At 34.5% G+C, this 57,671-nt stretch carries 47 protein-coding genes and 1 tRNA gene; 30 read left to right on the forward strand and 18 right to left on the reverse strand.

Annotated elements, in window-relative coordinates; translation table 11 throughout:
* Nucleotides 1-156: 156 nt before the first annotated feature.
* The 4 genes from EZJ43_RS15880 to EZJ43_RS15895 form a co-directional block, all read right to left on the reverse strand.
* Nucleotides 157-657 (reverse strand): DUF6922 domain-containing protein, encoded by a 501-nt coding sequence (locus tag EZJ43_RS15880; RefSeq protein WP_133263706.1) that lies wholly within the window; start codon nucleotides 655-657, stop codon nucleotides 157-159.
* Between the two features lie 89 nt (nucleotides 658-746).
* Nucleotides 747-4,586, reverse strand: a complete 3,840-nt coding sequence (locus tag EZJ43_RS15885) for a class I SAM-dependent DNA methyltransferase (RefSeq protein WP_133263707.1) — start codon at nucleotides 4,584-4,586, stop codon at nucleotides 747-749.
* A gap of 413 nt (nucleotides 4,587-4,999) precedes the next feature.
* Nucleotides 5,000-5,677, reverse strand: a complete 678-nt coding sequence (locus EZJ43_RS15890) for a Fic family protein (RefSeq protein WP_243718117.1) — start codon at nucleotides 5,675-5,677, stop codon at nucleotides 5,000-5,002.
* A 395-nt stretch (nucleotides 5,678-6,072) separates the two neighbouring features.
* Nucleotides 6,073-6,145: transfer RNA gene (locus EZJ43_RS15895), tRNA-Lys, on the reverse strand.
* A gap of 405 nt (nucleotides 6,146-6,550) precedes the next feature.
* On the opposite strand from EZJ43_RS15895, the gene EZJ43_RS15900 reads away from it, so the two are divergent.
* The 16 genes from EZJ43_RS15900 to EZJ43_RS15975 all read left to right on the forward strand — a co-directional run bounded on the left by EZJ43_RS15900 (nucleotide 6,551) and on the right by EZJ43_RS15975 (nucleotide 26,643).
* Nucleotides 6,551-7,828 (forward strand): sugar MFS transporter, encoded by a 1,278-nt coding sequence (locus EZJ43_RS15900; RefSeq protein WP_133263709.1) that lies wholly within the window; start codon nucleotides 6,551-6,553, stop codon nucleotides 7,826-7,828.
* 90 nt (nucleotides 7,829-7,918) lie between these two features.
* Nucleotides 7,919-8,413, forward strand: coding sequence for a D-glycero-alpha-D-manno-heptose-1,7-bisphosphate 7-phosphatase (locus EZJ43_RS15905; protein ID WP_133263710.1), 495 nt, complete (start codon nucleotides 7,919-7,921; stop codon nucleotides 8,411-8,413).
* 1,973 nt (nucleotides 8,414-10,386) lie between these two features.
* The gene (locus tag EZJ43_RS15910; RefSeq protein WP_133263711.1) at nucleotides 10,387-12,894 is read left to right on the forward strand and encodes a cation-translocating P-type ATPase; all 2,508 of its coding nucleotides are present in this window, start codon (nucleotides 10,387-10,389) and stop codon (nucleotides 12,892-12,894) included.
* Nucleotides 12,895-12,996: 102 nt separating this feature from the next.
* Nucleotides 12,997-13,674, forward strand: a complete 678-nt coding sequence (locus tag EZJ43_RS15915; RefSeq protein ID WP_133263712.1) for a response regulator transcription factor — start codon at nucleotides 12,997-12,999, stop codon at nucleotides 13,672-13,674.
* On the forward strand, nucleotides 13,671-14,924 hold the full coding sequence (locus EZJ43_RS15920; RefSeq protein WP_207924642.1) for a sensor histidine kinase: 1,254 nt from the start codon (nucleotides 13,671-13,673) through the stop codon (nucleotides 14,922-14,924). The genes EZJ43_RS15915 and EZJ43_RS15920 overlap by 4 nt, the downstream gene beginning before the upstream one ends.
* An 11-nt stretch (nucleotides 14,925-14,935) precedes the next feature.
* Entirely contained in the window at nucleotides 14,936-15,628 is a 693-nt protein-coding gene (locus EZJ43_RS15925) for a cytochrome b/b6 domain-containing protein (protein WP_133263713.1), read from the forward strand.
* Between the two features lie 6 nt (nucleotides 15,629-15,634).
* Entirely contained in the window at nucleotides 15,635-16,018 is a 384-nt protein-coding gene (locus EZJ43_RS15930) for a hypothetical protein (protein ID WP_133263714.1), read from the forward strand.
* 74 nt (nucleotides 16,019-16,092) lie between these two features.
* Nucleotides 16,093-20,445: a CusA/CzcA family heavy metal efflux RND transporter gene (locus tag EZJ43_RS15935; RefSeq protein WP_133263715.1), complete on the forward strand. Its 4,353-nt coding sequence runs from the start codon at nucleotides 16,093-16,095 to the stop codon at nucleotides 20,443-20,445.
* A complete protein-coding gene (locus EZJ43_RS15940) occupies nucleotides 20,442-21,575 on the forward strand; it encodes an efflux RND transporter periplasmic adaptor subunit (RefSeq protein WP_133263716.1) in 1,134 nt (377 codons plus the stop codon). The genes EZJ43_RS15935 and EZJ43_RS15940 overlap by 4 nt, the downstream gene beginning before the upstream one ends.
* Nucleotides 21,575-22,258: a VIT1/CCC1 transporter family protein gene (locus EZJ43_RS15945; protein WP_133263717.1), complete on the forward strand. Its 684-nt coding sequence runs from the start codon at nucleotides 21,575-21,577 to the stop codon at nucleotides 22,256-22,258. Before EZJ43_RS15940 ends, EZJ43_RS15945 begins: the two co-directional genes overlap by 1 nt.
* Nucleotides 22,259-22,424: 166 nt before the next feature.
* Nucleotides 22,425-22,853 carry a QcrA and Rieske domain-containing protein gene (locus EZJ43_RS15950; protein WP_133263718.1) on the forward strand — a complete coding sequence of 143 codons (429 nt, stop codon included), beginning with the start codon at nucleotides 22,425-22,427 and terminating at the stop codon, nucleotides 22,851-22,853.
* Nucleotides 22,854-22,857: 4 nt separating this feature from the next.
* On the forward strand, nucleotides 22,858-23,286 hold the full coding sequence (locus EZJ43_RS15955) for a thioredoxin family protein (protein ID WP_133263719.1): 429 nt from the start codon (nucleotides 22,858-22,860) through the stop codon (nucleotides 23,284-23,286).
* A gap of 1 nt (nucleotide 23,287) precedes the next feature.
* A complete protein-coding gene (locus tag EZJ43_RS15960; RefSeq protein ID WP_133263720.1) occupies nucleotides 23,288-24,223 on the forward strand; it encodes an FAD:protein FMN transferase in 936 nt (311 codons plus the stop codon).
* A 1-nt stretch (nucleotide 24,224) separates the two neighbouring features.
* Nucleotides 24,225-24,455 carry a DUF4266 domain-containing protein gene (locus EZJ43_RS15965; protein ID WP_165953194.1) on the forward strand — a complete coding sequence of 77 codons (231 nt, stop codon included), beginning with the start codon at nucleotides 24,225-24,227 and terminating at the stop codon, nucleotides 24,453-24,455.
* A 15-nt stretch (nucleotides 24,456-24,470) separates the two neighbouring features.
* The gene (locus EZJ43_RS15970; RefSeq protein WP_133263721.1) at nucleotides 24,471-25,682 is read left to right on the forward strand and encodes a DUF3570 domain-containing protein; all 1,212 of its coding nucleotides are present in this window, start codon (nucleotides 24,471-24,473) and stop codon (nucleotides 25,680-25,682) included.
* Nucleotides 25,683-25,785: 103 nt separating this feature from the next.
* Nucleotides 25,786-26,643 carry an OmpA/MotB family protein gene (locus EZJ43_RS15975; RefSeq protein WP_133263722.1) on the forward strand — a complete coding sequence of 286 codons (858 nt, stop codon included), beginning with the start codon at nucleotides 25,786-25,788 and terminating at the stop codon, nucleotides 26,641-26,643.
* Between the two features lie 1,635 nt (nucleotides 26,644-28,278).
* Here EZJ43_RS15975 and EZJ43_RS15980 read toward each other — a convergent pair.
* Both EZJ43_RS15980 and EZJ43_RS15985 read right to left on the reverse strand, forming a co-directional pair.
* A complete protein-coding gene (locus EZJ43_RS15980; RefSeq protein WP_133263723.1) occupies nucleotides 28,279-28,980 on the reverse strand; it encodes an NUDIX hydrolase in 702 nt (233 codons plus the stop codon).
* A gap of 1 nt (nucleotide 28,981) precedes the next feature.
* Entirely contained in the window at nucleotides 28,982-29,650 is a 669-nt protein-coding gene (locus EZJ43_RS15985) for an HAD family hydrolase (protein WP_133263724.1), read from the reverse strand.
* A gap of 150 nt (nucleotides 29,651-29,800) precedes the next feature.
* Between EZJ43_RS15985 and EZJ43_RS15990 the strand changes: the two genes are divergently transcribed.
* Nucleotides 29,801-30,943, forward strand: a complete 1,143-nt coding sequence (locus tag EZJ43_RS15990; protein WP_133263725.1) for an aldose epimerase family protein — start codon at nucleotides 29,801-29,803, stop codon at nucleotides 30,941-30,943.
* Between the two features lie 423 nt (nucleotides 30,944-31,366).
* Here the strand turns inward: EZJ43_RS15990 and rpsA are convergent, their stop codons facing one another.
* The 6 genes from rpsA to cmk form a co-directional block, all read right to left on the reverse strand.
* Entirely contained in the window at nucleotides 31,367-33,301 is a 1,935-nt protein-coding gene (rpsA, locus tag EZJ43_RS15995) for a 30S ribosomal protein S1 (protein WP_133263726.1), read from the reverse strand.
* 395 nt (nucleotides 33,302-33,696) lie between these two features.
* Nucleotides 33,697-33,981, reverse strand: a complete 285-nt coding sequence (locus EZJ43_RS16000; protein WP_133263727.1) for a hypothetical protein — start codon at nucleotides 33,979-33,981, stop codon at nucleotides 33,697-33,699.
* Nucleotides 33,982-34,282: 301 nt separating this feature from the next.
* The gene (locus tag EZJ43_RS17250; protein WP_165953195.1) at nucleotides 34,283-34,444 is read right to left on the reverse strand and encodes a hypothetical protein; all 162 of its coding nucleotides are present in this window, start codon (nucleotides 34,442-34,444) and stop codon (nucleotides 34,283-34,285) included.
* A 59-nt stretch (nucleotides 34,445-34,503) separates the two neighbouring features.
* Nucleotides 34,504-35,220, reverse strand: a complete 717-nt coding sequence (locus EZJ43_RS16005; RefSeq protein ID WP_133263728.1) for an SH3 domain-containing protein — start codon at nucleotides 35,218-35,220, stop codon at nucleotides 34,504-34,506.
* A gap of 199 nt (nucleotides 35,221-35,419) precedes the next feature.
* On the reverse strand, nucleotides 35,420-36,937 hold the full coding sequence (locus EZJ43_RS16010) for a TPM domain-containing protein (RefSeq protein ID WP_133263729.1): 1,518 nt from the start codon (nucleotides 36,935-36,937) through the stop codon (nucleotides 35,420-35,422).
* Entirely contained in the window at nucleotides 36,924-37,616 is a 693-nt protein-coding gene (gene cmk, locus EZJ43_RS16015; protein ID WP_133263730.1) for a (d)CMP kinase, read from the reverse strand. The genes EZJ43_RS16010 and cmk overlap by 14 nt, the downstream gene beginning before the upstream one ends.
* Nucleotides 37,617-37,751: 135 nt before the next feature.
* On the opposite strand from cmk, the gene arfB reads away from it, so the two are divergent.
* Nucleotides 37,752-38,171, forward strand: a complete 420-nt coding sequence (gene arfB / locus EZJ43_RS16020; protein ID WP_133263731.1) for an alternative ribosome rescue aminoacyl-tRNA hydrolase ArfB — start codon at nucleotides 37,752-37,754, stop codon at nucleotides 38,169-38,171.
* A 100-nt stretch (nucleotides 38,172-38,271) separates the two neighbouring features.
* Here arfB and EZJ43_RS16025 read toward each other — a convergent pair whose 3' ends face one another.
* Together EZJ43_RS16025 and lon are read right to left on the reverse strand one after the other, a co-directional pair.
* On the reverse strand, nucleotides 38,272-39,216 hold the full coding sequence (locus EZJ43_RS16025) for a lipid A deacylase LpxR family protein (RefSeq protein ID WP_133263732.1): 945 nt from the start codon (nucleotides 39,214-39,216) through the stop codon (nucleotides 38,272-38,274).
* Nucleotides 39,217-39,302: 86 nt separating this feature from the next.
* Complete coding sequence (gene lon / locus EZJ43_RS16030; RefSeq protein ID WP_133263733.1) at nucleotides 39,303-41,774, reverse strand: endopeptidase La; 2,472 nt, start codon at nucleotides 41,772-41,774, stop codon at nucleotides 39,303-39,305.
* Nucleotides 41,775-42,082: 308 nt separating this feature from the next.
* On the opposite strand from lon, the gene EZJ43_RS16035 reads away from it, so the two are divergent.
* Complete coding sequence (locus EZJ43_RS16035) at nucleotides 42,083-42,706, forward strand: tetratricopeptide repeat protein (RefSeq protein ID WP_133263734.1); 624 nt, start codon at nucleotides 42,083-42,085, stop codon at nucleotides 42,704-42,706.
* Nucleotides 42,707-42,893: 187 nt separating this feature from the next.
* On the opposite strand, the gene EZJ43_RS16040 is transcribed toward EZJ43_RS16035, so the two are convergent.
* The 4 genes from EZJ43_RS16040 to EZJ43_RS16055 all read right to left on the reverse strand — a co-directional run bounded on the left by EZJ43_RS16040 (nucleotide 42,894) and on the right by EZJ43_RS16055 (nucleotide 48,592).
* The gene (locus EZJ43_RS16040; RefSeq protein ID WP_133263735.1) at nucleotides 42,894-43,454 is read right to left on the reverse strand and encodes a fasciclin domain-containing protein; all 561 of its coding nucleotides are present in this window, start codon (nucleotides 43,452-43,454) and stop codon (nucleotides 42,894-42,896) included.
* 227 nt (nucleotides 43,455-43,681) lie between these two features.
* Nucleotides 43,682-46,648: a protein translocase subunit SecDF gene (gene secDF, locus EZJ43_RS16045; RefSeq protein WP_133263736.1), complete on the reverse strand. Its 2,967-nt coding sequence runs from the start codon at nucleotides 46,646-46,648 to the stop codon at nucleotides 43,682-43,684.
* A 356-nt stretch (nucleotides 46,649-47,004) separates the two neighbouring features.
* Nucleotides 47,005-47,553, reverse strand: a complete 549-nt coding sequence (locus EZJ43_RS16050; protein ID WP_133263737.1) for a dihydrofolate reductase — start codon at nucleotides 47,551-47,553, stop codon at nucleotides 47,005-47,007.
* A 217-nt stretch (nucleotides 47,554-47,770) separates the two neighbouring features.
* Nucleotides 47,771-48,592: a thymidylate synthase gene (locus EZJ43_RS16055; RefSeq protein ID WP_133263738.1), complete on the reverse strand. Its 822-nt coding sequence runs from the start codon at nucleotides 48,590-48,592 to the stop codon at nucleotides 47,771-47,773.
* Between the two features lie 246 nt (nucleotides 48,593-48,838).
* On the opposite strand from EZJ43_RS16055, the gene ispE reads away from it, so the two are divergent.
* The 11 genes from ispE (at nucleotide 48,839) to EZJ43_RS16110 (ending at nucleotide 56,845) form a co-directional block, all read left to right on the forward strand.
* Complete coding sequence (gene ispE / locus EZJ43_RS16060) at nucleotides 48,839-49,642, forward strand: 4-(cytidine 5'-diphospho)-2-C-methyl-D-erythritol kinase (RefSeq protein WP_133263739.1); 804 nt, start codon at nucleotides 48,839-48,841, stop codon at nucleotides 49,640-49,642.
* A gap of 68 nt (nucleotides 49,643-49,710) precedes the next feature.
* Nucleotides 49,711-50,130, forward strand: coding sequence for an OsmC family protein (locus EZJ43_RS16065; protein ID WP_133263740.1), 420 nt, complete (start codon nucleotides 49,711-49,713; stop codon nucleotides 50,128-50,130).
* A gap of 66 nt (nucleotides 50,131-50,196) precedes the next feature.
* Nucleotides 50,197-51,363, forward strand: a complete 1,167-nt coding sequence (locus EZJ43_RS16070; protein ID WP_133263741.1) for a trans-sulfuration enzyme family protein — start codon at nucleotides 50,197-50,199, stop codon at nucleotides 51,361-51,363.
* Nucleotides 51,364-51,394: 31 nt separating this feature from the next.
* Nucleotides 51,395-51,832, forward strand: a complete 438-nt coding sequence (locus tag EZJ43_RS16075; protein WP_207924643.1) for a rhodanese-like domain-containing protein — start codon at nucleotides 51,395-51,397, stop codon at nucleotides 51,830-51,832.
* A 1-nt stretch (nucleotide 51,833) separates the two neighbouring features.
* On the forward strand, nucleotides 51,834-52,355 hold the full coding sequence (locus EZJ43_RS16080) for a TlpA family protein disulfide reductase (protein WP_133263742.1): 522 nt from the start codon (nucleotides 51,834-51,836) through the stop codon (nucleotides 52,353-52,355).
* A 202-nt stretch (nucleotides 52,356-52,557) separates the two neighbouring features.
* Complete coding sequence (locus EZJ43_RS16085) at nucleotides 52,558-53,208, forward strand: glycosyltransferase family 2 protein (RefSeq protein WP_133263743.1); 651 nt, start codon at nucleotides 52,558-52,560, stop codon at nucleotides 53,206-53,208.
* A complete protein-coding gene (locus tag EZJ43_RS16090; protein WP_207924644.1) occupies nucleotides 53,198-53,953 on the forward strand; it encodes a hypothetical protein in 756 nt (251 codons plus the stop codon). Before EZJ43_RS16085 ends, EZJ43_RS16090 begins: the two co-directional genes overlap by 11 nt.
* A gap of 85 nt (nucleotides 53,954-54,038) precedes the next feature.
* Complete coding sequence (locus tag EZJ43_RS16095) at nucleotides 54,039-55,037, forward strand: 2-hydroxyacid dehydrogenase (RefSeq protein WP_133263744.1); 999 nt, start codon at nucleotides 54,039-54,041, stop codon at nucleotides 55,035-55,037.
* 118 nt (nucleotides 55,038-55,155) lie between these two features.
* The gene (locus tag EZJ43_RS16100) at nucleotides 55,156-55,479 is read left to right on the forward strand and encodes a phosphoribosylpyrophosphate synthetase (protein WP_133263745.1); all 324 of its coding nucleotides are present in this window, start codon (nucleotides 55,156-55,158) and stop codon (nucleotides 55,477-55,479) included.
* Between the two features lie 8 nt (nucleotides 55,480-55,487).
* Nucleotides 55,488-55,886 carry a cupin domain-containing protein gene (locus tag EZJ43_RS16105; RefSeq protein ID WP_133263746.1) on the forward strand — a complete coding sequence of 133 codons (399 nt, stop codon included), beginning with the start codon at nucleotides 55,488-55,490 and terminating at the stop codon, nucleotides 55,884-55,886.
* A 122-nt stretch (nucleotides 55,887-56,008) separates the two neighbouring features.
* Nucleotides 56,009-56,845 (forward strand): glycoside hydrolase family 25 protein, encoded by an 837-nt coding sequence (locus EZJ43_RS16110; protein ID WP_133263747.1) that lies wholly within the window; start codon nucleotides 56,009-56,011, stop codon nucleotides 56,843-56,845.
* Nucleotides 56,846-57,671 lie beyond the last annotated feature (826 nt).

Consider the following 57,671-nt stretch of genomic DNA (forward strand, 5'->3'; position numbering starts at 1 on the left):
GTTGATCATAACTGTGTATATGGTTTAAATGTATAAAAGTTATTGCCGAAAAATTTTTGTTTGGCCTTGAGGGCCCAAAATTTTTCAGAATAACTTTTCGACTTACACAGTTAGTAGGATACTACCTAAATTGCTGATCTTTCATCAGTTTTTGAATTAAATCCAGTGTCCCTGGTTTAACTGTTTCTTTGTGTAACATCTGAGTTTTTCTTTGCTCAATTGAAAATATTTACAAACGGCATGCACGGCCATGTCAGAAAGATAGGTAATATCTTTTTTAAGGGCTTGAACCACACTTTCCCTTCCATAAAATCGAATCATCTCCTCCCAATCTTTATCATTTCCTTTGTCAAGCACCCTTTCCATGATAGTTTTATAACTTCTATTCCAATCTAGCTTGTCGAAATCTAAGTCCCAAAACAATACTTTTGGCAAGTCTGGTTTTTTAACCTTTTGGATGAGGGGCTGGCGTTCAATCTTAATCTCATCATTTTCAAATGGGATTTTCTTTTTGGACAGATAGTTATTCAATGTATGGTAGTTATAGGCTGGGTAGCTGTCACAAAATCCTTTTAGGCTAGTAAACACGTCAATATCCGTACTTGCAAATCTCTTCCATTGGACAACAATTACTCTCTTATTGATCTCCTTTAACATGATACAAATCTAACTAAAACAGAAATGAATGACTAATATTTTTAAATATTTGTCAATTGAGGATTATTAGTAAATAATTTTGATTGTTTTTATCCATTCCCTTCCACAATTTTTATTTCTTCGTCGGTGAGGTCGTAAAGTTGGTAAACGAGTTGGTCGATTTGGGATTCTAAGTCGGTTGTGTCTTCCTTAGAATCTTTCTTTTTAAGAGAAAGAGTGTTATTTACAAGTTTTTCAATTTCTGTTCTCTGTTTTTTTGTTCCAGTTGCAATAGGTATTTGACTAAAATATTTCCAAATTAATTGATAACCGTTTTGAATAGCTGTACAATATTTTGAGATAAGCCACCATCCCAACTTTGAGTTTAGAATACCTAAAAGTATTTTATCATCAGAAGGAATAAACCACATAGAATTATTGCAGAACATTCCACTCTCATCATAAATAAAGCAAGGCTTAACCTGTAATACTTGATACATTATTTTCGGCTGCTCAAACTTATCATAGTAATCACAAGCTCTAAGCTCCCACCAATAATCCCCCATATCTGATCTAACTTCCGCTTTCGTTTTATATTTTATTAAATGATTTGCGATAGCGCTATACTCGTTTTTAAACCAAGTCCAAGCATCTGAAAAATCCATACTGCCATATCTTGGCATTGGCTCTCTTAAAAAATTGGGATTATCTTGACTTAAATTCTTTTTTATAGTCAAACCTTTTGGAATAAGTATTAACCAGTTCGATACGGTATTCCCATTATAAGGTTTTATATTTCTGCCCAATAAAAAAGGTTTTAATAATTCTTTTGACTTATAGTCTTTTGCAATTAGCTCATCTTTAGTTTTTTTATCGACGACAAACGCTTCGGTTAATCCAGTTTTAATTCCATATTTGCCCATCCTACCAAGATAATCCTCTAGTTTATCTCCCTTCAAATTTAGTTTTGATAGAAGTAATTGATCTGTGGTGTTTGAAATAATCCAAGTCTCATCGGTTAAAGAATCGTGCGCAATAGATGTTTCTAACTTAGAAACATAATGAGGAAAGTCACTTATAAAACTAGAAGAATTAATTTTAACAGTTTTAAAGTTTCCACTTGATTGTTCTTTAGTAGCAGTAAGTATGCAAGGATAAGTGGTTGCTTCATCAAAAACCTGAAAATCTCCAAAATCAATTATTTCAAGTAAGTTTTGCTTTAATAGGAAATGTCTAGCGGGTTTTCCATAGCCCGTTTGCATAAATTTATTAGGCATTATGTAGGTGAAAATTCCTTGCTTTTTCAAAATATCGAAGCCTTTTTCGATAAAGAAAACGTATAGATCCGTTGTGCCATAGAATAGACTAAAATAATTTTTAAAATATGGCTTAAATTCTTTTATTTCCTCATGTCGGATATAAGGCGGATTTCCTATCACCACATCAAAGCCCACAAATTCACCTTCATCATTTAAAACCTCAGGAAATTCAAATCGCCATTCAAAAGCATTTTCGAAAATTTTATTGCTTTTTATTTCATCAATTTCGGTTTCTAATATTTTGGTTTCATTACTCAGCGCTTCAATTTTTTTATTCCAATCGGCTTTTTCCTTTTTGCCCATTTCAAAAAGTTGGGTTTGCTGGGTCATTTGAAAAAGTTCGCCCGATAGCTTTCGTAGTTTCTTAGCTTTTGGATCGTTCAACGAAATTTCACTTCTAAAATCAGATTTTATGTCGGCAATTAACCGTTCCATTTCACGCTTTTGTTCTTTACTTTCCGCATTGCGATAAGTATCAACCGCTATTCGGTAGCTATCAATAGTCCACTTGCTTTTTTTAAGTGCTTGCTTCAAATCGGCATCAATGGCAAAACGGCTTATTAAAGAGTTTCCGCATTTTATATTAATATCGATATTAGGGAGTGTTTCTAATTCAGTTGTGTTTTTGTAATAGGCATTTTTTAATAACTCTATCCACAAACGTAAACGACAAATTTTTACAGAGTTTGGGTTTATATCAACCCCAAAAAGGCAGTTTTCGATTAGAGTTTGCTTTTCGTGAAAAAGCGTTTCTTGTATTCGTTGACTTTCTCCCCCTTTTGTTCCCCCAGAGGGAGAAATCCCTGGCGTATATTCAAAAAGTTTTCCTTCCTCATCTGTAACAATTAATTCGTCATTTACAACTTCAACGTGGTATTCTTTAAGTCGTTTTCCATCTCTATCTTGCAGTATTTTAAGGTCGTTTTTTACCGCTATAATCTCATTCAATGCCGAAACTAAAAAGTGTCCCGACCCGACCGCAGGATCGCAAATTTTAATACTATTTACAATGTCATTGGCTTCTTTTCTATCTTCAATTTTATCGTATAATTCATCTAGGTTAACGCAATCCCAGTTTTTGGTTTCGTTAAATTTTTGAACCACAGCTTTGCGTATCGTTTCACGGCACATATACATGGTAATGAAGCCGGGCGTAAAGAAAGAGCCGTCTTTATAGCCATTTATTTTTTCGAAAATTAAGCCAAGAACAGAAGCATTAATTAGTGATTTATTGTCTTCTTGAATATCTTCTGAACCCTCGCTTGTAAAATCGTAAGCATTTAAAAATTCGAATAAATAGGCTATTGTAGTTAAATTTCCAGTTCTTTTTTTGCCTTGCTCATTTTTAAGCACAGTAGAAGAAATAACCGGAATCGTTTTGTCGTCTTTTAAATTGCTGATAAATAAAGTAAGCTGTTCAATCTCGGTAGGTTCGAATAATGAACTATTTAAATAGGGTACTTTTTCGAAAGCCTTTTTTACATCTTCGTTTCTGTCATCGTATCTGCGAGCCAATACTTGAAAAAACAAGCTATTCAAATCATCGAAGTTTTTTATTTTGGCAAAATTTAGAAACGAATAAGATTTATCGCCTTTGTGGTAGGTAATCAGCTGGGCTTCTAATAATTTCAGAAACAAAATTCTATTAATCCACGTGATAGAAAGTTCTAAGCCAACATTAAATAAACGTTCTTGTGTGTTGCTGCCAAATTGATTGGGTTTATCTAATCGGCTAAGTTTATCAAGGCTATCAAGCTGTATAATCGCATCTTCGAGAATGCTTCCCGAATTTCGTTCGTTTTCTTTGGCGCGTTGAATTAGTTTTTTGCCACCTTCTTTGGTTTCAGTTAAGCCAATTATATGTAATAATTCGCTGTAGAAACGCTTATCAAGACTATTGCTATCATTAGTGAAAGGAAGTTTTAAAAGATGCTCGGGCGATAAAAGTTTGAATAAAGCAATCAGTATATTATCATCGCCTCTATCCGTATTGCGTAATGGTTTTTGGTAATCTTGAATATTGAAGTAAGTAAACTCGATCTCGTTGGTTAAATTCGAAATAAAAGGCTCGGCAATTTGTTTGTAAAAGAAATCTGTTTTTGTGTCTGCCAATCGTCCACCTTCGAAATCGTTAAATTGATTGACTAAGGTTTTATTTTGCGCAAAAAGTCGATCGAATAGGGAAGCATCAAAAATAAACCACTCATTTATATTAGTTGCAATAAGGTGTTTTACTTCGAGGTTTTTATGCGTTATTCTTTCTCTCAAATAATAAAGTACCAATTCGTGAAATGCTTTCGCATTTATTTTATTGGTCGAAATCATTTCCGTTTTATTGGTTGGCTTTTTAGCTTCGATAATTACGCCAACGGTATTACTTGCCTTTTCTCCGTTATGAATAACAAGGTCGTTTCTTCCTTTTGTATTTATAAAATGATTTGGTTCGTAATATGTTTTTTTTAAAAAATCTATTACAAGGTTTTTATGAAATTCTTCCGATTCAGTATCGTTTGTTCTATCAAGTAATTGAATAAGATTTGTTTTAAAGTTTTCAATTTCATTCCTATTCGGTTTTACTTTTAAAAATGCTTTATTTAACGCTATTCTTGGTTTAACTTGTTTTAGTTGCATTTAACGCCAATTTATTTGAGATTGCTAAAAATAGCTTTTTCAATTAATATTTAAGAAACTTAAAAAACATTAAATTTTAGCGTAGGGTGAAAAATTTACCAGGAATGCTTTAGTGCAAATGCTTTGGCTTTGTTAAAAGATAAAGCAATTCCATTTTTTGAGGTGGTAAATTTAATTAAAGGTTAGAAACCATGTGAACCTCAGTCTAAAAAGAGGGGAGAAGGCATTTTGCACATAAAAAAGATCTTGTAGTTATTCTTTACAAACGGTACCGTTGGATAAATTGGTAAAACCGAATATTGCTGTGCCTGCTTCGCCATTTATAAAATAACTAACGCTCATTTTGTAATTAACGGTAATTATGGGCAGGTGGCATTGGGTTTAAGTTTACACAAGTATGGGTTAGTAGATAATTACATTGAAAGAATACGATATAGTTCGAGGTTTAAATAATAAAACCCTTTACTTACTTCACGTTTCTCCAATACTCCCAATTGTGTTAATAGCTCTAAATATTTTCTTGATGTATTTTCAGCATATGTACGGCTATCTACCAAGTGCTTTACCCTGGTAAAAGGTTGGGTGAAGATGGCATTAACCAATTGATCGGGTCGCTGTATATCTGTATCGGCTTGTATCGCAGCTAGAATGGCTTCCTTAGCAGAGATAATATCGTTAATCTTATCGTAAGTGAGATTTGAGGTAACCTCTACTGCTTTAAGAATATACATTATCCACGTTTTCCAACTTCCTCTTTGGGTAATTCCAGAAAGACCAGCATAATAATCCTCTTTGTTATCCATAATGAATTTACTAAGAAAAAGTATTGGATAATCGATCAAACCTTTTTGAGTTAGGTAATTTATATTGAGAATGCGACCAGTTCGTCCATTCCCGTCACGAAAGGGGTGTATCGCTTCAAACTGGTAATGGCCAATAGCCATCTTCAATAATGGATCAATTGGGTATTTTTTATCATCGTTTAAAAAATCAATTAGGTTGCTCATCTTTGTTTGAAGAACTTCTTTTCCACGTGGTGGTGTATAAAAAGTCTTTCCAGCATTGGACCCTGTACCCCCTTCCTTAATCACCGTCTGCGCTATTGGTGTACGTATCCCATCAGAAAACTGGCTTACTATCCTATATATCTTTATAAAATAATTATTGATATTTATAATGTGAATAGATGTTTTTTACCTTAAATGTTTTGTGAAAAATTGATTGACCTTAAAAATCGTTAGTTTTAATGTAAAATTCCATCTATAACATTAAATAGGTAAGGTATTTAAATATTAGCGTTAAAAAAAGTAGTTTTTAATGTCGGATTATGACGTAGTTGAAGTAATCTGCTAATTCGCAAAAAAGGTTAAATATTTAATTGACGTCTTGTAGAAGCTTGATTTAAAAAGACTTGTTATTTTCTCAGAATTGCAGTTGAAATATCTTTTTAGTCAAAAAAAGCCCCACATTTCTGTGAGGCTTTTCGTGATCCCGCTGGGATTCGAACCCAGGACCACTACATTAAAAGTGTAATGCTCTACCAGCTGAGCTACGGAATCATTCCTGTTTAAGGAGGTGCAAATATAGGATTATGAAGTATTTCTTCCAAATAAAAATTTATAAAATTATGTACTCAATTGATTTATAGTATGATTAATTATATTCACCCCACCTTGTAGTCCATTTATCCATCGAGTGCGCATTTAAATAAATAGATAAATTGGATTTTTTCGCTGAAGAAGTGGCAAACTGGATTTTTCTTTTTATAGAAATTATAAACTTTGGGTATTGATTAAGCCACGGCAAATACTCAAATCGCTAAATAAAACGACACAGATATTAGGTGTCATCGCACACAATTAAACAAACGCTTAAAAAAAGTTAGTCACAATTGCGAAAAATTAAACGGTTTTTTTATATGTTAGTAGAATTATTTTTAAACCGAACCAAATACACTAAATTCTATGCAGACCACCCAAACAACGAGTGTTAAGCCACTTGTTATTATTTGTGCCTTGTTTTTTATTTTCGGCTTTGTTACTTGGGCCAATGGTACACTCATTCCATTCTTTAAACTATCATTTGGTTTATCAGATATTCAAGCTTTTTTAGTTACTTTTTCATCCTATATGGCTTACTTCTTTTTAGCCTTACCATCATCGTGGATTTTGAAAAAAACCGGCTTCAAAAACGGAATTATACTAGGCTTAATTATTTTAGGTATTGGGTCTTTAATTTTTATCCCGGCGGCAAAAACTAAAACATTCGAGTTGTTTTTGACTGGTATTTTTGTTCAAGGCGCAGCATTGGCACTTTTGCAAACAGCTGTTAACCCTTATTTAACCATTATTGGCCCAATAGAGAGTGCAGCCAAACGAATTAGTATTGCTGGTATTTGTAATAAGTTTGCCGGTATGACTGTTCCTTTTATAATGGGTACGTTATTTTTAGCAAATGCATCAGCTGTAGAAGCCAAAATAAAAGGTGCTGCCTCAAAAATTGAGCATGATGCGTTGTTAAATGACGTACTTGCAAGGGTAAACACACCCTATATTGTACTTGCCGTAATATTTTGTCTCTTTGCCATTGTAGTTAAATACACCCATTTACCAGAGGTTAATGCCGAAGATGATATTGTTGATGATGACCATGGCGTGGCGGTAAAGCGTACGAGCATATTCCAGTTTCCTCACTTATTTTTAGGTGCATTTTGTATTTTTGTTTATGTAGCAGCAGAAGTAATGGCTGGAGATATTATTGGTGTTTACGCAAAAGAACTTGGTATAAGCCCAGATATTAGTAAGTATTTTACATCATTAACTTTAACCAGCATGCTTGTTGGTTACTTAATTGGTGTTTTTACCATTCCAAAATACTTGTCTGCGCAGTTAGCCCTAAGAATATGTGCTATCTTAGGTGTTTTATTTTCGATTGCCGCTTATTTAACTTCTGGTTATACCTCCGTTGTTTTTATCGCGTTATTAGGTTTGGCCAATTCGTTAATGTGGCCGGCAATTTTCCCGCTAGGCATAAGCCATTTAGGTAAATTTACTAAAACTGGTTCAGCTATTATGATTATGGGTATTGCAGGAGGCGCAATCTGGCCACTGTTATATGCTTTTATTAAGGATCATTTACACTTAGATTTTCAACTTTCGTATTTTATAACCGTGCTACCTTGTTATCTATACATTATGTTTTTCGCCATTAAAGGCCATAAAGTAGGTTTGCATTTGAAATAATTGCGCTAATCAAAAAAGCCCAATCTTGAAAGGATTGGGCTTTTTTTTTCTTAAAAAATGGGTAATGTTTTAAAATTGCTAAATTTGAGCATGAATAAAGCTATTTTTCTTGATCGTGATGGTGTTTTAAACCACGAAATATATGATTACATCTGTAAGGTAGAAGATTTTAAAATATTAGATTATCAAATTCCGGTATTGAAAAAGCTTTTTGATGAGGGTTATTTGTTGGTGGTAATTACAAATCAAGGTGGAATTGCATTAAAACGGTATTCGGAAGATGAATTAGCCATTATGCACGAAATGTTGAGGATGGCTTTTAAGAAGAAGGGAGCGGAGATTGCTGCTTTTTATTATTGTCCGCACCACCCAAGCGTTGGTGGGGAATGTAAATGCCGTAAACCAGCACCGGGTATGATTTTGGATGCTTTGGATATGTTTGATATCGATCCGGCACTATCTGTTATGATTGGCGATAAACCACGCGATGTGGAAGCGGCCAACGCAGCAGGCGTAAAGGGAATTTTGATTGCGCCCGACGAGCAGATCAGTTACGAAAAAATTAAGGCGGTTTTGGCAAATTAGCAGCACTTTTTTACCATCAACTTTGTTGACCATTAATTTGCCTTACCTAATGCAACAGCGCGGTGCGTTGGCAAATGCCACAGATTGGAGCATCTGTTGCGGTTATCAGTGATTGTTTAATTTTATAAATTTATTTTTTTTATTAGCTTGACCATTTGTGATTTAGTGATGTTACTTTCTTCACTTTTCGGAAAAATTGTAGTTACATTGATAATTGTATCATCTTTACTTTATAGTACAAAATATTATACGATATCCGCCACTTTTACCTTTATTTTCTCCTTATAACCCCTTCGGGATTTTTTAATAAATTTCCTCGCTTAAAATGTTGGTGTAACGAATTGATTTTGAATAGTATAATGTTGCTGTATATCAGACAACTATCAGAACTAAAAGGGGGATTGTAAAGCCCGTAGGGCTGATATTATTATAAAGGCAAGAGATTTTTCAGTGAGTTGAACCCCGTAGTGGGTGATATTTTTTTACATTATAATTTGTAAATATGCCACCACCTTCGGGGTTTAATTACGCATTTATTTATGCAATAATAATTTCATCCCTTCGGGATTTTTTTATAAATTTCCTCGCTTAAAATGTTGGTGTAACGAATTGATTTTGAATAGTATAATGTTGCTGTATATCAGACAACTATCAGAACCACAAGGGGAATTTTAAAGCCCGTAGGGCTGATATTATTATAAAAGCAAGAAATTTTTCAGTGAGTTGAACCCCGTAGTGGGTGAAATTTTTTTACATTATAATTTGTAAATATGCCACCACCTTCGGGAGTTTAATTACGCGTTTATTTATGCAATAATAAATTCATCCCTTCGGGATTTTTTTATAAATTTCCTCGCTTAAAATGTTGGCGTAACGAATTGATTTTGAATAGTATAATGTTGCTATATATCAGACAACTATCAGAACTAAAAGGGGGATTGTAAAGCCCGTAGGGCTGATATTATTATAAAAGCAAGAAATTTTTCAGTGAGTTGAACCCCGTAGTGGGTGATATTTTTTTACATTATAATTTGTAAATATTCCACCACCTTCGGGGTTTAATTACGCGTTTATTTATGCAATAATAATTTCATCCCTTCGGGATTTTTTTATAAATTTCCTCGCTTAAGATGTCGGTGTAACGAATTGATTTTGAATAGTATAATGTTGCTATATATCAGACAACTATCAGGACTAAAAGGGGGATTGTAAAGCCCGTAGGGCTGATATTATTATAAAAGCAAGAAATTTTTAAGTGAGTTGAACCCCGTAGTGGGTGATATTTTTTTACATTATAATTTGTAAATATGCCACCACCTTCGGGGGTTTAATTACGCGTTTATTTATGCAATAATAATTTCATCCCTTCGGGATTTTTTAATAAATTTCCTCGCTTAAAATGTTGGTGTAACGAATTGATTTTGAATAGTATAATGTTGCTGTATATCAAACAACTATCAGAACTAAAAGGGGGATTTTAAAGCCCGTAGGGCTAATATTATTATAAAAACAAGAAATTTTTAAGTGAGTTGAACCCCGTAGTGGGTGATATTTTTTTACATTATAATTTGTAAATATGCCACCACCTTCGGGGTTTAATTATGCGTTTATTTATGCAATAATAATTTCATCCCTTCGGGATTTTTTTTATAAATTTCCTCGCTTAAAATGTTGGTGTAACGAATTGATTTTGAATAGTATAATGTTGCTATATATCAGACAACTATCAGAACCACAAGGAGAATTTTAAAGCCCGTAGGGCTGATAATGCCAGTCACCAATAACTAATTATCCAAAAACCCAACCAACCAACCAAAAAACCCAACCAATCCATAATGTTTTTAAATAACGTTAAACCGTTACAATATCATTTTTTTGCCGAATGTACTTCTCTATCTTAGTATAAATAGAGCCCGTAATGGTGTTAAATTTTTAATTCGACTAAGCCATTCGCCTAACTAATATATTGATCCATGTCTAAAAATAACTTTAATATTAATGGTTTAACCAGTGAGGAAGTCGAGATTTCGCGTATAAAGTTTGGTAAAAACACTTTAAAATATAAGCGCGATAATACCATTTTAGATGCCCTTAAAAGTTTAGCTAAAGAACCAATGATTATTTTATTGTTGGTGGCTTCTTTAATTTATTTTATAAGTGGCCAAACCGGCGATGCTGTATTTCTCGCCTCGGCAATTATCATTGTGTCTGCTTTGTCTTTGTTTCAGGATTCGAGGAGTAGAAATGCGCTGGAGAAATTAAAAGACTTTACACAACCCAATTGTAAGGTAATTAGAGACGGAACAGTACAAGAAATAAAAAGCGAAGATTTAGTTGTTGGCGATAGTTTAATGGTAGAGGAGGGCGCTTCCATTACTGCGGATGGAACAATTATTCATTCCAACGATTTCTCGGTAAATGAATCTATCCTAACGGGAGAATCGCTCGCAGTTTTTAAAGATCAAGATAACGAAAATAGGGTCATTTACAAAGGCACCACAGTAGCAAGCGGGTTGGCTATAGCCACCATAACCCACATTGGCAACAATACCAAACTTGGTAAAATTGGCGAAAGCCTCGAAAGTATTAAAGAAGAAAAAACACCTTTAGAATTGCAGATAAACAGTTTTGTGAAAAAAATGGTTATTGCCGGAGCGGTAGTTTTTTTAATTGTTTGGGGCATAAACTATTTCCACTCCTACAATTTATTAGATAGTTTGCTTAAAGCGTTAACACTGGCCATGAGTATTTTGCCGGAGGAAATTCCAATGGCTTTTACCACATTTATGGCCATTGGTGCTTGGCGATTAATGAAGATGGGCATTGTGGTAAAACAAATGAAAACCGTAGAAACCTTGGGCTCGGCAACGGTAATTTGTACCGATAAAACAGGTACGCTTACCGAAAATAAAATGAGTTTAGCGAAAGTATTTACCTTAACCGCACAAAGAATTGTAACGCCCGGAGAGGCGAACGAGTCCGAGAAAACCCTGTTAAAAACAGCCATGTGGGCAAGCGAACCCATACCGTTCGATCCGATGGAGGTTGCGCTCCACCAATCATATACCGATTTGCACGAAACTGATGAACGGTCAAACTTCAAAATGATTCATGAATATCCACTGAGTGGGAAGCCACCAATGATGACGCATCTTTTTGAGAATGCCGAAGGCCATAGAATTATAGCGGCCAAAGGCGCACCGGAAGCAATAATGAATGTTTCTAATTTAACCATAGCGGAAAAAGAACAAATTCAAACGGCCATTAAAAGTATTACGGCCGATGGTTATAGAGTTTTAGGTGTGGCTTCATCTGATTTTACAGGTAATAATTTCCCTAAAACACAACAAGAATTTAAGTTTAATTTTAAAGGTATCGTTGCATTTTACGATCCACCGAAAGAAAATATTGCTCAGGTTTTAAACCATTTTTATGATGCTGGGATATTGGTGAAAATTGTAACAGGTGATAACGCAGAAACTACTGCGGCCATTGCAAAACAAATTGCGTTTAAAGGCTATGAAAATAGTTTAACAGGCGATGATTTAATGAAACTGTCGGAATTAGAGCTGCAAGACAAAGTGATGGAAGTTAACATTTTTACGAGAATGTTTCCTGAAGCAAAACTGAGGATTATTAATGCATTAAAAGCAAAAAAACAAATTGTAGCCATGACAGGCGATGGCGTAAACGACGGACCTGCTTTAAAAGCGGCGCATATCGGCATTGCCATGGGTAAAAAAGGAACTGAAATAGCAAAACAGGCTGCGTCTTTAATTTTGGTAGATGATGACTTTTCAAAAATGGTTGATGCTGTGGCCATGGGCAGGAGAATTTACACCAATCTAAAAAAGGCAATTCAATACATCATTTCCATTCATATCCCAATTATACTTACTGTTTTTATTCCGCTGGCTTTAGGCTGGGTTTACCCAAATATTTTATCTCCCGTACACATCATTTTTCTCGAATTAATTATGGGACCAACCTGTTCCATTATTTTTGAAAATGAACCGATGGAAAAAAATAGTATGGTGCAAAAGCCCCGCCCATTTGTATCTTCTTTTTTCAATTGGAGCGAGTTAACAACCAGTATAATGCAAGGCTTGGCCATTACATTTGGTACGCTATTTATCTATCAATATTCGGTCAGTCAGCATTTTAGCGAAGATCAAACTAGAACAATGGTTTTTACTGTTTTAATTGTTGCCAACATTTTTTTAACATTAGTAAACCGATCATTTTACTATTCCATTTTTACAACTTTGAAGTATAAAAACAACTTGGTTATACTCATTATTGGTATCACTATTTTAATTACCAGTTTATTGCTTTTCGTGCCAATATTCGCTAACTTTTTTCAATTCGAAAGGTTAAATTTAAGCCAGTTGACGATTAGTATTGGGGTTGGTTTTATAAGTGTGATTTGGTATGAATTTGTAAAAATTAAAACAAGGATAAATAAACATGCTGGTAAATAATCAGTGTTAATTTAGTCAAATTTTTTGTAATATTTTCAATCGTCTAAGTTCAATGGTAAAAACTTCAAATTGTCTTCAAAATTGTTATTCATATTTGTTTTTATGAAGATTTTCATTGTTGAAGATGAATTGAGCCTGCAAAACAGCATGGAACGTTACCTCACAAGCGAGAGGAACATTTGCGTGTGCGCATCTACCTACGCCGAGGCGTATGAAAAGCTAAGTATTTACGAATATGATTGCGTGTTGCTAGATTTAAACTTACCCGATGGGGAAGGATTGCAACTTTTAAAGCATTTAAAAAAATTAAATAAGGGCGCGGGCATTATCATTACATCTGCCCGAAATGCACTCGATCAAAAAATTGAAGGACTGAGTTTAGGCGCAGATGATTACCTCACAAAACCTTTCCATCTGTCTGAGCTTAATGCAAGAATACTTGCACTGGTGAGGCGCAAAAATATGTCGGGCGCTATGCAGGTTACTTTTAATGAGTTAATGATAGATATTGATAGTAAGGAAGTTTTTGTACATGGAAAAATTATATATTTTACTAGAAAAGAATTTGAATTATTGCTCTACTTCATCGTAAATAAAGGTAAAGCAATTTCTAAAGCGGCTGCAGCCGAGCGTATTTGGGGCGATGATGCAGACATGGCCGATAGTTTTGACTTTATTTACACACACATTAAAAACATTAGAAAAAAATTAATGGATGCAGGAAGTAACGATTACTTTCATTCAGTTTATGGCGTTGGATATAGATTTGCAGCAACATGAAGCTATTTACAAAATACAATATAATTTTATCGTTTGTAGGGATTTTTGGCTTGCTCGTTATTGGCTTTCTTTTTTATAATACGCTAACTCATTACCTCGATAAACAGATTGATCATGATATGGTTGAAGAAATTATCGAAGTTAAGGAAGCTGCAGCGAAGAATGTTTTTTATAAACCGCACGAATTTGAAGATCTAATTGTTAATTATAAACCCATTGATAATTTAAACCAGCCGTTAACAACGCTTTATGGCGATACTTCATTCTATAATCCTTTAAAATATCAATTAGAACGCGGACGATACCTAAAAACACAACTTATTTTATTCGGAAAGCCGTACATGGTTACGGTGGTGGCTTCTAAATTTGAAAGAGAAGAACAAATTAAACAGATTTGCTTAATTATTTTTTTACCGATGCTGCTCTTATTCGGTATTTTGTTGCTCATTAATCGCGTAATGATGGGGAAACTATGGCGACCTTTTGAAAAAATTGTTCAAAACATCACCAAATTTAATTTAAGGCAAGATCATGCTTTTGAGCCTGTAAATACACCGATTAGAGAATTTAAAACACTTAATGATGCGATTGTACTTTTATCCAATAAGGTAAATATAGATTATCGTGAAATTAAATTGTTTACAGAAAATGCTTCGCACGAAATGATGACGCCTTTAGCAGTAATTAATGCAAAGTTGGATATGATTTTACAATCGAACGTTTTGGATAATGATTATGGAGAGATTTTAGCCGATTTATATAAAGCCACATCTCGCCTTACAAAACTTAACCAATCATTGCTATTATTGGTAAAAATAGATAATAACACAATAAATGAGCAAGAGCAAGTTGATGTAAAGGAATTGGTAGTGGAAAAAATAAATTACTTTCAAGAACTTATACATAAGCGCAGTTTGGTTTTAATAACCAATTTAAGCGAGTCAACCATTTTTTCTAATCGGCAATTGATGGATGTATTGATCAACAATCTTTTTAGTAACGTAATTCGGCATAACTATGAAGGTGGCACAATAGAGATTTTGCTCAATCAATCAACAATAATATTTAAAAATACAGGTACAAAAGTTGCCTTAAATGCCGAGAAAATATTTGATCGTTTTTACAAAGATAAAGCTAGCGAAGGCACAGGTTTGGGTTTATCTATTTTAAAACAAATTTGCGTAAAACAAGATTTTAATTTAAATTATCAGTACGAAAATGATTTACACATTTTTACGGTTAGTTTCTAAATAACAACACAATGAAAAAAGAAGAATTAGTGGTGGAAAATCCCCCTCAGCCTACTACCGAAAAGAAATATTCTAGGGCGCTTCGCATTTGGCATTGGGTAAATACCATGCTAATCTGTGGTTCTTTAATTACTGTTTTAATTAATTCTACATTATTAGATAGAGATAATTCCTCAATCGTTCAAACAGAATTGCAACAAGCAGGAACAACCGTTAGTCCTGTACAGGCTGCCTCGGTTTTACATGGAATGGAAGATCAGGTTTGGGATTTCCATATTTATTTTGGTTATGCTATTGCAACGTTGTTAGTGTTTAGGTTAATTACCGAAATTTATGCTTCGCCAAAACGCAGACTGTTTAAAAAAGTTAAATTTTCATATAATGATTATTTTATCCTCAAAAAGAACAGAGAAATTGCTAGACACGATTTTTTTGTTAAATCGCTGTATTTAATTTTTTATGCTTTAATAACTGTTATGGCAATAACTGGCTTGTTATTGGCTTTTAAACATTCAATAGGCATACCGGAATCGATTAGCCATTCCATTAAAGAGGTACACGGTTTTTGTATGTACCTTATTCTTGGTTTCATTGTGTTACATTTGGCTGGTGTTTTATTATCCGAGAGGAAAGAAGGTAAGGGAATTGTTTCGGATATGATAAATGGGGGAAAAGAAGTGGCTAATGATAATGAACAACTATAAAATTAAATGAAAAATTTCTTCTCAATATTGATTTTATGTTGCTATTTTTTTTCAGCAACCGAAGCAAGAGAGCTATTAAAACTACCTTTACTTTTTGAACATTTTGCCGAGCATAAAAAGCTTAAAGGTACAATGGGTATGTGGGAATTTTTGTGCATCCATTATGCACATGGAAATCCTCGCGATGCAGACTACGATAAGGATATGAAATTGCCATTTAAAACTTGCAGTTGCAGCCATTTTGATAAACCTTTTAACGTAATCGAGGCGGAATGTAAACTTCCTTCCATTCTCAATTTTGAATACCGTGCGTTTTTAAATTATGCTTACTCCGATTTAACACTATCAAGAGATTTAGATTGTATTTGGCAACCGCCAAAATGTTGTTAATCTTTTTTAAAGGCGTTTACAGATTTATTTGTAGCCATTCAAAATGATTTCACGATTAACAACAACAACAAATTATGCTTAACAAAATTATAGCGTTTTCCATTCGGAACAAGCTCATTATTGCCTTATTTACTCTGGGCTTAATGGGTTATGGTGTTTACGAAGTTGGAAAATTACCCATAGATGCCGTGCCTGATATTACAAATAACCAGGTACAGGTAATTACGTTAGCGCCTTCTTTTGGCGCCACCGATATAGAAAGATTGGTCACTTTTCCCATAGAACAGGTAAATAACAACATCCCTGGTTTGTTAGAGATTAGAAGCTTTTCGCGTTTCGGCTTATCGCTCGTTACCATTGTGTTTGATGACAATACCGATGTATATTGGGCACGACAGCAAGTGGCAGAACGTTTGCAGCAAGTGCAATCTAAAATTCCGGCAGGCATTGGCACACCCGAGCTTGGGCCGGTTTCTACAGGTTTGGGCGAAATTTACCAATATGTAGTTCGACCGAAAAAAGGGTTTGAGAAGAAATATGATGCAACCGAACTCCGTACCATTCAAGATTGGATTGTGCGTAGGCAACTTATTGGTGTAAAAGGTGTTGCAGAAGTTAGTAGTTTCGGTGGTAAACTTAAACAGTACGAAATTGCTGTAAATCCTGCCAAACTTAAATCTTACGGTATTACCGTTAATGATGTGTTCTCTGCAATCGATCGCAACAATCAAAATACGGGTGGTGCGTATATCGAAAAAGGGCCGTCAGTGCTTTTTATCCGAACGGAAGGATTGGTAGGTACCATCGATGACATTAAAAATATTTCCATTAAAAAAAATAGCGGTACACCACTTTTTATTCGTGATGTTGCAGACGTAAATATTGGTTACGCCACCCGCTATGGTGCAATGACATATAACGATGAGGGCGAAGTTGCTGGTGCAGTGGTGATGATGCTGAAAGGCGCAAACAGCAGTGAGGTAATTAAAAACGTTAAAGCGAAAATAGAACAAATTAAAAAAACACTGCCCGAAGGTGTTGTGCTCGAACCTTTTTTAGATCGTACCAAAATGGTTGATAACGCCATCGGCACTGTAGAGAAAAACCTTATCGAAGGTGCGTTGATTGTTATTTTTGTCTTGGTTATCTTTTTAGGGAATTTTAGAGCAGGATTGATCGTTGCCTCCATTATTCCGCTGGCTATGCTTTTTGCCATTATATTGATGAATACTTTTGGCGTAAGTGGTAATTTAATGAGCCTCGGTGCGCTCGATTTTGGTTTGATTGTAGATGGCGCGGTTATAATTGTTGAGGCTGTTATGCACCAAATTTCCAAGCATAAAAAATTCGCTTCCTTAACCCACATCTCTCAGGGCGAAATGGATAACGAAGTAAAAACTTCTGCAGGTAGAATGATGAATAGCGCGGTTTTTGGACAGATCATTATTTTGATCGTTTATTTGCCAATTTTCAGCTTGCAAGGTATAGAAGGAAAAATGTTTAAACCAATGGCTCAAACTGTTGCTTTTGCGTTGCTGGGTGCTTTTATACTTTCTTTAACCTATATCCCGATGATGAGCGCACTTTTCTTAAGCAAGAAAATAAAAACGCAACCCAATTGGTCTGACCGCGTTATGGAAAAAGTTGGCAACGCCTACCAAAAAACACTTATTAAAGTGATGCTTTTTCCTAAAACGTTAATCGCAAGTGTTGTAGGCATCTTTATTTTGGCTTTGGTAACCCTGAGTTTCTTAGGCGGAGAGTTTATTCCATCGTTAGAAGAGGGAGATTTCGCAGTTGATACACGGGTTTTAACTGGAAGTAATTTAACAACCACCATAGAAAGCACACAAAAAGCAGCACACATTCTAAAAACGCAATTTCCTGAAGTAGAAAAAGTAGTTACTAAAATAGGAAGTGGCGAAGTGCCCACAGATCCAATGCCCATGGAAGCGAGTGATATGATGGTGATTCTTAAAAACAAAAAAGAATGGACATCTGCTAAAACTTTTAACGAGCTTTCTGAAAAGATGAGCAAAGCTTTAGAGGCAGTGCCAGGCATTACCGCAGGTTTTCAATATCCTGTGCAAATGCGTTTTAACGAATTGATGACTGGTGCCAGGCAAGATGTTGTTTGCAAAATTTTTGGCGAGAATTTAGATACGCTTTCCATTTTTGCGCAAAAACTGGGTGCAATTATCAACACCGTTAAAGGCGCTCAAAATTTATACATTGAGCCAATATCAGGTATTCCTCAAATTATTGTACAATATAACCGCGCGGCTATTGCGCAATACGGCCTCGATATTGCCGATGTAAACCGTGTGGTAAATACATCCTTCGCTGGACAGTTTGCAGGCAAAATTTTCGAAGGCGAAAAACAATTTGATTTGGTGGTTCGATTAGATACGCAACAACGCAAAACCCTCGTTGATATTCAAAATCTGCTTATTCCTACGGATAACGGCCTATCTATCCCATTATCTCAATTGGCTTCGGTAGAAATTAAAGAAGGGCCCAATCAAATTCAAAGAGAAGATGCGAAACGTAGAATGGTGGTGGGCTTTAACATTAAAGGGAGGGACGTACAAACCATCGTGAACGAATTACAGGCAAAAGTGAATAAGGGCTTGAAATTCCCGACAGGATATTATGTTACTTATGGAGGCGCTTTTGAAAACTTGAATGCTGCGAAAAATCGATTAATGGTCGCGGTACCACTTTCGTTGGCGCTAATTTATATTTTGTTATTTTTTGCATTTGGGTCAGCTAAACAGGGTTTGTTAATTTACTCTGCCATTCCGCTTTCGGCAATTGGGGGTATATTTTTTCTCGCATTGCGAGGAATGCCTTTTAGCATAAGCGCCGGGATTGGATTTATTGCACTTTTTGGCGTTGCAGTGCTAAATGGAATTGTACTCATTTCTGAATTTAATAGATTAAAAGCCACAGGCATGGATGACATAAAACGAATTGTGCTCGAAGGTACTAAAACAAGATTGAGACCAGTTTTAATGACGGCTTTTGTAGCTTCATTGGGCTTTTTGCCAATGGCATTAAGTAATGGCGCAGGTGCAGAAGTGCAGCGGCCGTTGGCAACTGTTGTTATTGGTGGCTTGATGGTTGCAACTTTCCTCACACTTTTTGTACTGCCAGTTTTGTATATCATTTTTGAAAAAGGAATTAAAAATAGTATTACAAAGGCAAGTGTAATCTTCCTCGTATTCTTCTTTTGTGCAAAAACACAAGAGGTAAAAGCACAAGAAACTATTGGTGTGCAACAAGCGATAGATACTGCTTTGAAAAATAATGTGCAGATCAAAAACCAGCGTTTAAAGCTGAATTATCAAAAAATACTTATCGGTTCTTCAAATACAATTCCTGCAACAGGGATAACCGGAGAATTTGGGCAAATGGCTAGTATTTACAACGATACTCGATTTGGTATTTCGCAAAGCTTCAGCTTTCCACGGGTGTACAAAAATCAAAAACGTGTACTCCAAAAAGAAGCCGATATCGCTTCTTTAACTGTGAAGCTTAAAGAAAATGAGTTGATTCGGTTGGTAACTGAAACGTATTACGACCTTTTAAATTTGCATAAAAAAGAGTTATTGCTTAAAAAAAGTGATTCACTTTATCGCGAATTCAATAGAAAGACAGCGCTTCGTTTTAAATTGGGAGAAAGTGATGTTTTAGAGAAATCGACAGCAGAAAACCAATTGGTTAACATTAACTTGCAGTTAAATGAGCTTAAAGAAGCCTATCAAACTAAGCTTATTTATTTCAATTATCTATTAAATACAGATTCAGATTTATCTCCAAATTTGGATTCGGAAAACCAACTTTATGGTGGTTTATTTACGTTAGTTGATTTGAAATCGCATCCGATGCTCTCTATTTTGGAAGATAGAATTTTACTTAATCAAAAAAATACCGATGTAGAAAAATCGAAATTATTGCCTGATATTAATTTAGGTTATTTTAACAGTTCTATGCGTGGAGTAGGCGCCGATGACGTACTTTACGGTGCCGGAAAGCGTTTTCAGGCGGTGCAAATCGGTTTAGCAATTCCTTTATTTACAGGTGCACAACGCTCTAAAATTAAAGCTTCGAAAGTTAACGAACGCATCGCTTCATTAGATTTTGATCAGCAAAAGCAAGAATTAGAAGTAAAATTTAAAACTTTGCTCGGTCAACTAAAGCAGAAACAAGAAAGTTTATCGCTTTATGAAAAAACGGTACTGCCCAATGCACGTATTATAATTACCACCTCGAGCAAGCAATTTACTGCTGGAGAAATTAATTATTTAAACTTAGTGATGCTTGTAAATCAATCCATTGCGATAGAAATTAACTACCTGGATTTGGTTAAATCCATAAATGACATCATTATCGAACTCAATTATTTAAGCTCAAAAAAATCATGAAAAATATAATTTATTTTCTATTCGGTGCTGTTTTTTTCTTCCAATCGTGCGGTTCGAAGAAAGAAGAAATTAAGGAAACGACAAAGCCTACTGATAGCTCCTTGGTTAACCTAAGTAACGAACAATTAAAAAATGTCGAAATTTTAACAGCTAAGCTAGAAGACCGCAACATTGCTACATTAATACGAGTGAGCGGACAAATTGATGTGCCGCCTCAAAATATGATTTCGGTAAGTATTCCACTTGGTGGATATTTAAAATCTACCGCCTTATTGCCCGGCAACCACGTAAAAAAAGGGGAGGTTATTGCCGTTTTGGAAGATCAGCAATACATTCAAATGCAACAAGATTACTTAACGGCTAAAACCAAAACCGATTTGGCTTATAAAGATTATCAGCGACAGAAAGAGCTGATGAATAGCCAAGCTGTTAGTCAGAAAATTTACCAACAAGCAGAGGCAGATTATAATATACAGAAAACAATGGTTAATGCTTTGGCAGAAAAGTTAAGCCTAATTAATGTTAATCCGAAAAAACTTACATCGAGTAACATTACCAAACGCATCAATATTTATTCGCCAATTAATGGGTTTGTATCTAAAGTAAATGCAAACATTGGCAAATATCTTAATCCTGCAGATGTGCTTTTCGAATTGGTTAATCCAGAAGATATTCATCTAAATATTAAAGTGTTTGAAAAAGATTTACCTAAACTTGTTGTTGGTCAAAAGGTTATCGCTTTTAATAATAGTCAACCAGATAAAAAATACGAATGCGAAATTATCCTTTTTAGTAAAGATCTTTCTGCAGATCATACCGCAGATGTACATTGTCATTTCGAGAAATATGATAAAAGTTTATTACCTGGAATGTTTATGAACGCCGAAATTGAACTAAAAAGCAATAAATCTGCAACACTACCTGCAGATGCGATTGTGAATTTTGAAGGCGCAAATTATGCATTTGTAATGATGAATAAAAATCAATTTAAAATGATGGAGATAAAGCCAGGACGTACTGAAAATGGTTATATAGAAGTGCTTAATCCCGAACAATTTAAAGAGAAACCCATTGTGATAAAGGGTGCATACACGTTGTTGATGAAAATGAAAAATAAATCTGATGAATAATGCATAAAGAACAACATCTTAAAAGCTCGGAATTTATTTCTGATATTGTAATTGGCATGAGCGATGGGTTAACCGTTCCTTTTGCACTTGCCGCCGGTTTAAGTGCTGCGGTAACAAGCAATACAATCGTAATAACTGCTGGTGTTGCAGAAATTATTGCTGGTTGTATTGCAATGGGACTTGGCGGCTATTTAGCAGGGAAAACAGAACAAGATCACTACGAAAGCGAGCTGCGCCGTGAATATGAGGAAGTAGAGAAAGTGCCGGAGAAGGAAATGGAGGAGGTAAAAGAAATATTTGCCGCGTATGGTGTTGATGATGCGGGCCAAGAGCTAATTGTACAGCAATTGGCCAAAAATAAAGACCATTGGGTAGATTTTATGATGAAATTTGAGCTAGGACTCGAAAAGCCTGATGTAAATAGGGCGAGAAATAGCGCCATAACCATCGGGTTAGCTTACTGTGTAGGTGGATTTTTGCCACTTTCTGCCTATTTCTTTACCAATCATCCACATGATGGATTAGCGGTTTCGGCTGTGATAACAACATTTTGCTTATTTATTTTTGGGTATTTTAAAAGTAAAGTAACTGGGCAACCTGCACTTACTGGCGCATTAAAAGTTACCGCAATTGGGTTGCTTGCAGCAGGTGCCGCTTTCTTAATTGCGAGGTTAATTTCGTAGAAAATGATTGAAAAGCTATATTGATACGATATTCATCAAAACTTCAGAATGTCTTCAAGTTTATTCGTTTTCTTTGTTATAAGCATTGTGACTTAAACTATCGGTTTTTTCATAATCGCGGGGTTAAATAATATCCCGTTACAACATCATTAATCATATAGAAAAAATGGACAGAAAGGACTTTTTGAATAGTATGGGTATGAGTGTAGCCGGATTTGCAATATTAAATTGCATGGGCTGTAAAAAAACTGATGGCGGTACAGCTTCTGCAAATACAAAAGGGGCAACTGGCGTAAACTTTACATTAGATTTGAGCCTTTCGGCGAATGCAGCATTGTTAAATAATGGCGGTTCGTTAATCTCAAACGGTGTTATTGTTGCCAAAACAAAAAATGGTAATTACATCGCTGTTCAGCGCTCTTGCACGCACGAAAGTTATACGCTAACCTATCAATCGGCAAATAGTAGATTTTACTGCCCTAACCACGGCGCAACTTTTACAGAAGGTGGCGCGGTAACCAATGGACCAGCATCAAACTCGCTAACCGTTTATAACACCACATTAACAGGAACATCACTTAGGGTTTATTCTTAAATTTATGAAAATATTATTCATCGCATTTTTTGCATTTTTATTTACGCCTGCAATATGGCTGGGAAATTTTACCGACGCACAAAAAGAAGCACAAACCGCTCATAAATTAATTTTAATTAACTTTTCTGGTTCCGACTGGTGCATACCCTGTATGCGGTTGCGAAAGGAAATTTTAGAATCGAATGTTTTTGAAGATTACGCTAAAGATAAATTAATACTTGTGCGTGCAGATTTTCCGCGCCAGAAAAAAAACCAACTTTCCAAAGAACAAGTAAAACTAAATGAAAATTTAGCTGATAAATACAATAAAGATGGAAAATTTCCATTCACTTTATTAGTGGATGAAAATGGAAAAGTTGTTAAAACTTGGGAAGGTTTTCCTGATGAATCTCCGTTAGAATTTGTTCAAGTAATTTCAAATCTATCTAAATAAAATGGTTCAAGGTGTATCGGTAAATAGAATCTTAAAACTCATGGGCAACCGCTTTGAGTTTACCGTAATTGCCGAAGATGACACTATTGGAAATGAAGCAATTGATTTGGCCGTTGATGAAGTTAGGCGGATTGAAAACTTACTTACAACCTTTAAAAATTCGAGTGAAACCAATCAGGTAAATGAACATGCGGGTATTTCAGCGATAAAGGTTTCTAGCGAAGTTTTTTCCTTAATCGAACGATCATTAAAAATTTCTGCCTTAACCGATGGTGCATTTGACATTAGTTATGGTTCGATAGATAAAAGTTTATGGAATTTCGACGTAAATATGAAAACCTTGCCAAGTGCTGATTTGGCTAAAGAATCAGTCGGGTTAATTGATTATAAAAACATTGTGCTGGATAAGGTTAAATCGACCGTGTTTTTAAAAAATAAAGGCATGCGCATTGGTTTTGGCGGGATAGGGAAGGGTTATGCTGCAGATATGGCCAAGAAAGTGTTACAAAACTTCGGAATTAAAGCAGGTATTGTGAATGCTGCAGGCGATTTAGTAACCTGGGGCAAGCAATTAAGTGGCGATGAATGGACGGTGGGAATTGCAGACCCCGATCAAACCAGCAGACCGTTCTCTGCCTTAAACATCAGTAATATGGCCATTGCAACTTCTGGCAACTACGAAAAATTTGTGATGATTGATGGCAGGCGTTATTCACATACCATCGATCCTAAAACTGGTTTTCCCGTGAGTGGAATTAAGAGTGTAAGTGTATTGTGCCCGAGTGCAGAACTTGCTGATGCTTTGGCCACACCAATTGTAGTAATGGGTGTAGAAGTTGGACTTAATTTAATTAACCAAATGCAACATGTGGCCTGCGTGCTTATTGATGATCAGGATAGAATGTACACATCTAAAAATATTAATGTAAAACACTGATATGAAAATTTCTAAAATAGTAATCGCCAAAGGTATTGTTAGTTTACTAACGATTGGCTTTATGGCTTCATGCGTAAGTGTTAAACCTTACCAAAAAAATAAACTCAACGATTCAGAAATGATACTTTCTACACGTAAAGTTCAGAAATTCGAACAGAGTTTCCAATTGTATCGAGAAGGTGCATCGGGTGCAAATGGTGGTAAAAGTGGCGGTGGGTGTGGTTGTAACTAATATTAATTAACCAAAATGAAAAAAATTTATTTGCATGTGTTGTTTATGTACTTAGGTATATTAAGCACTTACGGCCAAAGTAAAAATACACCTTTACGTACCGATACAACAAACTATCAATCGCGAAAGCTTAAAATTGACGAGGTAAATCTGGTCTCGGCATACTACAATCAAAATGGAAACAACTCTGCCGTAACTGGTGGTATTGGTACCGAAAAACTTACCGATATTGCCAATACATTTGATCTTCAATTATCAAAATTTAATAAAAATGGTTATAAAAATACTTTTCTGTTTGAGTTGGGTGTAGATCATTACACATCTGCATCATCTGATAAAATTGATCCAACTACAATATCATCAGCATCAAGTGCTGATACAAGAATTTATCCATCGTTAAATTGGACACATTCTAACGAAGAAACTGGAAATTCATTTGGGTTTACAGGATCTTATTCTACCGAGTTTGATTACCAATCATTAGGTGCAGCATTTAACCTTACTCGTCAATCTGCAGATAAGAATACACAGTTCGATGTGAAGTTGCAAGCGTTTTTAGATCAGTGGACAGTCATTCTGCCCATAGAACTGCGAACGGGTAACACAGGTAAAAAGCACGAACAATATGATACAGCACCGCGAAATTCATTTAGTTCGTCATTTTCCATATCTCAGGTAATTAATAAGCGGTTGCAAGTCATGCTTGTTGTAGAGCCTTCTTATCAACATGGTTTACTGGCCACAAAATACCAGCGTGATTATTTTACGGATGGCTCATTGCAAGCTGAAACTTTGCCCGATAAACGGTATAAACTTCCGATTGCGTTACGCGTGAATTACTTTGCAACTGATCAATTCATCATCCGCACTTTTTATCGTTATTATATAGATAATTGGGGTATAAAGGCACATACCGCGGAGTTAGAAATTCCGGTAAAGATTAACGCTTTCTTTTCGGTAAGTCCTTTCTATCGATACAATACTCAAATAGGTACAAAATATTTTGCACCTTACGGCCAACATCAGGTAACTGATCAATATTTTACCAGTGATTATGATTTATCTACATTGACCAGTAATTTTTACGGCGCAGGTATTAAATTTACACCGCCAAAAGGTGTTTTGGGTTGGCAAAGGTTAACTACTGTAGAGTTGAGATATGGGCATTATACGCGTTCTACGAGTTTGGTTTCGAACATAGTTAGTTTGAATCTTAAATTTAAATAACACCCAATTTTTGTTAGTAATTTAAGTTGAAAATTGTATTTAAAACTTTTAACGTACTCATTTGTTTACACCATATTAATCAATAAAATTAATTTTAAAACTTATGAAATTATACTTAGCCCTACCAGCAGTTTTCATTGTGGCAACTTTATCACAAGGTTGTATTAGCAATAAGAAATTTACCGAACTCCAATCAAGTTATGCACAACTGCAAGCTAAAAATCAAGATTTGGATCTGAAATATCAAACCAGTCAGCAAGCACTTACCGGCGCAACAACAAGAGTGCGGAGTTTAGAAGAGCAAATTGCGTCAGAAAAAGTAAATGTACTTTCTTTACAGGATGCGTTGAATAAATGTTTAAACTCTAGTAGTCAGGGTAATGTTAACATTTCGAAATTGGTTGATGAAATTAATAGTTCGAATAAATACATTAAGCAGTTGGTTAACGCAAAAAATAAAAGCGATTCGCTTAATATGGTGTTAACTAATAACTTAACCAGGTCTTTAAGTCAGTCTGAAATGAAAGATGTTGATGTACAAGTACTTAAAGGTGTAGTTTATATTTCATTGTCAGATAATATGTTATATAAATCTGGCAGTTATGAAATATCAGATAAATCTGGAGAAACGTTGAGTAAAATCGCAAAAATTATAACAGATTATAAAGATTATGATGTGTTAATTGAAGGAAATACAGATAATGTGCCAATTAGTCAGCCAAATATTAGAAACAACTGGGATTTGAGCGCTTTAAGAGCTTCATCGGTAGTTCAGGCTTTACAAAATATTTACAAAGTTGATCCTAAACGATTAACCGCTGGTGGAAGAGGGGAATTTAACCCAATTGCAGGAAACGACACCGAAGCAGGTAAAGTTAAAAACAGACGTACACAAATTATTATCACGCCGAAATTAGATCAGTTTATGGATTTAATTGGTAAAGCACCAGAAAATAAATAATTTGTTGTTCACAATATTAAGCATATCAAAGAAGTCAAGTTTTTAAAACTTGACTTCTTTTTAGGTTAAATAAACCAGATTTTAATCGCTTAATTTCCCGAAACCGGCGCTTTATTGTATATTATGGAGTTCGTCTTGTCAAGTGCATATCAAAGAAGTCAAGTTTTAAAAACTTGACTTCTTTTTGGGTTAAATAGATTAGGTTTTTAGCGCTATGTTGCATGCGACGAGGCCTTTTTTGTTTTATAAACGTGGTTTTATTAGGATTTTATTAAAGAAGTCAAGTTTTTAAAACTTGACTTCTTTTTAGGGTTAAATAGATTAGGTTTTTAGCACTTTACTGCTTGCGACGAGGCTTTCTTTGTTTTATAAATGTGGTTTTATCAAGAGTTTATTAAAGAAGTCAAGTTTTAAAAACTTGATTTCTTTTTAGGGTTACATAGATTAGGTTTTAAGTTTTTTTGCTTGCGACGAGGCCTTTTTTGTTTTATAAATGTGGTTTTATCAAGAGTTTATTAAAGAAGTCAAGTTTTAAAAACTTGACTTCTTTTTAGGTTAAATAGATTAGGTTTTTAGCACTATGTTGCTTGCGACGAGGCCTTTTTTTGTTTTATAAATGTGGTTTTATTAGGATTTTATCAAAGAAGTCAAGTTTTAAAAACTTGACTTCTTTTTAGGGTTAAATAGATTAGGTTTTTAGGTTTTTTGCTTGCGACGAGGCCTTTTTTGTTTTATAAATGTGGTTTTATCAAGAGTTTATTAAAGAAGTCAAGTTTTAAAAACTTGACTTCTTTTTAGGGTTAACTAGATTAGGTTTTTAGCACTATGTTGCATGCGAAGAAGCTTTTTTTGTTTTATAAACGTGGTTTTATTAGGATTTTATCAAAGAAGTCAAGTTTTAAAAACTTGACTTCTTTTTAGGTTAAATAGATTAGGTTTTTAGCACTATGTTGCATGCGAAGAAGCTCTTTTTGTTTTATACACGTGGTTTTATCAGGAGTTTATGTAAGAAGTCAAGTTTTTAAAACTTGACTTCTTTTCGGGTTAAATAGATTAGGTTTTAAGTTTTTTTGCTTGCGACGAGTCCTTTTTTAATTTTATAGCCGTGATTTTACCAAGAGTTTATTTAAGAAGTCAAGTTTTAAAAACTTGACTTCTTTTTTGGTTAAATAGATTAAGTTTTTAGCACTTTATTGCTTGCGACGAAGCCTTTTTTAATTTTATAGCCGTGGTTTTATTAAGAGTTTATTAAAGAAGTCAAGTTTTAAAAACTTGACTTCTTTTTAGGTTAAATACGCCAGATTTTAATCGCTTAATTGCCCGAAACCGGCGCTTTATTGTATATTATAGAGTTGGTCTTGTCAAGTGCATATCAAAGAAGTCAAGTTTTAAAAACTTGACTTCTTTCTAATTTACATAATGCAAATGCTTTAAAACATTTTGGCTGAAGCCAGAAATATTTTCAACAAGAATTCATAGCCCTTGGCTTCAGCCAAGGGACTATATCGAATACGAAATAGGCTTTAGCCAAAAATTCAACGACCTATTTAAAACGAGGAAATTTAAAAATGTTTTCCCTGTAATTAACACCATCGTATCGCCTTGCCAAAAAAATGGAATTTTGAGAATCAATAATTACCCTGGCGTTCGCTTACCCACAAAATTTAGGAAAGATTTAAATTGTGCTTTATGTTTGTGTTTATCCAGTTTAAAATAAAATGCGCCTCTTTTTGATGAAGATTTATCTTTTTCTTCTTGTTTAATCAATAAACCGCTGGCTGTAATTTTTCTAATAAAATTTCTATTGTCGATGGGCATATCATAAACTTGCTCATATAAATTTTGCAACTGCGGAATGGTAAATTTTTTGGGTAACAATTCAAAAAGAATTGGGTGTAAAGCAGCTTGATAACGGATTTTTTCCATTGCAGTTTTTACCATCATGCCATGATCAAATATAAGCGTAGGCGTTTCGCTTAGTTTAAACCATTCTGCATGATATATATCGTTAATTTGCTTACTGTATTTGTTAATATCTATCAGCGAAAAATAGGTAACTGAAATCGTTCTTTCAACAGGATCTCGATCAGGCTTGCCAAAAGTATGGAGTTGTTCCAAGTAAACATTTTTCAAGCCAGTTAGTTGCAGTAAAATGCGTTGTGCGGCATCATCTAAATCTTCATTGTGCCCAATAAAACCACCCATTAAGCTCCATTGATCTTTCAAAGGTTTTATTGCCCTCTTAATAAGTAATAGCTTAACATCTTCACCGTCGTAACCAAAAACAATGCAATCAACGGCAACTAATATAGGTTTCTCAGTACTGTATTTTACCATACTAAAACAACTGCTTTAAACTATCGTCATTATAATCACTAATAAAAGCGATAATATTAGGGTAATTAAATTCATCAGCTGTATGCATCGTGGTAAGTACAACACACTTCATCCCGGCATTTAACGCGGCCTCAACACCTTTTGGCGCATCTTCAAAAACTAAACAATCTTTGGGTTCAATACCTAAAATTTCGGCGCCTTTTAAAAATGTTTCCGGGTCGGGTTTGCTTATTATTACATCAGCTGCGCTTACTATTGCCTCAAAATAATTTCTAATTTGTAATCCATCCAAAACGAAATCAATATTAAAAGGAATCGCAGCAGAACCAATCGCCATTTTTATTTGATGCGACGATGCTTTAGCTAAAAATTTATCTAATCCAGAAATAAGCGATAAATGCGGACCGTATGCTTGTTGGTAGCTCAATTCTTTTTGCATAGAAATTTCTTCAGCATGTGCGTTAGAAAAATGGTTTTTTCCGAAAACTCGATCTAAAAGCTCTTGGTTTTTTCCATACATTTCCTTTTTTACTTCAGCAAAAGAAATATCGGCGCCCAGCGTATTTGTTAAAATATCGTGCCAGGCATGGTTATGATAATCCATATCGTTTATCATTGTGCCATTAAGATCAAATAAAAAGGCTTTTGGAGAAAATTTTTCGTGTTGCATATCTATTGGCAAATTAAACGATTTTTTTTGAGCATCATGATTCAAATTTCCTAAATTTCAATAATAATATATAACGTTACAAAAACGCTAATTATTTTTTCATACTTTAGCATAAACTTCAAATAACAAAAAATAAAAAACAATAACCACATGAAAAAAAATATTAAAGTTTTATTTTATGCAGCCTGTTTAGCAATAGGCCTATCCTCATGCGCATCTGGAGGAAATAAAACAGTCAAAGAATTTGCAACTTTAGATTCGGCAAAATTTACCACTACGATCGATGGCAAAAGTGTTAAGCTTTATCATTTAACAAACAAATCTGGGGCTTCGGTTGCTATCACAAATTTAGGCGGCAGAGTAGTTTCCATTTTAATGCCTGATAAGGATAACAAACTCGTAGATGTTGCCTTGGGTTATGATAGTGTGGGTACTTACCTTAAAAAGGGTGAGCCATTTTTCGGGGCAATTATTGGTCGTTATGGCAATAGAATTGGCAAAGGGCAATTTACATTAGATGGAAAAGCTTATCAATTGCAGTTAAACAATGGTCCAAATACATTACACGGTGGAGACGATGGCTTTTTTAAACAAGTTTGGGATGCAAAGCAAGATGGTCATAAATTAGAGTTGACCTATTCATCAAAAGATGGCGAAGCTGGCTATCCAGGTAAATTAGATGTAAAAGTGGTTTATACCCTTACTGATGATAATGCTTTAAAGATTGATTATACTGCAACAACGGATAAAAATACAATCATCAATCTAACCAATCACACTTACTTTAACTTAAGTGGCGAAGGAAGTAAAACGATTTTAGATCATGAATTAATGATCGCTGCGGATTCCATCACACCGGTAGATAGTACTTTAATTCCGACTGGTAAGCTAATGGCCGTAAAAGGTACACCATTCGATTTTAATACTGCAAAAGCAATTGGTAAAGATATTGGCCAAAAAGACGAGCAATTAAAATTCGGAATTGGTTACGATCATAATTTCGCATTGAACAAGCATGATGATAAAACAATCGTAGCTTCAATAATGAGCCCTGTAACAGGTATTAAAATGGATATTTATACCGATCAACCTGGTTTACAGTTTTATTGTGGAAACTTTTTAGATGGGAAAGATAAAGATGGAAAAGGAGGGAAAGCTTATCCTCATCGTTCGGCCTTTTGCTTAGAAACACAACATTTCCCAGATGCCCCAAATCATCCAAATTTTGCCTCGACAGAATTAAAACCAGGCGAAACCTACAAAACAAGTACTACTTATAAGTTTTCGAAATAAACGAGCGGAGAAAAAAGTTTAAAGTACAAAGTTTAAAATATAAAATGCCGAGCATATTGCTCGGCATTTTTTGTTTATTAAGATTTTACTTCAAGTAATAAGTTTTTCTAGAACGTTGTCATCCTATTCACGCAAGTGGAAATCTTAAAGCGTCAGGTATTTTAATGTATTAAGATTCCCAACCAAGTTGGGAATGACTATCTTCTTAATTTACTTCACGATTAGTGCTACTGATTCAATTACAAAAAAACCTCCTTCTCACGCATGCGGGAATCTTAAAATGGAGTGTTTCTTCGTGTCTTTGTGGTTTAATCTTCTTCTCCATTTACTCGGTGCAAACCTCCGTGTGCTCTGTGGTTCATCCTAACAAAAAAAGCTCCCGATTTTCATCGAGAGCTTTTAAAATTTATCAGTTAAAAAGAATTATCCTTTTTTAGCTTTGCTTTCTTCGCCTTCTAATTGCGATTTCAATTGAGCCAATACGTCTAAGTCTCCTAAAGTAGATTTCTCTACAGAATCTTTAACTTTTTTCACTGCAGTAACAGATGCTTTTGCTTCTTTTTTCTTAGTAGCGCGTTCTTCTGCAAGCACTTCAGCTTTAACCTCTTCCCAAATACGGGCGTGAGATACTACAATGCGTTTTGCTTCTTTATTAAATTCAATGATTTTGAAGTCGTTAGTTTCTTCAGCTTTAACCGAACCACCATCTTCTTTAACCATGTGTTTAGTTGGTACGAAACCTTCTACACCATAAGGCAAAGCAATAACAGCACCTTTATCAGTTACTTTAACAACAGTACCTTGGTGAATCGAATCTAAAGTAAAGATAGTTTCGAAAGTATCCCAAGGGTTTTCTTCCAATTGTTTGTGACCTAAGCTTAACTTACGGTTATCAACATCAAGTTCTAAAACAACAACGTCTAACACATCACCAACTTTAGTGAATTCGTTAGGGTGGTTTACTTTTTTAGACCAAGATAAATCAGAGATGTGGATTAAACCATCAATTCCTTCTTCAATTTCAACAAACACACCGAAGTTAGTCATGTTTTTAACTGTAGCCGTGTGCTTACTTCCCACTGGGAATTTAGCAGCAACTTCTTGCCAAGGATCGTTTGATAATTGCTTAATACCTAAGCTCATTTTGCGTTCGTCTCTATCTAAAGTTAAAACTTCAGCTTCGATCTCATCACCAACTTTTAAGAATTCTTGTGGATTTCTTAAGTTTTGCGACCAGCTCATTTCAGAAACGTGGATTAAACCTTCAACACCTGGTATAATTTCTAAGAAAGCACCGTAATCTGCAACAGTTACAATTTTTCCTTTTACTTTAGATCCAACAGCTAATGTAGTATCTAAATTCTCCCAAGGGTGTGGAGTTAATTGTTTTAAGCCTAAAGCGATACGTTTTTTCTCATCATCGAAATCTAAAACAACCACGTTGATTTTTTCATCTAATGATAATACTTCTTTTGGATGCTCTATGCGGCCCCAAGAAATATCAGTAATGTGAAGTAAACCATCAACACCACCTAAATCGATGAACACACCGAAATCAGTAATATTTTTAACAGTACCTTCTAATACTTGTCCTTTTTCTAATTTAGAAACAATTTCTACTTTTTGGCTTTCTAAATCGTCTTCAATTAACACTTTATGAGAAACTACTACGTTTTTAAACTCATGGTTAATTTTAACAACTTTAAATTCCATTGTTTTACCCACGTAAATATCGTAATCGCGGATAGGTTTAATATCAATTTGAGATCCTGGTAAGAAAGCCTCAACGCCCATAATGTCAACAATTAAACCACCTTTAGTACGGCTCTTAACGAAACCATTGATGATTCTATCATTTTCAAGCGCCTCGTTAATAGCTTCCCATGATCTTTGGGTTTTTGCTCTTTTGCGAGAAAGAATCAATTGTCCGTTAGCATCTTCTGGTGCTTCTACGAATACGTCAACTGAATCTCCAATTTTTAGATCTGGTGTATCACGGAATTCTGAAGTAGAAACTAAACCGTCTGATTTAAAACCAACGTTTAATACTACATCCTTGTTGTTAATTGAAACAACAATACCGCTAATAATTTCACCTTTAGTGATCTGGTTGAATGTTCCAGCATACATATCTTCAAACTTTTTACGGTCTGAATCATTGTAATTACCGAAAACTTTTTCATCTGCATCCCAATCGAAATCTTCGGTTGGTGTTAACAATGATGATTTGATCGATTCGATCGAAACTGAATCTGCTTCTGATTCGATAGTTTCTTTTTCAGTCAGGCGTCCGCCTTCTCCCTGAAGTTCAGCTGTTTTAGCTGCTAATTCTTTTTCTGCTACTTGTTTTTTAGCCATTAATTAATTATCTCCTTTTTTCCCTATTTAGGGACTGCAAAGGTAGAAATTATATTTATAAAAGAAAAGAATTTTTTCTTTTAATGTTTCTGATTTTTAGGAAGATAGTATTAAGTATTTAGAATCAAGACTAGTTGCCGACAAGAGTAAAGATGAAGGAACAAAGAATACCTTGTTAAAATATGCGTTGTGTAATTCCCCTTTTTTAGAGGGGTGCCTTTTAAGGCGAGGGTGTTCTTTTAAGAGCAATACAATAATATTTCGAAAATGGGCGTTCGGTGGTTCTTCGGGAACATCAGCCCCGCTTTCGCTTATAGTCCTCGCTTCGTTGCACTCCGCTGTGGGCTATTCCGCTCAATCAGGTTTAGGAACGAATTGAAGTGCAAACAAAAGGTTTACCGTTTGAGGTTTTTTTTAATACTGGTATAAGGCATAATTTCGAAAAATAAAGTTATATCTTCAATTTTATTGTTTGGGTTAATTTTAGGTAATCTACTTTTCCAATTGAAAATATTTACAAAATAATCGTTATAAACTTTCTTTAAAGCTTTGCTATCACCTGTAATTGACTTAATATCTTTTACAAAACCATCTTTTTTAACAACTACCTTTATTAAACTATAGTAACTGGCCGAGTCTGGATTGTAAATAAATTTAAAATCATAAGGATATATTGCCATTTCAGTACGGAAATTAATCGTTGTATTTTTAGCATTATGTTTGAGAAGAATTAATTTTTCATCAATATTATCACGTTTGTAGTAAGGTTCTGAAGGTTTGTGATACGAAGTACATATATAAGTAGAAATAGTAAGGTCTTTATTAATTGATCCAAAAATTAATCTAGTTTCTCCTTCACTAATAAATGTGCCACAAGAATTATAACCAATACCACCATTACTGCCTAGTACATAAATACTTTTTACTTTTTTCCCTTTATATAGATTTATAATTTCTACATCAGCTTTGTAATATTCGTTATTATTGGGAATTTTTGTAGTTTTTTATAATTTTTACTGTTGCAACAAAATCTGCTTGTTGGTATTGAAAAGTAATCGTTTTAAGAGAAGAACACATGCATGCCTTGCAGGTATTTATTACAAAAATAGATAGAATGGTAATAATTATTGTGGTAATTTTCATGGTTAAGTTTTAACAATGATTCGGTAGCGTATTAAATTCCATAAAGGAAAACCAAAAACCTACTTTTTCGAAAAATTTCCTTTCGTAAAACCTTCGCCAACCAAGGTATTTTCGTTCCTAATCAACAACAAGATCGTGTTTTGTTGGTCGTACATTTTAATCATATCACCATCAATGGTATATTTTGTGGTAAAAGTAGAATCTGTGTAAATATCTTTTACTTCAACAGAATCTTTACTCTTAAAATCAAAAGATTTGTACTGCGCCTCTACATCGTTTACATAAACACCGGTAATTACTTTTTCTTTAACAAACGTTACAAAACAAAAGTAAATTACAATTAAAACTATGATGGTGGTTAAGCCGATTAGGATTTTGTTTTGTTTAGAATATTTAAAAATGAAATAAAGTATAAACCCCATAATCAGCGCTACAACGATAAAAAAGATCAAATCCGAATAACTTTTTGCCGTTTTTGGAATTTCAAGAGCTACCGCTGCTTTCACCTCAGGTTTTTTAGCGGAAGCAATTTTTTCTAAAAACTCTTTACTCACCCAGCCTTGTCCGTTGGTTACTTTAATTTTATAAAACTTAGCATTGGTTGTATCTAAAACGGCTACGTTCTCATTTTGTGGCAAAAAACCAATAATCTTACTTTTTGGATCGTTCGTTTCTCTTACCCGTAACTTGTCGGCTTTAACTTTGTACATATCTTGTGCATGTAACTGAATTGATAAAGCAAATAGGATGATGAATAAGAAAAATATTTTGTTCATGGTAGTAGATTAAATGCTTCGGTGTAACCTAGGCGGCAATATTTATTAAAATGGTATCTTTAAGATGTAGCAAAAGTAGGCATAACTTTTAAAATGCCTGTAAAGGAATTGAAATGAATGGATTTAAATTTCTAAAAGTTAAAGTCGCATCAACCAAAAGCAATTGTATAATTGTGGGTTTTAAAATATTCTACCTTGGTTACCAACTTCCTCCGGCGCCACCGCCACTACTGCTACCACCGCCGAAGCTCCCGCTACTAGAAGAGGACGAAGAAGAAGAACTGCTCCCCGACGAACTTCCGCTAGAAGTTGATCGTACAAGCATAGCTAAGCTAATTATTTCAATAAATTCTTCGTATTTGCAGTTTGCACATTCTTTAGTCACCCTACCTTTGCCTGTAGAACTGTAAGTTGGTTGTTCCGTAACTTCTGTTTTCGGTTTGCTAAAGGTTTTTGCTTTACATTTAGGGCATTCATCAAAATTATCAAAGTCTTCAGCTGGCCAGGCTTTAATCAGTTTTTCCTTTCCATCTGTGCTCTGCCAAATATCGTAATCAAAAACCTTTAAAACCTCCTCGTTGCGTTGGCTTTTACTTAAAAATGGTTGGCCTTCAATATTTACGTCTCTATCCAACCTAATCATTTCTTTTTTTGATGAATCCAATGGAGCATTAAACCTTTCGTCTAAATCTTTTCGTTTTCGAAAATGAATAATTATTGGTATTAACAATAGGGGAGAGAAGACGATAAGCCACCAGTACTTTTTGTGAAAATTGTTAAGGTCGTCGAACGCATTTTTATCATCAAAATGCTGTCTTTTTAAATAGGATACAAAAATATTGTACCTAACCAGTAAAGCAATCATACATAGCAGGTAAATTATGATTGGTAAATCAGTTAAGCTGAGCTTTTGTAAAAGACCAAGAGAGCTACTAATCATTGTAACGATGACGAGTGAAACTATGGCAAAGACTACCCCTACACAGCCTGTTACATAAACCGCATCAAACTTGCTGGGTTTTTGTTGATTTACAAGCTGACGTTTTTTTGTTTGCTTAGTAAAGAATTTGAATAAAACGAATGTTAGATAAATGATTGCTAAAGATGATAATCCTGCAAGACTCCAATCGAAACTTTTCTTTCTTTCAACTGCAATTAAACTTTGAATTTCCGCTCTATTTCGAGGATTTGTTAATAATTCAGAAATTTGCTGCACTACAGCTTCAGTTCCTGCATTATAATCTTGCTGTTTAAAAGCAGGGACCAACAAAATTTCGCCAGTTTGTTTTAATACAACATCCGGCAGCAAGCCTTCAACACCATCCCCAGTAATGAATCTATATTTTCTTCTATCCGTGCTTATGAATAGCAGCAATCCATTATTTGCACCTTTTTTTCCTATTCCCCAATGCTTGAATAAATCTAAAGCAAATTCAAAATCATCCGCATTCTCTTCAAAATTTTTAACAACAACAATTGCAAACTCTACTTTTGTTTCTTTTTCTAAATTAACGAGCGCACTATCTAAAAATTCAACGTTTGTTAAAATGCCATCTGGGTTGCTTACAAAATAATTTTGACCCGCACTTTTAGGGTTGGGAATATCTTCAACTTTGTAATATTTTTGAGAAAAGGCGTTTGAATTAAAGCACAATAAAAAAAATAAAATACTTGTTATTTTAAATAGATTCGATATGATTGGTTTATACACCTTCATTTAAATTTAAAAAGGGACTAACTTTTTCAATTGCAAAAGCCAACTGCTCATCCTGTGTTAAATTGGTATTGTCTAAAATTATTGCATCTTCTGCTCGCACTAGCGGACTTTCTTTTCGTGTCGTATCGGCAAAATCGCGATGAGCCAGGTTCTCAAAAACATCTTCTAAGCTAACTTCATTATTTCCTTTACTTTCTAATTCTTTAAACCTTCTTTCGGCCCTAATTTTTGGATCGGCAGTCATAAAAAACTTTAATGGCGCATTAGGGAAAACAGTTGTACCAATATCTCTACCATCCATTACAATGTTTTTCGATTTGCCCATTCGTTGTTGCTGTTTAACCATTTCGTGGCGCACAATTTTATGAGCTGAGACTTCACTAACGTTTTCAGAAACTGGCATTAGCCTAATTTCATCAGATACTTCATCGCCATTTAATGTGATATGTGATTCATAATCGCGGGAGTGGAAATTTAATTCAATGTGTTGTAGCGCATCCGTAACTTTTGCGTCGTCATTAACATCAATTTTATTGCGTAAAAAATAAAGTGTAACGGCACGGTACATTGCACCACTGTCAACATATATGAAACCTAACTTTTTAGCTAATGCTTTGGCAAGCGTGCTTTTTCCACAAGATGAGTAGCCATCTATCGCTACAACTAAATTTTTCTTCATACCTTAACAAAGGTAAAAATTTGAAATTGACTTGCTAATAATTTTATGTTTAAGCGATAAATTAAAATATTTGCTTGTCTTTATATTTAGTAAACAATCATGCTTTTACTAAATTTGTGTTTCTAATTTACAAAAATGATACCTACGCGCGAAGAAATTTTAAAAACTGTTACCTTCAAAACTTCTAGAAGTGGAGGGAAAGGCGGGCAAAACGTAAATAAGGTATCGAGCAAAGTAGAGTTAATTTTCAACTTAGCTACCGTTGAGTTTTTTACTGATGATGAGAAATTACTTTTAACATCAAAATTAGAAAACCGTTTAGATGGCGAAGGATTATTGCATATTGTTTCTCAAGAAGATAGGAGCCAGTTGCTAAACAAAGAAAAAACAGTTGCTAAATTAATCGCTTTACTTAAAAGGTCGCTTCATGTGGAGAAGAAAAGAAAGCCAACAAAAATTCCAAAAAGTGTAATAGAGAAGCGGTTGAAAACTAAATTGGTGATTTCTAACCGTAAAAAAACCAGGAAACCCCCTAACCAGTTGAATGGCGAATAAAACCCAAAGCTTAAGTTCCAACCCCTAAAGGGGAGTTGAAAGGCATGGTAAAAATATTATTTTTGGAGGGTAGAGTAACCCTTTTAGGGGCGGAGGGGTTTTAGTGGAATCTATAGTACAAACTTAGTCCGCCATAATTTTGCGCTTCGGCAACACTTTTAACTTCTTTGGTTTTGAAAATAATATTAAAATCTATGGTAAATCTATTAGAACTATAATTTATGCCAAATTGCTGTTCGAAAACAATCGGTTTAACGCCAAAAGTAACCGGACTATCGTTGTTGAACAAACTGCCTTGTATGGTTGCATCATAAGCCACAAAATTAAGTTGTGGTTTAACGTAAAAAAATAATTCAGAGTTGTTAAGTTTTTTGGTTTTAGCTTCTCCAATTACCGCATTGTGATAAGCACTGTTGAACAGTTGGTTCAATCTACCTGCCCGAATTAATACGGATGTACCAGCGCCAGAAAACGTAGTACCCAAATTTGCATAACCTTGTCCGCTAAAGTCTATCGCATTATCTGTTGTACGGTATAAAAGTTTGCTGTAGTTTGCAGCTAAGTTTAAGGCTAACTCATTTGTAATTTGATAATCCCAACCTGCGGGTGTGTAAAAGCCAACGGTTTTGTGTAAAAATACTTGTGCTTTTTTAGCCAGGGAGTTTGGACCAACGGTTCCAAGTTCTACACTCGTTTTTAGAACACTTTCATTTTTGAAAAATACAGAATAAGCACCACCAGCATATAAATAACCGGCGAAAGGACGGTCTTGATCTTCTTTCTTTGGCACTTGACCCCAATAAGGCGTAAATATTTTTTGTCCTACAGAAACCTCATAAGTTTTCTTTTCAATGTTAACTGATAATTTATTTGGATTTATTGCCCTGCGGAAGTAAATGAAAAGCCCATTGGTGTAATATCTATCGTTTAAGGTTGCCAAGTACGCATCATTTTCAGTTTTAAAACCAAATTCGTTTTTAAAAGACTGCGCAAAACCTGTAAAACAGATTAGAAATAAAAAAGCTGTAAATAAAATAGGTTTCATAAAAAAATAGTCCCGATGTATGATCGGGACTATAAAAGTATTTATTGTTATTGGATTTTTGTTACCTCATCCAAAATATTTATAATTTAATTTACAATTGCTGCCTTCGTAATGGTTAAATCTAAAGGTTTTTTTACTTTATTTTTAGTTAAAGCCAAATCTATTACTTCGCTCATTTCGGTAACATAGTGGAAAGTTAAATCTTTAATATAACTTTCTTTAATCTCCAAAATATCCTTTCTATTGCTCTTACAAAGAATAATTTCTTTAATATTTGCCCGTTTAGCAGCTAAAATTTTCTCTTTAATTCCACCAACTGGAAGTACTTTACCGCGCAAAGTAATTTCGCCCGTCATGGCTAAATGTTGTTTAACTTTACGTTGTGTAAATGCCGAAGTTAAAGCCGTTAACATGGTTACACCCGCAGATGGGCCATCTTTTGGTGTTGCACCAGCCGGCACGTGAACATGTACATCCCAATTGTCGAATAATGTATAATCAATGCCAAATTCAGCTGCATGCGCGCGCAAATACGCCAATGCAATTACCGCCGATTCTTTCATCACATCGCCCAAATTGCCAGTTAAGGTTAACTTTCCCTTACCCGGACTTAAACTCGATTCGATAAATAAAATATCACCGCCAACGCTTGTCCACGCCAAACCGGTTACCACTCCAGCAACTTCATTGCCTTCGTATAAATCCTTATCGTAAATTGGCGCGCCTAAAATACGCTCGATATCCGTTTGCGTTAAAGTAGGCTCATAAGGCTCTTCCATTGCAATTTTAGTTGCCACGCCACGTACAAGCGAACCCACTTTTTTCTCTAAACCACGCACACCAGATTCTCTGGTATAATCTTCAATAACCTTTTCTATTAAAGCTGGCTTTAAATTAATGTCTTTAATTTTTAAACCATGATTTTCTTTTTGCTTTGGTAAAAGGAACTTCTTGGCAATCTCGATTTTTTCTTCGATGGTATATCCATTTACCTCAATAATCTCCATACGATCTAACAAAGCAGGTTGGATTGTATTTAATGAGTTAGCAGTTGCTATAAATAACACATTAGATAGGTTGTAGTCCATCTCCACATAATGGTCGTAAAATGCATTGTTCTGCTCTGGGTCTAAAACTTCTAGCAAAGCTGATGAAGGATCGCCTCTATGATCGGTACCTACCTTATCAATTTCATCTAGTACAAAAACTGGATTATCTGCACCAGCTTTTTTAAGAGAAGATATGATGCGCCCAGGCATTGCACCGATATAGGTTTTTCTATGTCCACGAATTTCTGCTTCATCGCGGATACCGCCCAAAGCCATACGCACATATTTACGGCCTAAAGCTTTGGCAATTGATTTACCTAAAGATGTTTTACCAACTCCCGGAGGACCAACTAAACATAAAATCGGCGCTTTCATATCGCGCTTTAATTTAAGCACAGCAAGATATTCGATAATGCGCTGTTTAACTTTCTCTAAACCAAAATGATCTTTATCTAAAATACGTTGCGCTCTCTTTAAGTCGAAATTATCTTTTGTAAACTCGCTCCAAGGCAAATCCAACAAAAGTTCTAAATAATTTAACTGAACAGAATAATCTGGCGCTGCCGGATTCATTCGCCCAAGTTTATCTAATTCTTTATCAAAATGAGCAAAAACCTCTTTAGACCATTTTTTCTTTTTTGCGCGCTCTTGCAGGGCATCAAATTCTAAATCGGCAGAGTTTCCACCAAGTTCCTCCTGAATGGTTTTTAACTGCTGATTTAAGAAATAATCACGTTGTTGCTTATCCAAATCAGTGCGAACTTTAGATTGAATTTGATTTCTCAATTCCAACATCTGCAATTCTACCATCAAAAGCTCCATTACTTTTTGTGCGCGTTCTTGCAGTTTTCCCATTTCTAGGATTTTCTGCTTATCGGCCATTTCGGCATTCATATTTGATGAAATAAAATTGATCAAAAATGAGGTGCTCTCAATATTTTTTAAAGCAATACTCGCTTCACTCGGAATACTCGGCGAAAGTTGAATAATCTGTGATGACATTTCTCTAATCGAAGCGATTAAAGTTTTAAATTCTTTATCGGTTTTATGTTTTTGTTCTTCAAATTTTTTAACAGTTGCTTGTATATAAGGTTCAGATTGCACTTCGCTTAATAAACTAAAGCGTTGTTTACCTTGTATAATAACAGTGGTATTTCCATCAGGCATTTGAAGCAACTTAATGATGTGTGCAACGGTACCTACTTTATTTAATTGATCAAAAGTGGGATCTTCGATAGAAACATCTTTTTGAGAAACAACACCTATTATTTTACTGCCTTTATACGCTTCTTTAATTAGTTTAATAGATTTATCTCTACCAACCGTAATCGGAATTACTACGCCTGGAAATAAAACAGTATTTCGCAAGGGAAGAATAGCCAATGTTTCAGGTGTTTCTTCATTGTTCATTTCTTCCTCATCTTGTTGAGACATTAAGGGGAAAAATTCAGTATCCTCGTTTATAATTGGCATAGCATTGTTAAAATCAAAAATATCTTGTTTACTCATTCTACTGGTTGTAACGACAAACTGGCAGATTTGTCGAATGTAATGTTATTAATTTAATTGATATGCTCCTAATTTCAACTCTTGTGCCAAACTCCGTTTATATTAGTTGATATGTTAAAAAGGCAGAACATAAAAAATCAATCCCTATCATATTCTAATTATTTTTTCGTTAAGGTATTGTTTAGTCATCATTTTTTTAAAGAGAATGATTAAAAGTATTATAAATTATCAGAATAGAATTATATTGCAGAAAGTTTTTTTAGGCACTTTAGATGTGTTTCAAATTTCTATAAATTTACCTCATTAACATGAATTATTTTAAACAGACTATTTTGTGCTTGGTCATCGTTTCAACAAGCAGTGCCGCATTTTCGCAAAACTATTACGATAAAGGCATGCAGGCTATGTTGAAGAGAGATTTTAAAGTTGCTGTTGTAAATTTAGAAAAAGCAGATGTAAAGGAACCGAATAACCCTAATGTATTGCAGATGTTGGGTTACTCATATTTTCAAAATGGCGATTTCGAAAACTCTATTGCTAGTTATAGTAAGTTGATTGCGGTAAAACCAAATGAAGTTTCTGCCTATTATTATCGTGGCAAAGCAAGGCTCAACATTGCAAATGATCCTAAAGAATCGTTAAACCAAATGCGCGAAATTTTTTATGCTTCGTCCATTAAAGATTTTACCAAGGCCATAGAAATTGGCGGTGATGAAAATGTACAAATGTTGCAAAATAGGGCAATCGCTTATAAAGATTATGGAATATTCAAATCCTACAAAATAAAGAAAAGTGCAGATAAAGTTATTTGCATCTCAATTTTGAATAACTCAGTTGCCGATTTCCAAAAAATATTGACCTTACAGCCATTAAGAAAAGATATAATTGATTTAATTGCTTATGTGAAAGCTCAGGTAGTGAGCTTAAAATAACTGTTATTTTTATAGATTACCATTAAGTTTTCTCTCGCTAGTTGGTAAAAAAAAAACACAAAAGGCCGATATTAGTCGGCCTTTTGTGTTTGAAGTTTTAAATGATACAGCGTTAATTAATTAGGTAATTATTTTTGCTAAGCCCTTTAATAGATGATTTAGAGCGCAGGTTAGCAAATACCATTTTTTAATGTGGAGGCATTAATACCTCGTTCAATACATGAATAATTCCATTTGATGTTGGTACACTTGCCAAAATTTCTGCAGTTCCGTTTACAAAAAACTTATCGCCTTTTTTAGTAATTTTTATTTTTTGACCGTTTACTTGTTCAAATTCCTCGCCATCCGTCATATACTCGGTTTTTAAAACACCAACATAAGTGTGGTATTCTAAAATGTTTTTTAAATCGGCTTTTTTGTCTGCTTTTAAAAGCCCGTCAACGGTTCCTTTAGGTAATTTATCAAACGCTGCATTTGTGGGTGCAAAAACCGTAAATGGTCCTGCATTGCTAAGTGCATCAACTAAACCAGCAGCTTTAACGGCTGCCACTAAAGTTGTATGATCTTTACTTGCCATTGCAACCTGCACAACGTTCGGGTTGGAAACTTCATCCTTAACGCCCGACTGACCCGTAGGCAGATTTGGATCTTGCTCTACAGCTGTTTTATTTTCTTGGTTTTCGGTATTGGAGTTACACGATGACAAGTAAAATGTACTTACTAGTAATAAAAAGTATAGCTTTTTCATAATTCATTTTGTTTACATAAAAGTAATATGAAAGTCACGCTACAATTTATGACTACAGTCATAGATTTTATGAGTATAGGTCAATTGTACTTCAATTTATTTCCTATCGCAACTGTATCAAAAAAAGGCTGAGAAGTATCGAATGTTTGATATTTTGAAAAAAAAATATCAAAAAAAAAGAGGATACTTTTAAAGCATCCTCTTGATAAATTATTTCGTTTTAGAATTTAATCTATTCGTTTTTCGGCAGAACTTCCTAAATCGATTACAACAGGAGTAGAAATACATAATGATGAATATGTACCAATAATACGCCCGATTAGCAATGCGAAGATAAATCCACGGATACTATCACCACCAAAAATGAAGATTACCAATAACACGAAGAATACAGTTAACGAAGTTAAAATTGTACGACTTAACGTGCTATTTAATGCGAAATTAATTAAGTGGTTACGTTCTTCACCATGTAAATCATCTTTACCAGCTTCTTTTAGTTTCTCACGAATTCGGTCAAATACAACAACAGTTTCTGTCATGGTGTAACCCATTACTGTTAAAATTGCTGCGATAAAATCTTGCCCAATCTCTAAAGAGAACGGCATAATTCCATCCAAAATGGTATAGAATGAAAGTACCATTAAAACATCATGGAACAATGCAATTACTGCACCTAAACCATATTGCCATTTCTTAAATCGTACAACGATGTAGATAAACATGAATAAACATGAAATCAATACCGCATAAAATGCGCCGTTTACGATATCACTCGCGATAATTGGCGTAACTTTTTGAGAACTTACAATTTCATATTTGCTACCGCTTAAACCTTTTGCCAAGGCATCTTCAACAACTTTATCCGTTTTAATATCTTGATCTTCGATGTGGAATGTAGTGGTAATTTTTACTTGGCTATCTTCTCCAGCTGTTTTTACTTCTGGTGTTTCGTTGCCAAAAACAGGGCTAAGTTTCGCTTTAAGTTCTTCAGTATTTACACCTTTATCAAAATGTACTAAATAGGTTCTACCACCTTTAAAATCTACCCCTAAGTTTAAACCACCATGTTTAAAGTACATTCCAGTACCTGCTATAATAATTATAGTAGATATAATGTAGTAAACTTTACGATGGCCAACAAAGTTGAATGATAAGTTTTTAAATGCATTACGAGTAAATTTATTATCAAAATTTACTTCGATTTTACGATCTAATAGAGATTCGAAAACAACTCTTGAAATTGCAACTGCTGCAAATAACGATGAAAGAATACCGATACATAATGTAGTTGCAAAACCTTGAACAGGACCACTACCAAATACATAAAGGATAGCACCTAAAATAAATAAGGTAACGTTTGAATCGATGATTGAAGGCATTGCATGTCTAAAACCTTCGCCAATAGCTGCGCGCATTTGTTTACCATGTGCAAGCTCTTCTCTTACACGCTCAAATATTAGGATGTTCGCATCAACCGATAAACCGATGGTTAGTACGATACCAGCAATACCAGGTAAAGTTAACACAGCGCCTAATGAAACCAATATCCCGATTACAAAGAATAAGTTGATTAATAGCGCGAAGTTAGCCACCCAGCCTGCACGGTGATAGTACAAAGCCATGAAAATTAAAATCACGATAAACGCAATAACGAAAGATATTAAACCATCGTGAATTGCTTGTGCACCTAAAGTTGGACCAACAATATAACTACCTGCAATACGTGCTGGAGCTGGTAATTTACCAGCCTTTAATATATTTGATAAATCTTTTGTATCGGATGGTGTAAAGTTACCAGAGATAGAAGAAATGCCACCTGCAATTTCATTTTGAACAGTAGGAGCAGAGTAAACTTGGTTATCTAATACAATTGCAATAGACTTTTTATTGTTTGGATCAGCAGCTGCTTCGCCAGTAATTTTTTTCCATTTTGCAGCACCTTCGCTAGTCATGTACATGGTTACCTCAGGCTTGTTATGCTGGTCGTAATCATCTTTCGAATCGCTAATCGCATCACCGCCCAAATCAGGCTTTCCATCGGCACTTACAACTTTAATAGCATAAAGTTCAAATGCTTTTGTACCTTCTCTTGGCTTAACACTCCACATAAACTTCATTGTAGATGGAATAGAAGCCGCAACTTCTGGAAGTTTTAAGTATGAGTTAACTTTTGCAGTATCTTTCTGTAACGACATACCAACAACAGCACCTGGTATTAATTGTTGTTGACCATTGTCGCCCCTATATATTGGTAAACTTAAAACTGCATATAATGGATTTGATTTTTCCATATCAGCTTTAATAGCAGTTGAGTCTTTCTTTGCGCCAGTTTTGGCTAAACTATCTTTTGCTGCTGCTTTTTCCAAGCCAGCCAATTTACCACCATCTGCAACAACTTTAGCTGTATCTTTATCGGCAGTTACTTTTAACGTAGCCGCTAAAGTTTTATTTATGTTTTCAAGCAAAGGCGCAACCTCTTGTACTTGGTAAACCTGCCAAAATTGTAGTTCGGCAGAACCTTGTAAAAGTTTAGCAATACGGTCTTTATCTTGTACACCTGGCATTTCGATTAAGATACGGTTACTTCCTTCTTGCTTTTGCATGTTAGGACTAACGACTCCGAAACCATCAATACGAGACCGTAAAACAGTAAACGAACGATCGATTGCACTAGTTGCTTCTCTTTCTAAAAAGGATTCAACCTCATTATTAGATGCGTTTGGTTTGATTTGCGATGCATTATCTTGGTTTGAAAAATAATCAGCTAATTTAACATTAGGATTAATTTTCTCGAACTCATCAACAAAAATTTTGATGTAATCCTTACCGCCTGCATTTAACTTAACCTGAGCATTTTGAACTGCTTGAGTAAAATTAGCATCAACGGTGTTGCCTGCTAACGATTTAACCAATTCTGCTAACGATATTTCCATCGTTACGTTCATTCCACCTTTTAAATCTAAACCTAAATTAATCTCTTTAGATTTAACCTCTTGGTAAGTAAATCCTATTAAAGGATAAACCTTGATGGTGCTCATAGAATCTAAATAAGCTTTCTCTTTAGATAAATCACCTTTAGCATAGTCCTTCGCAGCTTTTTCTACTCTGGATGCTACCAAAGTAAAAGATAACGCGTACGCACAAACGATAGCTAATACTATCGCCATAAACTTTATAAAACCTTTTCCTTGCATTGTTTGTTTAAAATAATGTGTCTTTCGCTGTTTTTCAACAAGTCGGCAAATCTAATTAAATTTTTAATTTTAATACCTGTTAATTGATAATTTATCAACTTAAATTTTATCGAGGTAATAATATTTTGGGTTTTTGTGTTAAAACTTGATCAAAAGCATGTAAAAAAAACTTAGTTAGTTAAAATAGTTTTCTTTTGGTTTTTGGGAAATCTTTTTATCACTTAATATATCTGATTTTTACTTTTTTAGCTAATGAAGTCGGGAAAAATCCAGCTTCAAAAGGCACAAAATTTGATAAAATTAGGGAGTTTGCATCCGTGTTAAACGAATTTGTAAATACTACTAAAATTTGTTAGTTATTTTCTTTTCAAAACCTCAAAAGTATAATCGAACTTATTTTTTTCATCAGCCTTATGTGCTTGTTTACTAATTACTTCCCACTCGTTTTTATTAAATTCTGGGAAAAATGTATCTGCATCAAAACTATTGTGAATGGTTGTTAAATATAAAGTTGTTGTTGATGGTAAAGCCTGTCTGTAGATCTCCGAACCACCGATAATAAAGACTTGTTGTTCTTCATTTTTTGTAATTTCAATTGCTTCGTCAAAGCTATTTGCCACTTCAACGCCATCAATCTTGAGGTTTTTATCTCTTGTAATGATGATGTTTCTTCTATTAGGCAAAGGTTTCCCAACAGAATCGAAAGTTTTCCGACCCATTATTACCGTATGACCAGAGGTAGTTTGTTTAAAATATTTCAAATCAGCAGGCATGTGCCACAACAGCTGGTTGTTTTTACCAATTTCAAAATTTTCGCCAACCGCTACAGCGATAGATAATCCCCAACCCCTCGGCGTGTTTAACCCCTCCGCCCCTAAAGGGGAACTTGACTTTCCAACGTTCATGTATATTTTTTGAATTTATGTTTATGCTTTTCCAATATGCTTGTCGCTCCCCCTAAAGTGGAACTTGACTTTCCAACGTTCATGTATGTTTTATTAATTTTTGTTATAAAGCTATCTATCCTTAAGCAACGAACTTTCCGTCTTGCCCTTCACTTTAATTTTTCGTATTTACGCTTGTCCAAAATGCCTGTCGCTCCCCCCTCAGGGGGCTGGGGGGTTATATCGCCACCGCGCCTTTTATATGTGGATGTGCTTCGTAATTTTCTAATGTAAAATCTTCAAATTTAAAATCGAAAATACTTTTTACATTAGGATTAATTTTCATTTTTGGCAATGGTTTTGGATCTCTACTTAATTGTAAATTTGTTTGTTCAATATGGTTGTTGTATAAGTGGGCATCGCCTAAAGTATGCACGAAATCACCAACTTCCAAATCGCAAACCTGAGCCACCATCATGGTTAACAAGGCGTAGGATGCAATATTGAAAGGAACGCCTAGGAATATGTCGGCACTGCGTTGGTAAAGCTGTAAACTAAGTTTACCTTTTGTTTCCCCCATTAGAGGATTAGGGGGAGCTACATAAAACTGAAAAAAAGCATGACAGGGCGGTAAAGCCATTTGCTCAATTTCTGCAACGTTCCATGCAGAAACAATAATTCGGCGAGAATCAGGATTGGTTTTTATGGTATTTATAATGTTAGTGATTTGATCAATATGATTACCATCTGGCGTGGGCCAGCTTCTCCATTGGGAACCATAAACGGGACCCAAATTTCCATCAGCATCCGCCCACTCATCCCAAATGCGAACGCCATTATCTTTTAAATACTTGATGTTTGTATCGCCTGTTAAAAACCAAATTAACTCGTGTATTATAGATTTTAAATGCAGTTTTTTAGTGGTCACCATGGGGAAGCCATCTTGCAAATTGAAACGCATTTGATGTCCAAAAACACTGATAGTTCCTGTGCCCGTACGATCGTGTTTTTGTGTGCCATGATCGAGCACCTGTTGCATTAAATCTAAATATTGTTTCATATATACCTTACCCGAATAACGTTTTTTATCTCGATAATTACAAATATCTAAAATTTCTGTTGTTGAACTTCTTTTTATCCGTTAAAATTAAATTTTAATGTTTTGAGATTGGAAGTTGGCTAATGCTGAGGCACAAATATTTTTAAATTATTTAACAACAAAACAACACCTTAAAAAACACTTTTGTATGTTTGTGAAAGAAATCGTATTTGAGCAAGAAATCTCAAATTTCAATCTACAATCTGAATGTTATCTTTTCCAAACGCAAAAATAAATTTAGGGTTAAATATAACCGAAAAAAGAACAGATGGTTATCATAATTTAGAAACTGTTTTTTATCCCATACAAATAAAAGACGCTATAGAAATTATTGATGCCGAAGAAACCATTTGTAAGATTTTCGGTATCGATGTTCCTGGCGATACTAAAGATAATATTTGTGTAAAAGCTTACAATTTAATTGCAGCAGATTTTAAATTGCCAGCACAGCAGATAAATTTACTTAAGAATATACCAGTTGGTGCTGGTTTGGGTGGTGGTTCTGCAGATTGTGCTTTTATTATTAGGTCGATAAATGAAAAATTTAACCTTGGTTTATCTTTAGCGCAGATGGAAAATTATGCACGCAAATTAGGTTCTGATTGCGCGTTTTTTATTAAAAACAAACCTAGTTTCGCATTTAATAAAGGTGATGAATTTGAAGATTTTCCAATCGATTTATCAATGTTTTATAAAGTTTTGGTTAAACCACCAATTCACGTTAGCACAGCAGATGCCTACGCGTTGGTAAAACCTCAAAGACCTTTGCAATCTTTAAAAGAAATATTACATTTGCCCATACCAATATGGCGAAATAAGGTTATAAACGATTTCGAAATGTCTGTTTTCGCAAAATATCCGCAAATCCATCAAATAAAAAATAGTTTATACCATGCTGGTGCAGTTTTCGCATTGATGAGTGGAAGCGGTTCTTCGGTTTTTGCACTATTTAACCAAGCGATAAAGTTGGCAGAACTGGAGAAAGATAACTTAGTTTTTTATAATATTTAATTTTCATTTTTCGTCGCTCGTTTTTCGAAAACGAAAGACGGCCAACGAAAAACAATTAAAGAGAAGAAATGAACATAAATCTAATCCGCAAGAGCGGAAAATTTAATTTTGAGGCAGAAAACGAAAGTGGTTTTACAGTTGAGTTAGATGCAAAAACTGCCATTGGAGGCGAAGGCAAAGGTTTTAGGCCTATGGAGATGCTTTTAATTGGCTTAGGTGGTTGCAGTGGGATAGATATGGTTAATGTTTTAACTAAGCAAAAGGAGCCTCTTAATGATATTAAAATTGCGATTAATGCAAGTCGAAAGGATGAAGAAATGCCACCTATTTTTGATGTTATTAATATTCACTTTGATTTATTTGGCGATTTAAATGTGCAAAAAGTAGAACGTGCTTTAGTTATGACTTTTGATAAATATTGCTCCGTATCGAACATTTTAGGTCGATCGGCAACCATAAATTTTACTTATGAAATACATAAGGTTTAGGGTATGAGGTTTAAGGCTTAAGGTCTAATCTCACATCTCATATCTCAATACTCACATCTTAATAAAATGAAATCCGAAAATTTTGAAACCATAGCCATTCGTACACAAGCTGAACGCAGTGGGCATAAAGAACATTCTACAGCTATTTATTTAACGTCTAGTTATAAGTTTGATGATGCTGAAGAAATGCGCGCACTTTTTACAAACGAAAAAGAAGGCAATGTTTACAGCCGTTATTCTAACCCAAATACATCAGAATTTATAGAAAAAATGGCGCTTTTAGAAGGTGCAGAAGATGGTTTTGCAACAGCATCGGGCATGGCTGCTGTTTTTACTACTTTTGGTGCTTTTTTAAAAAGTGGCGATCATGTACTTTCTAGCCGTTCGGTATTTGGTTCTACTCATCAATTGCTAAATAACGTGTTTTCTAAATGGGGCATTACGTATTCGTACGCCGATTTGGATAAACCGCAAGATTGGGAAGCGTTAATTAACGAAAAGACGAAGATGATTTTCGTGGAAACACCTTCTAACCCCGGTATTGATATTATAGATTTGCAATTTCTGGGCGATTTGGCCAAAAAGCACAACGTATTATTGGTGGTTGATAACTGTTTCGCTACGCCTTATTTACAACAACCTTTAAAATTTGGTGCACATATTTCTATCCATTCGGCCACTAAATATATTGATGGACAGGGTAGGACCCTTGGCGGGATTATATTAGGAAGTAAAAAATTAATGGTTGATATTATCGCTTTTGCACGCCACAGTGGTCCAGCTTTATCACCGTTTAACGCTTGGATACTATCAAAAAGTTTAGAAACTTTAGCAGTACGTATGGATAGACATTGCGAAAATGCACTTAAAGTGGCTACATTTTTAGAAAATCATCCGAAAATAAAGACTGTTAAATATCCTTTCTTACCTTCGCACCCGCAGTATGAAATTGCTAAGAAGCAAATGAGCCAAGGCGGTGGTATTGTAACTATTGTGGTGCACGGTGGCATTGATGGTGCACGTACTTTTTTGGACGGTTTAAAAATGTTTTCTATTTCCGCAAATTTAGCCGATACACGTTCGATTGCAACGCACCCAGCAACAAGTACACACAATAAATTAACAGAAGAACAGCGTAATGAGGTAGGTATTGAACAAGGTTCTATACGTTTATCTATCGGTTTAGAACATATTGACGATATAATTGCCGATATTGAGGGCGCACTAAGCTAATAGTTAATTTACTTTTTAAATAAAACATAATATGATGCGACACACTATTTTTTTGATTTCCGTTATGATGCTATTTTGTAGTGGTTTATTTGCCCAACAAAATAAAGAAAATTGGACCAAAAATCAATTATTGGAGCCCTCGGTACTTGCTTCTAAAATAACTGAAAATAAAGCAAAAAATTTGTTAATTCTTTCTATCGGACCTGATGCAGTTATTAAAGGTTCTGTAGAAATTGGTCCTGGCCAAAATCCAAAAAACATTAAGAATTTAGAAAACTACCTTAAAAATGTACCGAAGACTAAGGAAGTAATTATTTATTGCGGTTGTTGCCCGTTTGAGAGATGCCCGAATGTTAGGCCTGCCTTTAAGTTATTAATGGATATGGGTTTTAAAAATGGAAAATTGCTCAATCTTCCTAAAAACATTAAAACAAATTGGTTAGATAAAGATTACCCAACGAACGATTAAAATGAAAAAAGTAGCCTGTTTTTTATTGATCTCGTTTTTTGCGACAAGCATTATTTTCGGTCAGAGTAAGATTTTAAAAATTGGGCAAATTGCACCTAAAATTGCATTGCCTACACCAAATGGAGACACGATAACACTCTCATCGCTAAAAGGAAAGTTAGTTTTGATCGATTTTTGGGCAACTTGGTGTGCCCCTTGTGTAAAAGAGCAACCAGAGTTAAAGGCTTTGTATGTTAAACACGCTAATCAAGTAAAAGCAGGTAAATTTGAAATTTTGGGTGTTTCATTAGATAAAAACAAAGAAAACTGGGAAAAAAGCATTGAGCATTTAAAAATTGATTGGCCCCAGGTAAGTGACCTTAAGTTTTGGAAAAGCCAGGTAGCAAAAGATTATGCAATTGAAGATTTGCCATTTAATGTGCTGGTAAATGAGGACGGATTGATTGTGGCGATTAATTTACATGAGAAGAAGTTGGTAAATTTTATTGATGATTATTTGAACGCTAAAATAAAACAACCTTAAAGAAAATCTCATTTACACCCTCTAAAAAGTTGTAGAAATAGTTTAGCTGTACATTTTAAGAATTCGACAAAACTGCGTGTACGCAATTGATAGCGCTATAGTGAAAGTTTTTTTACAATTACGTCACAAAACCTCAAAAAAATATAGATTTACACAAAAAATTAGATTGTAAATTGCGAAAATTTCTAAATAAGAATTAACAATGCATTTTAAAAACAGAATTGCGGTGATCATGTCTGTGTACAATACCTCTTTTAATTTGGTTAAAAGGGCTATTGATTCTGTGCTAAATCAAGATTATCAAGATTTTGAGTTAATCATAATTGATGATGGTAGTAACAATGGTACCCAAAGTCAAATTTTAAATTATGCAATTGAGCATGAAGAAAAAATCACTTATTTACGACATAAAAACCGCAGTCAGGCAGAATCTATAAACCGAGGAATGTTGATTAGCAACAGCGAATTTATTACCGTTATTGATGCCGATGATGAGTACAAACCCAATCATTTAAGTACTTGTTTATCAGAGATTAAATCGCTTGATTTGATTGCTTCAACTACCGAAACAATTGTGAATCAAGAATCAGATTATTATGTTCCCGATCGTTTTGACCACAACCAAGTTATTCATGTAGATAATTGTATTCTTTTCGCCACGTTATTTGGTAAGAAAGAAGTGTTCACTATGCTCAATTTTCAAGATATGTACGGTTCTGATGCGCACTTTTACGAACGTGCAGAAGAAAAATTTGCGGTAAAGAAACTCGATTTACGAACTTATATCTATTACAGAAATAATTTAGAAAGCTTAACCGCAAAAATTAAAAGTAAAGCTCAACTTGAAAATTAATTTTGAAGTTCCCAGCAACGTAATTGTTGCATCGCACATTACTGGCATTTACGATGTAAATAGAAGTACTGTTTTGGCTAACGATGATTTCTCATTGGTTGCAGAATGGGCAAAATCTATTACCGAATTAGGTTTAAACGGCATTATTTTTCATAATAATTTCTCGGATGAAACCTGCAAAATACATCAAAATGATTTTATTCATTTTGTAAAGGTTGATTATAATCCAAAATATAATCCGAATGTATTTAGGTATGCCGTATATGCCGAATTTTTAGAAATCAGTCAAAATTTAATTAAAAATATTTTTTTTACTGATATATCTGATGTTACGGTGTTAAAGAATCCGTTCACAGCAACATTATTTTTAAACAATACTAATTCTATTTTTTGTGGCGATGAGCCCAAAATTTTGGACAATGAATGGATGCAAGCACATTCCGAAAATTTGCGCAATAAAATAGCTGATTATGCTGATTATGAACTAAAATTTAAGGATGCTACGTTGTTAAATTGTGGAATTATAGGTGGTCATATTTCCACTATTCTACCTTTAATCGAAAAACTTTGGGCAATTCATCGCGATCATAATGCTGATAATAATTCTCTTTATACAGGTGATATGGGTGCGTTTAATTATCTCGTTAGAAACCAATATAACGAAACCGTTATTCACGGTTATCCGGTAAATACCGAATTTAAAGCTTACAAAACTGATACTTCTTGTTGGTTTAAGCATAAATAGAAATTCAATTTGCTACTTATTTAGATTTTTAAATATTAGATCATTAAGATTAAAGCCTACCGAAAGTAAAGCGTAACTTCGGACTATGAAAATTGCTTTTTTCTCTGCTAAAGAATACGATAAAACGTTTTTTAATTTAGCCAATAAACAGTTTGGTTTTGAAATACAATACCACGAAACACATTTAGGGCCACATATTGTTGATTTAATTAAAGATGTGCAAGCAGTGTGCGTTTTTGTTAACGATAAATTAACAAGGGAAGTGATAGAAGCACTTTCGAAAAAAGGTGTTAAAATTATCGCTTTGCGTTGTGCAGGTTTTAATAATGTGGATTTAGAAGCAGCAAAAGAATTTGGGATAACGGTTTGTAGAGTGCCAAGCTATTCGCCAGAAGCTGTTGCTGAACATGCTGTTGCTATGCTTTTAACCATCAACAGAAAAACTCATAAAGCTTATAACCGGGTTAGGGAACAAAATTTTTCGCTTGACGGACTTTTAGGATATAACTTAAATGGTAAAACCGTAGGCGTAATTGGCACAGGTAAAATTGGGCATGCATTTATTAAAATTATGTTGGGTTTTGGCTGTAAAGTTTTGGCTTACGATGTTTTTCCTGATGATTCATTAATTAGCAACGGTGTTGATTATGTTACTTTAGAAGAATTGCTTCGCCAATCAGACATCATCTCTCTTCATTGTCCGTTAACGAAAGAAAACCATTACTTAATCAACAATAAAACTTTGGCGTTAATGCAAAATGGCGTTACTTTAATCAACACCAGTCGTGGTGGTTTAATAAATACTGAAGATATTATAAGCGCGCTAAAATCTAAAAAACTTGCGGCGCTTTGCATCGATGTTTATGAGCAAGAAGAGCACTTGTTTTTTAAAGATTTGTCAATGGAGATTATCGACGATGATAAAATTCAACGGTTAATGAGTTTTCCGAACGTTTTGCTTACGGCGCATCAAGCATTTTTTACCCAAGAAGCATTAACAGAAATTGCACAAGTAACTTTAGATAGCATTTCAAAGCTTGATAAAAACTGTATGGAAGAGCATTCGAAAATTATTTTAGCTTAATGGTTGACTGAGGTTTTTTTGGTAAAAGAAGTTTAAAATCGTTCTTTTTAAACCCTCATCAAACAAAATAAATTAGATTAAAATTGATAGAAATATTTTAAATCGTTAACTTTCATAAATGAACGAAGATCAATTAAAAGAGAGTTTTGGAACATTATCAGAAACTATAAATGGGTTGCTGAAATTAGGTTATAGTCACGATTTTAACATTCAGGATGAGTGTTTAGTTTGCAATCAACATAATATTACGCTCTCGCCAGAGGATTTTAAAATTGACAAAGTTTACCGTTTCGAAGGCATTTCAGATCCTGAAGATGAATCGATCCTGTATGCAATTTCATCTGAAAAGTTTAATATTAAAGGAACTTTGGTTAATGGATACGGCATTTCTTACGATGAAAATACGGCAAAATTAGTGGCGAAATTACAAACGAATAAATAAAGCATTAAATGGAAAATAAATCAAACGAGGCAACGCCATTAAGGCCGGAGGGAAGTAGAATTATAGATGCGCCTTTAGTAAAAATGGACTTAAATGAATTTATTGAGCAAATAAAGAGTGAAGCTACTTGGAAAGATAGCGATAGAAATTCGGTAACTATTTTTAAATCGGAAACGATGCGAATTGTGCTAATGGGACTTCATGAGCATGCTGAATTAAAATCGCACAAGGCAAACGGCGTAATAAGCGTACAGGTAATTGCGGGCAAAATAAATTTCGTTGTTGGCGAGGAAAGTTTGCTTTTAGAAAAAGGACAAATGGTTGCCTTGCACGAAAATATTTTACATCATGTTATTGCAGTAGAAGAAAGCTTCTTCTTGCTTACGCTCGCAATGAATAAAAAGTAAAAACTTGGAATTGATAAATTTTTTATAACAGGAACACACATTTAATAGCGCCAACGCTAATCAAATTTTATACGTTAATTGCTCTCCAAATATTTTATTAAAATCTTATCTCTCTTTAATTAATGCCTGTTGCTAAACCTAAAAGAAACGTCAAAAGCAAAAAATCGAAACCTATTTCTACAAAATGGAAACTATTATTTCTTTTCGTTATGTTGGTTTTGCTTTCTCCTTTATATTATGGTTACGTGTTGAGGGGTTTCGCTAGTACTTGGCGTTGGATTAAAGACATTGGCCAAGACCCAAATTACAGAACTTACACAGATTTTAAAATTAAAATTCCAAAGGCTTATACTATCCACGGAATCGATGTTTCTTATTATCAGGGTAAAATAAATTGGACAAAAGTTAAGGCCATGGAAGACGACGATGTAAAAATCAGTTTTGCTTTTATTAAAGCTACGGAAGGTATTTCGTTAGTCGATCCTTATTTCCAAAGAAATTGGCGGGAAGCGCCAAAGGCTGGTTTAGTGTGCGGGGCTTATCATTTTTTCAGACCGAAAAGTGATGGTAAAACCCAAGCGAAATTTTTTCTTCAAGTGGTGAGCATAGAAAAAGGTGATTTACCACCAGTTGTAGATATTGAGGGTTTGGATGGTGTTTCTAGCCTGAAAATGCGTGCAGAATTATCAGATTTTCTCAACTATGTTGAAATGAAAACCAAAATTAGACCTATTATTTACACAGGTTTAAAGTTTTACGAAGATTATTTGAGTGGCAATTTTGACAACTATACTTTTTGGGTAGCTCATTATTATCAACCGAAATTGAGACTGGATAAAAGTAGTTGGCGATTTTGGCAACATTCTGATAAAGGCAGAGTAAACGGTATTAACCATGTGGTAGATTTCAATGTTTTTAATGGCGATAGCCTGACTTTTGAGAAGATGAGGATCCCTTAACCTCAACCCCTAAAAGGGGCTTTCCCTTTCTCCCTGTTAAATCTAAATCCCCAAAGAGGACTTTTAAATGGCGAGGAAAAGAATATTTTTTTTTAAAGTAATGTATTTTATACGGTTTGCTTCTCTCTTCGGAGGTTAGGGGAATAATCATAGTTCTTTATCCCCTAAATCCCCAAAGGGGACTTTTAAAAGGCGAGGAAAAAAGTATTTTTTTTTAAAGGAATGTATTTTACACGGTTTGCTTCCCCCTTCGGGGGATTAGGGGAATAATCATAGTTCTTTATCCCCTAAATCCCCAAAGGGGACTTTTAAAAGGCGAGGAAAAAAGTATTTTTTTTTAAAGTAATGTATTTTATACGGTTTGCTTCCCCCTTTGGGGGTTAGGGGAATAATCATAGTTCTTTATCCCCTAAATCCCCAAAGGGGACTTTTAAAAGGCGAGGAAAAAAGTATTTTTTTTTAAAATAATGTATTTTATACGGTTTGCTTCCCCCTTCGGGGGTTAGGGGGAATAATCATAGTTCTTTATCCCCTAAATCCCCAAAGGGGACTTTTAAATGGCGAGGAAAAGAATATTTTTTTTTAAAGGAATGTATTTTACACGGTTTGCTTCTCTCTTCGGGGGTTGGGGGGAATAACTATAGTTCTTTATGCCCTAAATCCCCAAAGGGGACTTTTAAAAGGCGAGGAAAAAAGTATTTTTTTTTAAAGGAATGTATTTTATACGGTTTGCTTCTCCCTTCGGGGGATTAGGGGAATAATCATAGTTCTTTATCCCCTAAATCCCCAAAGGGGACTTTTAAAAGGCGAGGAAAAAAGTATTTTT

The organism is Pedobacter changchengzhani (genome assembly GCF_004354365.1).
Lineage (GTDB): Bacteria > Bacteroidota > Bacteroidia > Sphingobacteriales > Sphingobacteriaceae > Pedobacter > Pedobacter changchengzhani.

Coding starts and splice junctions, on each gene's coding strand:
- EZJ43_RS16075 (WP_207924643.1), top strand. CDS start 51,395: ATGATGCGACACACTATTTTTTTGATTTCCGTTATGATGCTATTTTGT.
- EZJ43_RS16055 (WP_133263738.1), bottom strand. CDS start 48,592: ATGAAACAATATTTAGATTTAATGCAACAGGTGCTCGATCATGGCACA.
- arfB (WP_133263731.1), top strand. CDS start 37,752: ATGATACCTACGCGCGAAGAAATTTTAAAAACTGTTACCTTCAAAACT.
- EZJ43_RS16000 (WP_133263727.1), bottom strand. CDS start 33,981: ATGGCAATATATCCTTATGATTTTAAATTTATTTACAATCCAGACTCG.
- EZJ43_RS15910 (WP_133263711.1), top strand. CDS start 10,387: ATGTCTAAAAATAACTTTAATATTAATGGTTTAACCAGTGAGGAAGTC.
- EZJ43_RS17250 (WP_165953195.1), bottom strand. CDS start 34,444: ATGAAAATTACCACAATAATTATTACCATTCTATCTATTTTTGTAATA.
- EZJ43_RS15945 (WP_133263717.1), top strand. CDS start 21,575: ATGCATAAAGAACAACATCTTAAAAGCTCGGAATTTATTTCTGATATT.
- cmk (WP_133263730.1), bottom strand. CDS start 37,616: ATGAAGAAAAATTTAGTTGTAGCGATAGATGGCTACTCATCTTGTGGA.
- EZJ43_RS15940 (WP_133263716.1), top strand. CDS start 20,442: ATGAAAAATATAATTTATTTTCTATTCGGTGCTGTTTTTTTCTTCCAA.
- EZJ43_RS15955 (WP_133263719.1), top strand. CDS start 22,858: ATGAAAATATTATTCATCGCATTTTTTGCATTTTTATTTACGCCTGCA.
- EZJ43_RS16050 (WP_133263737.1), bottom strand. CDS start 47,553: ATGAACGTTGGAAAGTCAAGTTCCCCTTTAGGGGCGGAGGGGTTAAAC.
- EZJ43_RS15975 (WP_133263722.1), top strand. CDS start 25,786: ATGAAATTATACTTAGCCCTACCAGCAGTTTTCATTGTGGCAACTTTA.
- EZJ43_RS15915 (WP_133263712.1), top strand. CDS start 12,997: ATGAAGATTTTCATTGTTGAAGATGAATTGAGCCTGCAAAACAGCATG.
- EZJ43_RS16025 (WP_133263732.1), bottom strand. CDS start 39,216: ATGAAACCTATTTTATTTACAGCTTTTTTATTTCTAATCTGTTTTACA.
- EZJ43_RS15900 (WP_133263709.1), top strand. CDS start 6,551: ATGCAGACCACCCAAACAACGAGTGTTAAGCCACTTGTTATTATTTGT.
- EZJ43_RS15925 (WP_133263713.1), top strand. CDS start 14,936: ATGAAAAAAGAAGAATTAGTGGTGGAAAATCCCCCTCAGCCTACTACC.
- EZJ43_RS16080 (WP_133263742.1), top strand. CDS start 51,834: ATGAAAAAAGTAGCCTGTTTTTTATTGATCTCGTTTTTTGCGACAAGC.
- EZJ43_RS16105 (WP_133263746.1), top strand. CDS start 55,488: ATGGAAAATAAATCAAACGAGGCAACGCCATTAAGGCCGGAGGGAAGT.
- EZJ43_RS15885 (WP_133263707.1), bottom strand. CDS start 4,586: ATGCAACTAAAACAAGTTAAACCAAGAATAGCGTTAAATAAAGCATTT.
- EZJ43_RS15985 (WP_133263724.1), bottom strand. CDS start 29,650: ATGCAACACGAAAAATTTTCTCCAAAAGCCTTTTTATTTGATCTTAAT.
- EZJ43_RS16035 (WP_133263734.1), top strand. CDS start 42,083: ATGAATTATTTTAAACAGACTATTTTGTGCTTGGTCATCGTTTCAACA.
- EZJ43_RS15950 (WP_133263718.1), top strand. CDS start 22,425: ATGGACAGAAAGGACTTTTTGAATAGTATGGGTATGAGTGTAGCCGGA.
- EZJ43_RS15880 (WP_133263706.1), bottom strand. CDS start 657: ATGTTAAAGGAGATCAATAAGAGAGTAATTGTTGTCCAATGGAAGAGA.
- EZJ43_RS15970 (WP_133263721.1), top strand. CDS start 24,471: ATGAAAAAAATTTATTTGCATGTGTTGTTTATGTACTTAGGTATATTA.
- EZJ43_RS15920 (WP_207924642.1), top strand. CDS start 13,671: ATGAAGCTATTTACAAAATACAATATAATTTTATCGTTTGTAGGGATT.
- EZJ43_RS16095 (WP_133263744.1), top strand. CDS start 54,039: ATGAAAATTGCTTTTTTCTCTGCTAAAGAATACGATAAAACGTTTTTT.
- rpsA (WP_133263726.1), bottom strand. CDS start 33,301: ATGGCTAAAAAACAAGTAGCAGAAAAAGAATTAGCAGCTAAAACAGCT.
- EZJ43_RS16100 (WP_133263745.1), top strand. CDS start 55,156: ATGAACGAAGATCAATTAAAAGAGAGTTTTGGAACATTATCAGAAACT.
- EZJ43_RS15980 (WP_133263723.1), bottom strand. CDS start 28,980: ATGGTAAAATACAGTACTGAGAAACCTATATTAGTTGCCGTTGATTGC.
- EZJ43_RS16065 (WP_133263740.1), top strand. CDS start 49,711: ATGAACATAAATCTAATCCGCAAGAGCGGAAAATTTAATTTTGAGGCA.
- ispE (WP_133263739.1), top strand. CDS start 48,839: ATGTTATCTTTTCCAAACGCAAAAATAAATTTAGGGTTAAATATAACC.
- EZJ43_RS16070 (WP_133263741.1), top strand. CDS start 50,197: ATGAAATCCGAAAATTTTGAAACCATAGCCATTCGTACACAAGCTGAA.
- EZJ43_RS15990 (WP_133263725.1), top strand. CDS start 29,801: ATGAAAAAAAATATTAAAGTTTTATTTTATGCAGCCTGTTTAGCAATA.
- EZJ43_RS16085 (WP_133263743.1), top strand. CDS start 52,558: ATGCATTTTAAAAACAGAATTGCGGTGATCATGTCTGTGTACAATACC.
- EZJ43_RS15930 (WP_133263714.1), top strand. CDS start 15,635: ATGAAAAATTTCTTCTCAATATTGATTTTATGTTGCTATTTTTTTTCA.
- EZJ43_RS16010 (WP_133263729.1), bottom strand. CDS start 36,937: ATGAAGGTGTATAAACCAATCATATCGAATCTATTTAAAATAACAAGT.
- EZJ43_RS15935 (WP_133263715.1), top strand. CDS start 16,093: ATGCTTAACAAAATTATAGCGTTTTCCATTCGGAACAAGCTCATTATT.
- EZJ43_RS16110 (WP_133263747.1), top strand. CDS start 56,009: ATGCCTGTTGCTAAACCTAAAAGAAACGTCAAAAGCAAAAAATCGAAA.
- lon (WP_133263733.1), bottom strand. CDS start 41,774: ATGAGTAAACAAGATATTTTTGATTTTAACAATGCTATGCCAATTATA.
- EZJ43_RS15960 (WP_133263720.1), top strand. CDS start 23,288: ATGGTTCAAGGTGTATCGGTAAATAGAATCTTAAAACTCATGGGCAAC.
- EZJ43_RS15905 (WP_133263710.1), top strand. CDS start 7,919: ATGAATAAAGCTATTTTTCTTGATCGTGATGGTGTTTTAAACCACGAA.
- EZJ43_RS15965 (WP_165953194.1), top strand. CDS start 24,225: ATGAAAATTTCTAAAATAGTAATCGCCAAAGGTATTGTTAGTTTACTA.
- secDF (WP_133263736.1), bottom strand. CDS start 46,648: ATGCAAGGAAAAGGTTTTATAAAGTTTATGGCGATAGTATTAGCTATC.
- EZJ43_RS16005 (WP_133263728.1), bottom strand. CDS start 35,220: ATGAACAAAATATTTTTCTTATTCATCATCCTATTTGCTTTATCAATT.
- EZJ43_RS16040 (WP_133263735.1), bottom strand. CDS start 43,454: ATGAAAAAGCTATACTTTTTATTACTAGTAAGTACATTTTACTTGTCA.